Here is a 57,671-nt window from a genome sequence, read left to right as displayed (position 1 = left end):
GCAACTCTACCGGGCCTACAAGAGCGCCGGCCTGACAATGGCCGAATTCGAGGGGCCGCACTATCAGCGGATCGGCCAACTCCAGAAGCTGATCGGCGACAAGGATATCGACATCAACCTGCGCCGCCCCATGGCCGCGCCGCGCCAGAACGCCGATATTGCAGCATCGGTTTAAACAGGAGGCCCGGATGGGCAAGATAGAGCCTGGTGCAAAGCTGACAGGCGATGCATGGAGAGAGGCAGGTATCGGCCAGACTATTCATGATCTGGCTTCCCGCCTCTTTCCGATCTGTCGCAGCATCACCGGCAAAGGCGTGTGTGACACCATCGATATCCTTAAAGACTATATCGATATCGAGCAGCGCGCCGTCCCTAGCGGGACGCGGGTTTTCGACTGGACGGTGCCCCAGGAATGGACCGTCCGGGACGCCTATGTGAAGAACGCGGCGGGTCGCAAGGTGATCGATTTTCAAATGTCGAACCTGCATCTCATGAGCTACAGCATCCCTCAACGTCGCGTGATGCCGCTGGCCGAACTGCAAGCGCATATCTACACCTTGCCGGCACAACCCGATCTCATTCCTTACAAAACAGCCTATTACACGGATGCCTGGGGCTTTTGCATGTCGCATCATGAATTCCTCAAGCTAGAGGAAGGCGACTATGAAGTCGTCATCGACACCGAAAAGGTGTCAGGCAATCTGTATTACGGCGAATATCTGCATATCGGACAAAGCACCAAAGAGGTGCTTCTCTTCGCGCATATCTGTCACCCGTCGCTCGCAAACGACAATTGTTCCGGCCTGGCATTGCTAACGTGTCTTGCTGCAGGCCTGAAAAGCAGGTCCACATATTACAGCTACAGGTTCGTCTTCGCACCCGGAACGATCGGCTCCCTGTCATGGCTTGCGCAGAACGAAGACGGGATATCGAACATTGCGCATGGTCTTGTGGTTTCTTGCATTGGTGACGGGGGCGGGCCGAACTACAAGCGCAGCCGCAGGGGAGATGCACTGATCGACCGGATCGCCGCCTGCACCCGCTGCGGAGAGGATCGCAAACGTCTGGCAATCGCCGACTTCATTCCCTACGGCTATGACGAGCGCCAATTCTGTTCGCCGGGCTTCAACCTGCCGGTTGGACTGCTGCAGAGAAGCGCTTTCGGAACCTTTCCCGAATATCACACCTCGGCCGACAATCTCGACTTCATCGAGCCCAAACATCTCGACTCATCCTTTTGGATGATCATGGACATGATCGATGCTCTCGAAGACAACTGGACGCCGTTGAACCTTCGGCCCAAGGGTGAGCCACAGCTGGGGAAATACGGGCTTTTCCCTGCGATAGGCGGCCATAAGACGAATGACGACCGTACCATGGCCTATCTATGGATACTCAACCTCGGCGATGGAACCAACTCGCTACTGGATATCGCCGAAAGGTCTAAAATGCCGTTTGTCGATATTGCGAGCGCTGCCGGCAGGCTGCTCGAGGCGGGCCTTGTCTCGAACCTCGGTTTCCTGACGCGCTAAACCTTCATTGCAAAGCGGGCCAACCGAGGTCCTTTTCCGATATGACCGAGGGCGGCGCAGGCCATTCTACACCTATCGCGGGCTCGTTATAACGGATCCCCGCGGCACTTGCCTCGGCATAGGGCGCCGAAATCAAATAGGACACAGCAACGTCGTCGCTGAGCGACTGGAAGCCGTGTGCAAAACCCTCGGGAATGTAGAACTGCGCGCCATTGTCGGCCGACAACACCATGCCAACCCATTGCAGATAGGTCGGCGAGCCGCGGCGCAGATCGACGGCGACATCCCATATCGATCCTTTGACGCAGGACACCAGCTTTGTCTCCTGATGCGGCGGCCGCTGGAAATGCAGCCCTCGAACGGTGTGTTTAAGCTTCGATAGAGAAAGGCTGTGCTGACTGAAGTCCGATACCAGCGCGTTGCTCTCAAATTCCCGCTTGCAGAACGTCCTGGCAAAAGAGCCGCGACTGTCCCGCACAGGCACCGTACTGACGACCCAAAGCCCCTCGATTTTCGTCTTCTCAAACAGCATTCGGCGCTCCTGATGCAACCCCGTATTCAAGAAGAATTCTCCGCCATTTCAGCGGCTCCGGAATACACCCATAGGCAGCACCATACCTTGAAGGCGGTCTGGCAAATAAGTCACCCTTTCGGTTGCGGAAACCAGCCGCCGGAAGCGCATTTTAGCGGATTATCATATCAACCTACGGCTTATGGATGACGTTTTCGAGCCGAATGCAGTATCGTCACCCACCCCGATCCATAGTATTTTTTCCAGTTAATAAAAGAATTTTCTGGAATTCACTCAAAGACACTGTGATGAAATCAGGGGGCGTCAGATGAACAATGAGGCAGTTTTTTCTGCAAGATTGAGCTCGACGCATCACGTCGGGCTTTGCCGTCTCTGCAGCTCGCCATTGGTGCATACCTTCGTTGATCTTGGAATGTCTCCGCCCTGCGAAAGCTTCGTCGCAGCTGATGCAGCCAACGACGTCGAGCCATTCTATCCGCTCCATGCATTCGTTTGCGACGAATGCTTCCTCGTCCAGCTTCAGGAATATGTGGCGCCCGAGAATATTTTCACGGAGTACGCGTATTTCTCCTCGTTCTCGGACAGTTGGGTCGCTCACGCGAAACGGTATTGCGACATGGTCATCGAGCGCTTCGCGCTTGGCGAATCCAGTTTCGTTGTCGAACTTGCCAGCAACGACGGTTACCTGCTGCAGCACTTCCTGACCAGCAACATTCCGATGCTTGGAATTGAACCAGCGGTCAACGTCGCAAAGGTGGCGATCGGGAAAGGTATTCCGACACTCACGGAATTTTTCAACGAGGCTCTAGCGACCGATATGGCGGCCAGGGGACAAAAGGCCGATCTCATCATCGGCAACAATGTCCTCGCACAGGTGCCTGATATCAACGATTTCGTTGCCGGCATGAAAGCCTTGCTCAAGCCTGATGGCGTCATCACCCTCGAGTTCCCGCATATAGAAAAGCTAATCGAGGAGAACCAGTTCGATACGATCTATCACGAGCACTTTTCCTACTTCTCATTGCTGACCATAGAAAAAATGGCCCGCCGTCATGGGCTCAAGGTTTTCGATGTCGAAGAGATACCCACACATGGCGGTTCGCTGCGGGTCTTTTTCTCGCACCAAGACGGCAATTTTCCGCGTGAAGCCCGCGTGGATAGCCTTCTGGCACGGGAGTTGAACGCCGGGCTCGACAAGATCGAGACCTATACGGCATTCTCCGAAGCCGTGCGCCAGACCAAGCGAAACCTCCTGTCTTTCCTCATCCGCCTCAAGGAGATGCGCAAATCGATCTGCGCCTATGGCGCACCGGGAAAGGGCAACACTCTGCTGAATTATTGCGGTATCGGCACCGATTTCATCGATTTTGCAGTAGATCGCAATCCTTACAAACATGGTCGCCTCACACCGGGAATGCATATCCCGATCCGGCCCGTCAGCGAAATCCAGCGCATAAAACCGGACTACGTTCTCATTCTCCCCTGGAACCTGAAGACTGAGATCGTTGCACAAATGAACGACATCAGAAACTGGGGCGGGAAATTCATCGTACCAATTCCTGACATATCCATCATTGATCCGAAGGAGTTGGCACAATGAAGGTCGTCTTGTTCTGCGGCGGCAGGGGTACCCGCATCAGGGAATATTCCGAAAGCGTCCCGAAACCGCTGATCCCGCTCGGGTCTCAACCGATCATGCGGCATGTCATGCAATATTACGCCCGTTTCGGACATGAGGACTTCATCCTCTGCCTTGGCTACAAGGCGCATGTCATAAAAGAATTCTTTCTGAACAGCCGGCCGGAAAGCTATGCCGATTGCGTCATATCGAGCCCCGGACGCGTGGAGTTGCTCGAGGAATTGCCGAGAGACTGGCGCGTATCCCTGATCGATACCGGGATATGGCGCAATATAGGCGAGCGCCTCTGGGCCGTACGTCATCATCTCAAGGGCGAGAAGATGTTCCTTGCCAATTATAGCGACGGCCTGACCGACGTCGATCTCGACGACATGATTGCCCAATTCGAAAAGAGCGACAAGCTCGCCTGCTTTCTCGCTGTCAGACCGCCCCTCACCTACCACCTGGCGGAAATCGACGAGAGCGGAAGGGTCCGGGAATTTCGGTCGTCGGAAACATCCGATATGTGGATCAACGGCGGCTACTTCCTGATGCGGCCGGAAATTTTCGACTACATGCGCGAGGGTGAAGAACTCGTGCTGGAACCGTTCTCGAGGTTGATTTCTGAAGACAAATTGATGGCCTACAAACATGAGGGTTTCTGGCGGTCAATGGATACGCTGCGCGACTGGCAGACGTTGGAGGCGATGGTCGAGCGTGGTGACATGCCATGGATTGGAGACGATGGATCAATGGCACGCAAGTCGTCAAACACGAAACTGCTGCCATGAAAAACATGTCCCTCGCCTCCGCCGGTGATCGCCTGTCGATCCTTTGTCTAGGAGCTCACTCCGACGACATTGAGATCGGCGTCGGAGGCACCGTCCTCAGCCTGCTTTCAAAGGGCGTGTTGCTTGATGTCTATTGGTGCGTCCTCAGTGCCGGCAACGAGCGGGCCCTGGAAGCGCGCAGTTCCGCCGAAGCTTTTCTTGCAAAAGCAGCATCCTACTCGATTGAGCTCGCATCGTTTCAGGACAGCTACTTTCCCTCGCAAAGCCGCGAGATCAAGTCATGGCTGCTGACATTGCGCGACAAAGTCAGCCCTGACGTCATATTCACACATAGTCGCGAGGACGCGCATCAGGATCACCGCGAAATCAACAGGCTCACATCCAACATCTTCAGAAATCACCTGATCATGGAATACGAAATCCCGAAATGGGACGGCGATTTCGGCAGGCGAAATGCCTATGTGCCGTTGAGCGAAGACGCGATGAACATGAAGGTCGAGCTTCTCTTGCAGCACTTTGGAACACAGAGATCCAAGGACTGGTTTGACGCAGATACCTTTCGCGGCTTGGCGCGGCTGCGGGGAATGGAATGCCGTGCGCCTACACGTTTTGCGGAAGCCTTTACCGTCAGAAAGCTGACGTTCGCCTGAAACAGGCGAAAGCCTGTTGACGTTACGAAATCGACGTTTTTCGGAAATTAAAAGAAACCAAAAACAATACAGGGGGCATTTTCGTCATGATCCATAACCACATCTCCGAGAACCCACCGGAAGGCGCACCGCATCCGCAGGCCGCATCAAGTGCGGCTGGCTATATCGGCATCATAGATCGTCGCATGCTCGAGCGGGAATGCCTCGCCCATAGTCTCAACTATCAATATGCGGACAGGCGCATCCTGACCTTCTCCAATCTCGGCGAATGGCAACAGGCACGCGCGGAAATCGGCATGCCTGCGGCAGTTCTGGTCAGTGCCTGGCCTGGTCCGTCGGCAGAGACAAACAGCGAGCTTGCGGAGATTGTCGCTGCGGTTTCGCCGGCCGCCGTCGTCGTGCTCTCCGACGATCAGGATATCAATACTATCCTCGATACGATCGCTCTTGGCGTGCGCGGGTATATATCGAGTTCCGTCAGCGTCGATGTCTGCGTCCAAGCGATCAGTCTTGCAATCGCGGGCGGCCGTTTCATACCGGCCAGCAGCGTCATGAACATGAAAAGTCTGTTCGGCCTGACGGCACACGCCGCCATACCGCCGATGAAATTTACAAGCCGTCAATCGGCTATCGCGGAGGCCCTGCGGTGCGGAAAGGCCAACAAGGATATCGCTCTGGAGCTGAACCTTTGCGAAAGCACCATCAAGGTACATATCCGCAACATCATGAAGAAGCTTGGGGCAACCAACCGCACTGAAGTTGCCTGCAAGATCGGCGACATGGCGTACGAGCGCTAAGCACACGCCCCTCACCGACCGCTACCGAATGCTCCGCTCACAGCAGGAACCGTCATGATCCAGTCGTCATCATCTCCGGGTGAGCAGGAAGGTATTTCCCGCTTCATATCCATCCTGCGGGAGCGGCGCAGAGCCGTCTTCATCTGTTTTCTCGCCAGTTTCACAATCGCGGCAATCGGCTATGCGCGAACCCCGATCCGATACAAGGCCGAGGCGACCCTTGCACTTGATGTCCGCAAGCTTCAAGCACTCCCCACCGAATCCGTTGTCTCTCCACTGCCTCAGGAAAGCCCGGTGCTTCGAACCGAACTCGATATCATCGGGTCGAGGTCCATGGCCGAACGGGTTCTTGTCATCCTGCAGAAAGATCGACTGTTCGAAGGGCGGCAAACCAAATCAGACCGGGCGACCACCGACGCGACCGTGCTTGGCAACGACGCAGAGACATCGAAAATGATCGATAACCTCATGACCAACGTTCGTGTGATGAATGATGGCCGGTCGTATACAATTTACATTTCCTATTATGCCGGCGATCCGGCGCTTGCCGCGAAAGTCGCGAATGCGTTCGGGGAAGCGTATATCGACTATCAGATCGATCTCCAGACAACCGCAACCCGGCGTGTCAGCGCATGGCTCGGGGAGCGGCTGGTCAGTCTGCGGACGGAACTAGAGGAGTCCGAACGCCAGGCGTCGCAATTTCGCGAGAAATCCGGATTGATAGACACTGGTGGTCTTCCGCTGCAGTCGCAGCGTCTCTCAAGTCTGAACGTCGAGCTGACGACGCTACAGGCCAAACTGGCGGGGTCAAGGGCGCGCCTGGCCACAGCGCTCGAACTGCAGAAAAGCGGCGATGGGCTCGGGATCACCGAAGTTCTGTCCTCACCAACAATCCAGCTTTTAAGGGCCGAGCAGGCGAGGGTCATCAGAGCCATCGCACAGATCGATGAAAGCGGCGCTGTCATGAGCCCTGAGCGGCCGCAATTATCCTCCCAGCTCAGTTCACTTAACAAACAGATCGATTCAGAGATCGCCCAGATCATCGCTGCCTTGCGCAACGAGATCGAGGTCAACGAAAAACAGCGGCAGGAAGTCGAGGCAAGCCTCAATGATGTGCAACGCGCCATTTCCACGACGGATATGGCAATGGTTCAATCCGGGCAACTTGACCGGGAAGCAGCAGCGAACCGCTCGATCTACGAGACGTATCTGGCACGCTACAAGCAGACCATCGAACAGGACGGTATCGCTACTGCCGAGGCGCGGATCATATCGAGCGCCATGCCGTCCCGTAAGCCCACCAGTCCTGACGAGGGTCTCTGGGGCCTGATTGCGCTTCTTCTGGGCTGCAGCACCGGTTTGGCAACGGCTTTCATCCTGAATTTTACGGACCGGTCCGTTGGCTCCATCACGTCTCTTCAACAGAAAACCGCACTTAATGTCATCGGGCGCATTCCGCGCATTTCCTTCGGAGAGTTCCAGAACAAGCCCGGGAAATTCAGCAGCGGCGCGGCGGACTTCTACAGCGCGTTTGCCGACCTGCAGACCCACATACAGTTAGCCGAGAGCAAGGCCAAAGTGATCGCCTTCACCTCTTCGGCCGATGGAGAAGGCAAGACGTTCGTGATTGCCAACCTTGCCAGATCTCTTGCGATGAGCGGCGTGAAGCTGCTGCTGATCGATGCCAATCTGCGAAACCCGGCTCTCGGAGCGGAATTCGATGTGGGATCGACGTCGCATGTTGCCCAGGCGGTCAGCCGCGAGGTGTCCCTGGACGACGTCATACAACGCGATCAGGTCTCCGGGGTCGACATCATCGTCGCCGAGAAAAGCGACCTGCCGCCAAATCTTGTTCTTGGAAGCAAGCGCTTCGCCGGCCTGATTGCAGAGGCGAGACAGCGATACGAACTAGTATTGATCGAGGCCCCATCCGTTGCCCATGACCTCGACCTTTTGCGGATCGCCAGTCTGTCTGACGCCGTATCCTTTGTAGTCCGACAGGACGTCGCCGATGGCACGGGCATGAAAAACGCCGTCATCAAGCTGCGGGTCGCGGGCCGGCCGATCACGGGCATCATCCTCAACGGAATACGACGCCCGAGAAAGCGTCAACCCCCGGTCTGGCCGAGGATTTTCCGGGACTGGAATACTCATTTCAAGCTGCGGAAACGGGCGACCAGTCTGCGCCCCCCGGCTATCGTCCATAGCGAGAGGTGAAACATGCGCTTCGTGACAAGGTCCAAGGGCTTTTCCCTGATGATGGCCAGCACCACCTTTCTGTCTCTGGCCGTTTGCCAATTACCGGCCGCTGCAGATGGCACCAACTACAAGGTCGCTACCGGCGACGTCTTGACGATCTCCGTCTATGGCGACCCGGGCCTGACCGGCCTCTTCCCAGTCAGTGCAGATGGAACGATCGGTTATCCGCTTCTTGGCAACGTCAACGTGGTCGACCAGACGGTGAACGAAATCGGTGCGCGGATCAGCCGCGATCTGGCAAGCCATGTGGCAAACCGCTCCGTTGCCGTCGCGGTCAAGGAATATGCTCCGATCTTCGTTGTCGGTGACGTCCAGAAGCCGGGAAAATATGAATACCGTCCCGGCATGATCGTGCTTGAACTCTTCGCACTCGGCGGGGGATTGCGCGAGTCGAATGCGCAGAGGGATACCTCGGGCATACAGTTGATCGCTGCCCAGCAGGAATATGAAGATATGTCGATGCAACTCCTGTCGCAGGATATCCGGCGCGTCCGGCTGGAAGCGGAACTGAACGACACCGAATTCGAATATAGGGGCGATGAAATCGGACTTGTCCGGGATCGCACCGCGTTGGAGAAGATCGTCTCATCTGAAACAAGTCTGTTTCGCCTTCGCCTCTCGGCGCAGCAGGACGAAAAGACCAATCTCGAGGTCCAACGACAGAACTTCATTCAGGAAATAGACACGCTTCAGAAAAGCAACGTCATGCGCAGCCAGCAACTGGAGTTGCTCGACATGGACGTGAACGCCTCGAAGGAACTTGTCACACGCGGCGCAGCCTCAGAGTCAGCCCTAAGAGAGCGCAAGCGCGAACTGCTATCCATGAACCAGCAGGTGCTGGAATCAACATCGTTCCTGGCGCGCGCGCAACAAAACAAGAGCGAGGTGGAGCGGCGTATTCTGGAGCTGAAGAGCAAAAGGCATAATGACGCCGCGACCGAATTGCGGGAGACCTCCCTGGACATTATGCGTCTGAAGAAAAAGCTGGCCTTCAGCCTTCAATCCATGGCCGAGATCGGCTCGACGGCGCGGCGGGTTTCCAGCCTCGAGGACATGATCCAAACCAAATTCTTCATCGTGCGTCAGGTTGCAGGCACATATAGCGAAATCGCTGCGGACGAGCATACGCAGGTCCGCGCGGGGGACGTCGTCCGTGTCCGCCTGTCGGTATCCGGCAGAGATCCGGTTTCGGCAGCCGTCGTCACAGGAAGCGTCAACTAGAGAGACGAGCGTCTCTGATGCCCTCGTTTGAGCGGCCCTGTAAAGCAGCTACCGCTTTTGGAGAACTATAGCGCCAAGTCGCAATTTGCTATCCTGAATAGTGCACTCCAACAGTCTTGTAGGAACCGCACCGATCAAAAGGGTTTGCCGACGTTCCGATCGGTAGGCTCCTTACTTCCTCCAGAGAACAGAAATAATCGGCACAAGTGTCGGGGGAGACGGAGATGGAATCTGCGATCGTTCCGGTTGGTTATCACATGGTCAGGCAGCGTGCCGTCATCATCATGAACGGCGAAAGAGGGCTGCAGCCCGTCCATGTGACGCAAGATGCCCTGAACGACATTCAGTCCCCACCGCAGTGCGATGCGCAACGTCTGGCGCAATTCGTCGATGTGTTTGCGACGATAGCGACATCCAAAATCGAGAAGGGAATGTTTGCGTTCGATGGACAGATCTGGATCACGGCGACCGACGTCCGGGCCTGGCTCAATATGGCGACGGAAACCGGACCGGCCAAGTGACGTCTCTCAAACTCTAACGCTTTTATCCTTTTGCCGTTACCCAAAGCGCGAAAATTTGGCAGACATCAGATGGATGGATGTGGATTCTACCGCTTATAGCCAGATTGAACAGAAGCGATAAAAGCGGTTTGTAAGAGTTACCCGTCGCCCCCTGATACTTTGGCGGGTCCCTGGTTACCGGGGTTATCTGGTAACTGGGAGGGCTCGCTCGTTCAACCGGGCGAGCCTATTTGCGTTCTGCACATGCCGTCACCAGCGCCGCGCAAATCTTCTTGTGTCGACGGGTTCAGATTGAAATTTGCAGGAATGTCACCCCAGTCAAACGGAACCACAGACCGCTCGCCACTCATAGAGTAACGAACGATCCGTCGGTCCCCTCGCCTGAAATGAAAACCGCCGAGCCTGAATTTCAATGGCCCGTGGTATCGCATGGCCTTGATTTATTGAGCCATATTCGCCACTTTCCGGCAGCTCGTCAATTCACCGCAGATACGTCATTAGAGGTAGTTTGCCGGGATTTTCGCAGGAATGGACTCTGGTTCAATCAGGTGTTGGCCTTGCAGCATTGGAGGACGATTTAACGGTGCCGGCCTTAGGGCCCCCGTTTCCCATTGCAAAGCCGCTCCATGTAGAGCCGACATTTACCCAGCTGTTCTGCGGATGCATCGTCACGAAACCCGCACTTTGAACGGGCCCTGGCGTTCCTCGGGTAAAATGATTGTCGTAGAGCACCGTGTTGATCCGCGTTGAGCGTTCGTCCGGTCCGGCCTTGAAGCTGCCGTCGTGCGTCCACATGAGTTTGTAGGCATCTACGAAGCCGTAACGGACGTTGGCGAAGGTATTTCCATCAAAGACCGTCCCATTATAGTCGGAGCCGGGATGGTTCCAGGTTTCATATTCGACGCCGATATAGGCGATATCTGTGAACCTGTTCCTGCGATAAATATTCCCCAGACCGCCCCAGATGCCGGCAACCCCGGAATCCGCGAATGTCGTGCCGACATAGAGGCCGCTGTTGCTGCGTGTCACACTGTTGTTGGAATATTGCAGGAAGTACGGGCTAAGTCCCCGCGTCGAGTCCAGCGCAACCGTCATCATGCCGTGTCGCATCTGAGAGATGCGGTTGCTGTCGACCACCACGTCGTAGACGTTGCCGTAGAGAAGAACGCCGGTGGAATCGGAATCATGCTCCGCATAGCTTGACCTGCCATCGAACACATTATCGTATATCACGGCTCTCGATGCGGTCGCTGCCAGAGCAAAACGGCTCGTTCGATCCGGCACGACATTCCAGGGTTGCTCGAGCAGAACGACAGAACCGCCCGTCGACGCGATGTGACGGTGCTGCCCGGCACCTCGCCCGCCAACGATGACGAGATCGAAACCGCCCGGCGCGGCATCCCCCAGATCCGACAGGGACTTGAAGGTAACCGAGTTCGAGGAAGCGCGGACGAAATCGTTCTTAAGCTTGCTCCCGACGATCTCGAAGCAGATCTGTTCGCCCTTGTTGCAATCGACCTTGGCGCAGTCGTGGGGCGCGGCGTTTCGCGAGATGTTTTTCTCAAAATAGAGGTTTCGCATGCTCCCGAAATGCGCCTGGGCAACAAAAAAACGTCCGATGCCATGACCGTCGTCGCGGCTTTCATCCGCATTTGTCAGCTCGTTGCCCGTCATGGCGAAATCGCGCCCACCCCATAGCGCGACGACGGATTCGCCGTAACCCGTCATCCGGAATCGGTTGTTGGAGAAAAATACCTGCCGGCTCGCGCCGTAAAAGGATCCGTTCTCGATCAACTCGGACGCATGGACAAAAAGACCTACGGTGTCCTGGGCATCGAACGCCGGCACGCCCCAGGCGTCGATACGTACGGAATCCAGCCGTGTGTTTTTGGCGTTGCGCAAAGCAAGAAGAGGTTTACCCGCAATGTTGCGGTTGGCATTGAGGGTCAGGTTTCCGAACCGGGTGTCGTCGCCATTAACGACAACCATGCTCTGATCAATCCCGTGGTTCAGCCTGATCTCCGTTTTGTTCACCCCTTCCCCGAACCACGCCACATTGGCGGGCGCAATCAAAGGCTTTGTCACGAGATAAATCCCGGCGGGGAAATACAAAACCGATGGCGCCGTTGCGGCCGCGGCGTCGAGCGCGCGCAAAATGGCTGCGGTGTCGTCGGTCATGCCATCGCCCGTTGCACCGAACTCCCTGGCATCGATGCGCTTTTTATCCTGCGCCGCCCATGGCGATTGCGACAGGACCTCAAGCGTCAGCGGACCGCTCCAGCCGAAGCGGCCGCCATGCGTATTGTGAACCCAAACTTCATAGTTACCCGGTGGCAGAGCCGGCACCTCGAAATCGACCTTGAAGGGGTTGACGGAGATTGCCGGAACATACGAGCCGGCAACAGCGACCGGCTTGATATAGAGATAGGATTGGCTGGTCCCGTTGGACCGCGAAAGGTTGCGTCCATAGACCGAGACGATCGCTCCTGGCGCTGCGGCATCGGGCCCGATCCACCAGCTTTCCGTGCGATTGATTGCGAAGCTGCGCCCTTGAACAGTACCCCGCTGGGGCCTGATCAGGTAGGTGGACCATGAAGGAAGCGTGGCTGGCAGCAGCAGCGTCGCCGCCGTCGCGTCAGCCGTCAGCGACACCAACGGCGTCACGACGCCCTCCGCGACACCGGGGTTTTGCGAAAAGACTTCGAAACCCGTTCGTCCATCGAGATCGACACCGGTCATCGAGACAACCTCGCCAGGGCCCGCCGTTCTCGAAATTTCCGCGATTGCCGGACCCTTGCCGCCTACCTCTGTCCATGGCGGATTGAAGGCATCCGCATCATCCGGCAATCGTGGTTCTGGAACAGGTATCGCAAAACCGAACTTCCGTGGATCAGGTTGGCTGCCTTGCTCTTGCCCTCCCAGCATCGCAGGCTGCCCGGCAGACGGGAGACCCGAAAATGCGAGCACAAGGGCGGCAAGCAAAATCGATGATATCAGGGCATTTGGCGATCTCATCTTGCCGCTTGTCTTAACATATCCGATTGCAGCGACTTCGGGTGTCGCCACCACTCATACAAATCCTGAATTCCGTATCTGAGTTCGACCGTCGAGTTCCAGCCAAGCGCGTTGAGCCGCGAGCAATCGAGCAGCTTTCTGGGGGCTCCATCCGGTTTGCTGGTGTCAAAAACGATCTGCCCATCGTAGCCGACGATACCGGCAATCAGATGGGCGAGATTGCGGATGGATATCTCCCGCCCCGAGCCGATGTTGATCAGCGGAAAATGCGCCGATGATTTCATAAGGAAGCAACAGGCATCCGCCAGATCGTCCACATGGAGAAACTCACGCAGAGGACTGCCCGTACCCCACAGAACAATCTTGTTCTGACCGCTGATTTTTGCTTCATGCATTCTCCTGATCATCGCAGGAATGACGTGTGAACTTTGCGGATCGAAATTGTCGTTCAGCCCGTAAATATTGGTCGGCATGACGGAGACGCAATTCAGGCCGTACTGACTGGAGTAGAATTGGGAAAGCTTGAGCGCCGCGATCTTCGCAATCGCGTAGGCCTCATTGGTCGGCTCCAAAGGGCCTGTCAAAAGGGAATTTTCCGTGATCGGCTGCGCTGCGAATTTCGGATAGATGCAGCTAGATCCCATCCAGAGAAGCTTTTCAACACCGATATCGGCAGCCGATTTCATGATATTCATCGAAATTAGCGTATTGGTGTAAAGAAAGTCCGCCGGATAGGCCGCATTTGCTGCGATGCCTCCAACCTTGGCGGCAGCGACAAAAATGACCTCAGGTCTTGCCGCCGCCATCCATTGCTCCGTCTCGTACTGTCGGGTCAGATCAAGCTCGCTGCGAGAGACTTTGAGAATTTCGCAATTTTCGCGCTGGAGACGTCGCACGAGTGCCGAGCCGACCATTCCGGTATGGCCGGCAACCCAGACGCGCTTGCCATTCAAGCTGAACGGGATTTCCTGCGATTTATGCGACGAATTCATTTCTTCCCTCTTCCAACATCACGAGGCGAAGATCCGCTTCGACCATTTCCTGAACGAGGTCGCAAAAGGAAGTCGAGTGGCTCCAGTTGAGTTTCCTGCGCGCCTTGCTGGGGTCGCCGAGAAGAAAATCCACTTCCGCCGGACGAAAATATCTGGGATCGATTTCGATGATCGTATTGCCGGTTTTGGCGTCGTATCCCACTTCGTCACTGCCATCGCCGTTCCACTCGATGGTCTTGCCGACCACGCCGAAAGCAAGCTCAACGAATTCCCGCACCGTATGTGCCTCGCCGGTTGCGAGCACATAGTCCTCGGGTATTTCCTGCTGCACGATACGCCACATGCCTTCAACATAATCGCGCGCATGCCCCCAGTCCCTCTTTGCGTCGAGATTACCAAGACGCAGCTTGCTCATGAGACCGCGTTCGATGGCGGCAACGCCGCGCGTGATTTTCCGCGTGACGAATGTCTCCCCGCGAATGGGGCTCTCATGGTTGAAGAGAATGCCGTTGGATGCGTGAAAGCCGTAACTTTCCCGGTAATTGACCGTCATCCAGTATGCGTAGAGTTTTGCCGCAGCATAGGGGCTTCTCGGATAGAACGGCGTACCCTCGTGCTGAGCAACAGTGCCCATCCCCCCGAACAGCTCCGATGTGGACGCCTGATAAAATCGGCAACGGTCGCCGAGGTTCAGAATGCGCATGGCTTCCAGCAGCCTCAGCGTGCCAAGCGCATCCGCATTTGCCGTATATTCCGGCGTCTCGAAGCTTACCTGGACATGGCTCTGGGCGCCGAGGTTGTAGATCTCGTCGGGCTGGACCTCCTGAATGACCCGGCACAGGTTCGTGGCGTCCGTCAGGTCACCGAAGTGCAGACGAAAGCGGAGGTTTTCCTCGAAGGGATCTTGATAAAGATGATCGATCCGGCCGGTGTTGAATGAGGAAGACCGCCTTTTCAGGCCGTGCACGATATATCCCTTGGCAAGCAGCAATTCACTGAGATAAGCGCCGTCCTGCCCGGTTACGCCGATAATCAAGGCTCTCTTGTCTACCATCCACCACATCTCCCAGCGGTTCCGGCCCCGGATGGCGCCTCCTTGAAAGGTATAACGAGGCCCTGCGCATCGGCAGCATACCAAAAGGGAGAGGACGGCCGGTCAGAACTGGCTGATTCACTTTCCACCACGTCGACATCTGCCTTTAAGAGGAGGCAGGGTGGGTATCCCCGCTTCCGACTTAAGCCTTTTGGTCGAGTTGCAGGTCACGCAGGCCGTGCCAGACTTCAAAAATACAACGCCGGGTCGCGCACGATCTTTACGATAACAGGGAGCGCGAGACGACATCATCTACGGTTCACGGAGGCGGATTGGATGGGTACGTTCGCGACGACTTACGAAAAAATGCAGAACTTCAACTGGCTGACGCGCTTTCTGCATGCAGGCCGCTATCGAAAGCTGCTCGAGGTCCTCGAAACAGTGCAGAAGGACGTCGGCAATCGGAAGGTCAGAATACTGGATATCGGCTGCGGCCCCGGAACCGCGGTCGGACATATTCTGGAAAAATTCGACGTTGATTACGTCGGTATCGACTACGATCCAATCTTCATCGAGGCCGCGCGCAATCGCTACAGCAACTACGAAAACTGCCGTTTCATCGTCGGCGACGCCACCGACGAGAGCCTTTACAAAACGATCGAGGCCGACATCGTCATCGCGCTGGAAACGCTTGAACATATCCACCTCAACCGCACCGTCCGTGTCATCGAGCACGTCTGCGCAATCGTTCGTCCCCGCATTTTCCTGGTTACGGTACCCGTCGAAGTCGGGCCAGCCGTATGGATCAAGAACTGGGGTTCGGCCCTCATGGGCTACAACCGGCAATCCGGCAATCTGAAAGAGACTTTTTGGGCAGGCTTATACCGGCTGGACCGGGTGCCCGCGCACCATACGTCACACCAGGGCTTCGACTGGCGGTGTCTGGCGCAGCTTATCCGCGTCAACGCGCCCCTGCGCGAAATCCGCAGCCTGCCGTTTTCTTTTGTTCCACGCTTGCTCAGTCCGAACGTCGCGCTGATCGCCGAGCCGGTAAAATCGAGCATCGATCTCGCAAACGATGACCCCGAAGCATGGAAGATCAACCATGGCCAGACGGCCTGGAACCAACAGCATATTGTCGAAGGTGCCGTTGCAACCGATGCTGCGCGCCACGCCAAGTCCTCGTCAACATGGTCGATGCGCCTCAAGGGATTGCTGGGAATGGGCCTCGCCACCATGCCATTTGCCTGGCATCGCTGGTCTTACATTTCCATTTCCCCAGGCGAACTGCATTCATCGCATTTCATGCTGACGATCGATAAACACTTGCTGCGGCCTCATCAACCGATGGACGGCGACATTATCGTCCTTGCGGGGCAAGCCATTGTTCAACGCATTTCTGAAGCCAGCTATCTGCTGATCTAGGATAAGGACTTGTCAGCCGCAGCGAGCGCAGAGAAGACGAAAGTCGGACATGGATCGTTCCGGGTTGCGGACATCCACATGGGGCCGACAACTCCCGTCAAACCCGATATCGCAGGGCCTCCAAAACCCTGACGAACGCCGGTGATGCCTGGCGACGGCTGGGGTAATAGAGGTAATATCCGTCCCAGGGCGGGGAATATTTCTGCAGCACGCGAACCAGCCGGCCGTCTGCGACATAAGGAAGGATCATTTCCTCCGGGATGTAGGCAAGCCCGAAGCCGTCAAGCGCGGCTTCCAGCGAATTGAAACTGTTGTTGAAGGCGAGCTGGCCATCGACCTTGATCTTGATCTCGCGGCCCTTGTCCTCGAACTCCCATACATAAAGGCCGCCGGCACTCGGCAGCCGGAAGTTGATGCAGTCATGGCCGACCAGGTCCTTGGGATGCCTCGGGTGTGGTCGGTTCTTGAAGTAGGCGGGCGATCCGACGACAGCGAGACAAAAGTCGGGACCGATCCTTGCGGAGATCATGTCTTTCGCGAGATGTTCGCCCATACGCACCCCCGCATCATAACGCTCCGTCACGATGTCGGTCAGTCCGTTGTCGAGGATCAGCTCGACCTTGATGTCGGGATATTGAGGCAAAAATTTCCTGAGTTTGGGCCAGAGGACATAGGTGATCGCGTACTCGGCGGCGACGATACGGATCGTTCCCGCCGGCTTTTCCCTCAGTTCGTTCAACGCGTCGACATGCGCTTCGATCTCGTCGAAATGTGGACCGATCCCGTTTAGCAGCCGTTCGCCCGCCTCCGTCGGCGAAACCGCTCTGGTCGTCCGCATCAGGAGACGCACGCCCAACCTGGCTTCAAGCTGGCGAAGTGTGTGGCTCAATGCTGACTGCGATACGCCCAGCTTCGCCGCAGCCCGGGTAAAGCTCTGTTCTCGGGCAACAGCAATGAAAGCTGCAAGATCGTTGACGGTATCGCGTGCCATTCATGAGCCTCCTGCATCCAGACCTGTTGATTATGGCATAATGCTCATGTCGCACTAACAGAAAAAGAGCCCGCTTCGGGCGGGCTCCTGAGCTGTTACGTCACTGCAGGACGTATCAAGCCGACAGGTGCTGCTCAAAGAAGCTGGCGAGCTTGGTGAAGGGGATCACATCCATCTTGTCATAGAGGTCCGTGTGGCTGGCGCCGGGAATGACATGGAGTTCCTTCGGTTCGGCCGCCGCTGCATACGCGGTCTCCGCGAAATAGAGAGAATGGGCCTTCTCGCCATGAATGAATAGAACCGGGCGCGGCGAAATTTCCGCGATGTAGCTCAGGATCGGCATGTTCATGAACGAAATTGGCGTTGTTTGCGACCAGGCGTTACGGGAGTTGACCGCCCGCTTATGATAACCGCGTGGTGTCGAGTAGTAGTCGTGATAATCGACCATGAACTGCGGCGCGTCGGGTCCGACTTCCGCGTTGTAGGCCGCCTGATAGGCAGGTGTACCCTTTTCCGCATCGACCCACCGCTGGCGGCTCAACTGTTCCAGGGTCGCCGTGCGCTGCTCCAGCGTGACGCTGTCGTTGTAGCCCTTGGACATGACGCGGGTCATATCGTACATGGTGCTGGCAACCACGGCCTTCACACGCTTGTCCGAGGCCACGGCATTGAGCGCCATGCCACCCCAGCCGCAGACACCGATGACGCCGATCCGTTCGCGATCGACTTCGGGACGCAGGCCGATGTAGTCCACAGCCGCGCTGAAATCCTCGGTGTTGATGTCGGGAGACGCGATATTGCGCGGTTCGCCGCCGCTCTCACCTGTATAGGAAGGATCAAATGCCAGAGTGACGAAACCGCGTTCGGCCATCGTCTGTGCGTAAAGGCCGGACGATTGTTCCTTGACCGCGCCAAACGGTCCGCTCACCACGATCGCGGGGTTTCCGACGCTGTTACGGGTTTTGGGCATGTAGAGGTCGGCCGCCAGGGTGATGCCATAGCGGTTTTTGAACGAGACCTTCTGGTGATCGACCTTCTCACTCCTCGGAAAAACCTTGTCCCAGTCCTGCGGCATCTTCAATGTTTGCGCCTCTGCCTTCGAAACCGCCATCACTGACGCCGCGCCAATCGCGGCGATGCCGACACCCGTAATCTTGAGAAGGCCACGGCGGCCCATGTCCAGGCCCTCTCCCGTAAAAGCGTTTTCGTTCTGATTGCTCACTTCACTCTCCATTGTCGTTGCCGTGACGAGCGGCCGGGAAGCTGCTTTGAGGGGTGATGCAGCAGCGTCGTTCAAAAGATAGATCGGAGATTGTCGCGAGATTAGACCGCGGCGAAGGCATGCCGTCATGAGCGATATTCATGAATGAACCGAGCCCTTGCATCGACGTGGATAATACGCAAGCAGGCCGGGCGCGGCTAAACAAGACCCTTTGATGAGCATCGTTCATGACTGCATCCCGTGACAGGCGGCTTATTGCAAGATGCTTCATGACTTATGTTCACCTCGCTGCCTCCCATCAGCAGCGGAAGACCGTTGAAGAAATAGCCAAGAAAAGCTGCCGTACCATGTCCATAGAAACTACAGTTTCCACAGGGGAAGCCAGATCCCGATCCGCAAATTGGGGCGGTGTGTTGGCGATGACGCTCTGCGTTTTCGCCCTGATCGCGTCTGAATTCATGCCTCTCAGCCTGCTGACGCCGATCGCGGATGAACTGCGCATCAGCGAAGGATCGGCCGGACATTCGATCGCGATCTCCGGCGCTTTCGCCGTCGTCACGAGCCTCTTTGTCTCGTATCTCGCGGGAGAGTGGGACCGTAAGCTGCTGCTGCTTGCCCTGACGGCATTGATGGCCCTTTCTGGCGTGACCGTGGCGATCGCACCGAACTATGAAATATTCATGGTCGGGCGCGCGCTCATCGGGATAGTGATCGGTGGGTTCTGGTCCATATCGGTGGCGACCGCCATGCGTCTTGTACCGGAGCATCTCGTTCCCCGAGCGCTTGCAATCTTTAACAGCGGTAACGCGCTGGCAACTGTCGTTGCTCCTCCGCTCGGCGCGTTTCTCGGATCGGTCATCGGTTGGCGAGGTGCCTTCTTCAGTGTCGTCCCCGTCGCGGCGATCGCATTCCTGTGGCAGCTGGCAAGCCTCCCTTCCATGAAGCCCCTCGCCGGGAAAACGTCAAAGAATGCATTCAGGCTACTGAACCGTCCCTTGATCGCTATCGGCATGGCATCGGTCTCGGTTTTCTTCATGGGCCAGTTCACGCTGTTCACCTATGTCCGCCCGTTTCTCGAAACTGTGACACGAGTAGATATCTCGATACTCACCTTCATTCTTCTGGGCATCGGCGTTGCCGGCATCGTTGGCACCAGCCTTATCGGTTACTTTCTCGCCAACCGCCTGTATCGCGTTCTGATCGTCATCCCGGCTCTGATGGCGGTGACGGCCGTGATACTTGTTGCCTTCGGCAACAGTCTCCCTGTCGCGGCGATAGCGCTTGCGGTCTGGGGAATGATTGCCACTGCAGCGCCAGTGGGTTGGTGGGCGTGGCTCGCCCGCTCACTGCCGCAGGATACGAAAGCAGGAGGTGGTCTCATGGTTGCGGTCATCCAGCTTGCGATATCAGCCGGTGCGATAGTGGGCGGATTTCTCTACGACGCATCCGGCTACCGCATGACTTTCCTGGCAAGCGCAGGTCTGCTCCTGGCCGCGTCAGCGCTGGCATTCAAATCATCGAGAATATCCTCGTAAAGCAGTTCGGCATGAGAGCATTCCAATGATCGACAGGCGTCTATTTCTTGGGCTGGCTACCGCGGCCACAGCTTTCCCGTCCGCATTGTTCGGTCAGACAACAAAAACGGAGGTATCCTTGATGAGTTTCCGAATGGCCTTTGGTGGTCACAGCATGACCGCGACTTTGTTTGACAACCCGTCGGCACGCGAGCTCATGAAAATGCTGCCGCTCGATCTCACGATCGAAGACTATTCGACCAACGAGAAAATCGCATATCTGCCTCGAAAGTTGACGCAGGTGACGGACACGCCGTTCGATAACGCACGTCCCGGCGACATCGCTTATTACGCGCCATGGGGTAATCTGGTCTTCTACTACGACAGCTACCGATACTCGAAGGGGCTGATCCGCCTCGGGCGTTTCGATGACGGCTTCGAGCCACTTTTCACCCGAGGCGATTTCTCTTTGCGCATAGAGCGCGCCTGACACGCGCCTGCCAAAGGTAAATGCCACTAACGTCGGGAAAGCAAGCGGGCCATGGCATGATGGGGTGCCGGCTTATCGGTATCCGGTCCGCTTTCCCTTTCGAGACGTGCGCGAATCTTTTCGATTTCCTCTTCCGTGAGGTGCTCGATCCCAATGAAGTCACCGCGCGCCTGCTCCACCGCCCGCAGCAGCTCGTCCAGTTTTGCTTCCATCGCTGCGGAATCCCTGTTCTGTGAATTCTGCACGAGGAAAATCATCAGGAAGGTGACAATGGTCGTACCCGTATTGATGACCAGTTGCCAGACCTCCGAAAACCCAAACAGCGGTCCGCTTATCCCCCAGACGAGCACGGTTCCGAGAGCCACCATGAAAGCCGTTGGAGAGCCGGAAAATGAAGCTATAGCGCTTGCGAAGCGAGTGAAGAATTTATTCATAACACGCTGCCCCTTGTTGCCGTTTTAGGGATGCCAACCAACCAACAAAATGCACGATTGTTCCGGGGTGCCGTGACAGCAGAAGTTCCGATTTGCACTTCGATCCGCGGCAAGCCCTCATTCTGTTCGTTCTCGCCAAAGTGGTCGGTGAATTCTCCCCAACGACAATGAGGCGGCCACCAACTCTCCTACCCCGGCATTCAAGCAGGTCAGCACAAGCGTCGGTGCCATCACCTCCGCTTGACTATTCTCCGCAGCATGGAGCCTCTCGCCTTGCGAGGAATGAGATCGATATCGCTGACAAGCTTTGCGCCCCCCTCCCGCCGTTCCAATGTGATCTTCCGGCTATGAAACGCTTCCAGTTCGGCACGATGCGCTACGCTTACGATCGTCGCATCGGGTAGCTCATCAATTACCGTCTGCATCATCTTGTCCTGACTTTTCTCATCCAGAGCCGCCGTCGCCTCGTCCATAACGATGATGTCGGGGGCGTTCAGCAACAGGCGTGCGAAGGTCAGCCGTTGTTTTTCGCCACCTGATAACGTCTGGTCCCACGGTGCCTCGTCTTCAATCTTGTCCTTGAGTTGACCCAGACCGACCTTGTCGAGAGCGGCCCCGATCTCTTCCGGCGTCCAGCTCTCGGCCGGTTGCGGATAGCAGACCGCCCGACGTAGCGTGCCGGCCGGAATATATGGCCGCTGCGGCAGCATGAACAATCGGCTGCCGGCGCGAAAATTGACACTGCCTCCACCCCATGGCCAGAGACCGGAAATGGCCCGAACCAGTGTGCTTTTGCCCGAGCCCGATTCCCCCGCGACAAGCACTCTCTCACCCGCGCCGATCTCGACATCCGTCTCCTTGACGACGGCCGTTCCGTCACCGAGAGAAACGGACACATCCTTGAGGCTGAGTATTGTCTCGCCTTCCGTTTCGCCTCGCACGATCCGACCGAGAGTGTCGCTCTTTTCGGCGCGCTCAAGGCCATCGAGCGACATCATCAGGGAAGCAACACGTCGCGCACAGGCGTTCCAGTCGGCCAGACGGGGATAGTTGTCGACCAGCCAGCCAAATGCGGATTGAACAATGGTGAAAGCGGAAGCAGCCTGCATTACCTCGCCGAGAGACATGCTTCCATCGAGAAACTTCGGCGCGCACAACAGAACCGGCACGACGGGGGCAATCAACATCGATCCATTCGATACGACCGTGGTGCGCATGTATTGCTGCGCCATGAGACGCCACTGCCGCCGGACATTGCCGAAGCGCTTGTCCAGATCGCTGCGCTCCTCGTCTTCGCCGCCAAGCAGGGCGATGCTCTCACCATTCTCCCTGACGCGCGTAAGCGTGTAGCGAAACTCCGCTTCAACCTGGTTCTTAACTTCGGAAACCTTGACGAAGTTGCGGGCAATGAAGGCGATGGAACTGGATGTGATGATTGCGTAGATAACAGCCGCAATCACGAGAAAGCCGGGGATCGTGATCCAGACACCCGCGATGGAGACCGTGAGAGCGCCACCAATCGTCCACAAGACAACGATAAAAGTAGAGGCAGACACGAATGCAGCGATGACACCTGAAACAAAATCCACGGGCGCCTCGGTGGCAATACGCATATCCTCCGAGAGCCTTGCCTCGGGGTTTTGATGGTCACCATCGATCAAATTGAGCTGATAATAGCGGCCATTCGCAATCCATCTCCCAACGAGCGACTTTGTCAGCCAGGAACGCCAGCGCCGCTGAATGCGCATCCTGACATACACCTGCGAGGTCACGATAAAGACACTTCCCAGGACGAGCAGCGGAAAGACGGATCCGAGAAAATAGACCGTCGACGCGTCGCGTTTCTCAATCGCGTCAAAAATCCCGCGATTCCATACGTTGATGCCATACTGGAAGCCGACATTTATGCCGATCATAGCCAGAAGCCCGAGCGAAAACAGCCAGGCCAGCCGATCGCCGCGACGGCTCCAGAAACCGCGCGCGCTGATCCAGAAACGCTTCAGCAGATATTTCCTGCGAGCCTCCTCGGCCTCCTCCGGCGTCAAGCCCAAAGCAGGTTCCATCTCCTCTGGCGGGAGCGGATCATCGTTTTCATGGGCATCATTTTCGGATGCGGTTTGGGTGCCATTCTCGTCGGCACCAACGACCGGCTTCGGTCCTGCGTCATTATCGATCATGGGCGCTAAACGAACGATGCGTCGAAAGGTTTCACGGCTTTGTGATGCGTCGTGAAATATAATTCCGTTGCTGCGCAGCGCCTTTCAAAAGGCTCTAAATACACGGCTTTCTGACCCGCTGCCGACATACCGGAATCGCGCTGGCGGATATTGTGACCGTTGGTGGAGACGGTCCAGGGCATCGCCATGGGGTGCCTGACTTGGCCCGCGGTGCGACAGATCATATTGACGGTTAACCGCGTGTTGACTTCCCGTTTGACGAGATGGCCTAACATAAGCAGAATCTGAAATTGGACCCCGCCGCACCCGGTTTTCATGCCGTGCGGCAAGCATACGGCGCCATCATGCGACTTAGTACCATCACAAACCTGGCTTATACTGTCACCCTCGTGCTCACGACAGTATCGGCGACCACATTCATTCTATCGGCCAGAAGCGCTTCTCAAGAGCGGGTGGCAATCCAGAATCATCTCGAACTGACCGATCTCGCCGAAGAACTGGCGATCATTGCGGACGAGCGCACCGAGGAGGCGCGTCTTTACGTCATGCGAGGCGACGAACAGCATCTCGCAAAATTCTACGTCGACGAAGATCAGGAAAAGCACCTTGAAAACACCCTGGACAAACTCGCAGCTCTTGGTGTTTCGCCGCAAGAGGCAGGCTCATTTCAGGACATACGAAAGAGCGCCGACGTACTGGACAAGATGGAGCGCGATGCAATCGGTTTCTATCGAGCCGGCCGCCAGAACGATGCACAGCAGGTCCTGTTCGGCGATGAGCACTATCGACTGCATACGGACCTGCTGACAACCGTCGCGACGCTGAGAGAAGCCATTACGGCCCGCTCGCAGGCGATGGTTGACCAGGCTAAAGACCGAAGCGATTTCTACGGATCAATCGCGAAGGCAATGCTTGCGCTCACCGCCCTGATGTTTGTGGCCGTACTCTATTTTGTCCTCAGCAGACGCGTTGCCTTGCCGCTTATCAAAATGAGCAACATCGTTACGCGCCTTGCCCGGCAGGATTACAGTATCGACCTGCCCGACGAAGGCCGGCGTGACGAAATCGGTGAAATGAACCAGGCTATCAGGATCTTCCGCAGCAACGGGCTGGAACGGGAACGGCTTGACGCGGAGCACCGCAGGAATCAACGCATCAAGGACCTGATCCTGCAGATGATGCATCGGATTCAGGCCTGCCAGAATCAGGAAGAATTGTCCGACGTCGTTTCGAAATTCATGCCACAGATTTTCCCGGCCATTGCCGGCCGCCTGCTTGTTCTCAAGGAAAACAGTTCGGTTCTCCAATCGACCGGACAATGGTCCGATCCTTCGTTTTCCGCCCCCGAATTTTCGATAGACGATTGCTGGGCTCTCCGTCGCGGACGTCCCCACGCCAGCAACCCGGGCGGAGACGATGTTGTCTGCCATCACCTACATGGCAGTTTCGGAACCGGCCTGTGCATACCACTCACCGCATTGGGCGACACCGTCGGCTTATTATATCTTGAGATTCCGCAGAGTAGCGAGACGCTGGAGTTAGAGCGGCTATATCTCGAACTCCTCGCCGAAAATATAGGCCTTGCCGTTGCAAACCTCCAGCTTCGGCAGCGGCTGGTTGGCATGGCACGGCAAGACGCCCTGACCGGTCTTTTGAACCGTCGATCGCTTGATGAGACGCTGAACAGGCATATTGAAAAGCCAACCAATTCGCTTGCATGTCTGATGCTCGACATCGACCATTTCAAGCGCTTCAATGACCGGTTTGGCCATGATGCCGGAGATGCGGTGATGCAATATGTCGCCCAGGTGCTGTCGGAAGCTGTCGGCGATCTGGGTGAACTATTCCGTTTCGGCGGTGAGGAATTCACTGTGCTCATGCCGGCTGGGGGCATTGAAGATGCCATCAAGGTTGCTGAGAAACTCCGGCACGCGGTCGAGCGCGCACCTTTCACCTACCGGGGCCGTCTGCTTGACTCGATCACCATATCCATCGGTATCGCAACGTCACCGGGTGCCGGAACCGTGAGCAGCGTCCTGGAACGAGCGGACGCTGCTCTTTTGAGCGCCAAGCAGACAGGCCGGAACAAGTGGGTGTCGGCCGAGAAGCCTCCAACCGATTAGGTAGAGGCTACGCCGCACCGATTGCGTGGTTATCGAAGCAGCAGTCGACCTGGCATATTTGACCGGCTAGACGATGAGGTTCGGGTTCTTCCACAGCTGGAATCCGCCTTCGAAAGCAAGCGCATTGTCTCCGCGGCGGCATCCGGGCGGCAGGGTATCGAGTTTTTCGACATTACCGCCGCCGATGACCACCTCATCCGGTTCAAGGGCTGCAGTCAGACGCTCTACGACATCAGTGACGCGCTTTTGCCATTTGGCATTGCCCTTCTCTTCGCGATACGCCTCTCGGAGATAGTGCTCGTACGTTTTGCCCTTCCGATAGGGAAGATGAGCGATCTCCATGGGCTGGGCCACGTTTTCGACAATCATCGCAGCTCCCAGGCCTGTTCCGAGACCGAGAAACAACATGCGCCCGCCCTGATAGGAGCCGATTGCCTGCATCAGCGCATCGTTAACGATACGAACCGGGCAGCGGAAAGCGCCGGCGTAATCATAACCGACCCAGCCTGTACCCAGATTGACCGGTTCGCGAAGCGGTTTGTTGTGGACGACCGGACCGGGATATCCCATGGCGATGACGTCATAGGTCATGTCTTTCGCCATGGCGGTTACGGCGATGACCATTTCTGGCCCGGTCATCGCCTTGCCGCTTTCGACCTTGCGCTCGTCGCCACCGGCACTTGAGCGGATCTTGACGTGGCTGCCGCCGATATCGATCGCTAGAACGATCCGATCCTGTGTCATTGAACTACCGTCCGTGGTATTTGCCGGCATGGGCGTCACTCCGGATCAACCCAACCGCCTGGCGGCGCGAAACTCTCCATCTCGACCGGACCCCAGCTTCCTACGGCATAGCGTGGCGGCACGGCCGGGTCGTCGAGAATGGGCTCAACGATTTTCCATGCGAGTTCTGCCGCATCCTGACGGGTGAAAAGCTGGCGTTCGCCTGCCATCGCATCGCCGATCAGCCGTTCATAAGGCGCCATGTCGCCGATGCCGTCATCGACAGCGCCCAGTTCCACCGCCTCGCCGAGCATACCGTCCCCGGCAGCCTTGCGGCGCGCGCCAATGCCGATGGCGATATCTGGCCCGAGCCGGAAGCGCACATAATTTGCGGCCGCCGTCTCAACATCGCCGAAAAGCGCTATCGGCGGCCGCTTGAAACGCACCACAACTTCGGTTGCATGGGCAGGCAGGTTCTTTCCGGCGCGGATGAAGAAAGGCACGCCGTTCCAGCGCCATGTGGCCACACGAAACCGCACGGCGGCAAAGGTCTCGCGGCTGGAGCCGGGCGCAACGCCGGGTTCATCGAGATAACCGTCGAACTGGCCACGCACCACATCCTCGCGGCTGAGTGGTGGCATGGCTTTGAGGATCTGCACTTTCTCATCGACAAGATCATCCGAAGCGCTTGTTGCCGGTGGCTCCATGGCCAGTAGCAACAGCACGTTGATGAGATGGTTCTGGATCACATCCCGGATGCATCCAACCTCGTCATAAAACTTTCCGCGTCCCTTGATGCCGAAATCCTCGGCCATGGTGATCTGCACGCTTTCAACATGATCGCGGTTCCAGACCGGTTCAAGAAAGGCATTGGCGAACCGGAAATAAAGAAGGTTCTGAATCGCCTCCTTGCCGAGAAAATGGTCGATGCGAAAAATGGCGTCCTCTTCGAAAACCGCGTGCAGCGACTGGTTCAGCGCCTCCGCCGTGGCGAGATCGCGGCCAAACGGTTTTTCCACCATCAATCGTGCCGAGGCGGCTATCCCGGCCTTATCAAGCCCGGTCACGACGGTTTCAAACAGTGACGGCGGAATGGCGAGGTAATAAAGCGGATGACCGTGGTCACCGAGTGCGGCGCGCAGCTTTTCGAATGTCGCCTCGTTACGGTAGTCGCCGGACACGTAATGCAGTTGAGAAGCGAATTTTCCGAAGACGGCTTCATCGATCTTGTCGACGTGGCTGGTAACCGCGTCGCGCGCCCTCGCGATCAGCTGATCGCGCGACCAGTCATCGAAGGCGACACCGATGACTGGCGTTTGAAGCGCGCCGCGTTTCACCATGGCGTAAAGGGAAGGAAAGATCATTTTGTAGGCAAGGTCGCCGGTGGCACCGAACACCACGAGTACGTCCGATCGCTGCTTGTCCATGGCCGGCGCCCTCATTTTGCTTTTTCCAGATGGCCACCAAAGGCATTGCGCATGGCCGAGAGTACCTTGCCGGCAAACTCCGCCTCACCGCGTGAGGAGAAGCGCTCGAATAGGGCAGAAGCCAAAACAGGCGCAGGAACACCCGTTTCGACGGCCGCCTGAAGGGTCCAGCGCCCTTCGCCTGAATCTGACACCCGCCCGCCATACTGGTCGAGATGAGGGTCCTGCTTCAGCGCCTCCGCTGTCAGATCGAGCAACCACGAGCCGATGACAGACCCATGTCGCCAGACCTCCGTCACGGCAGGAAGATCGATGTCGAACTGGTAGTATTGCGGGTGGGCGAGCGGCGCTGTTTCCGCATCGGCCTCCCGGTGCTGCGTGCCGGCATTCGCGGCTTTCAAGATGTTCAGGCCTTCCGCATAGGCGGCCATGACACCGTATTCGATGCCATTGTGAACCATCTTGACGAAATGCCCTGCGCCTGACGGTCCGCAATGCAAATATCCCATTGGCGCCGTGCCGGTGACGGGATCGGCCGCGATGCCCTGGCCCGCACCGGGAGCGAGCGAAGCAAAAATCGGATCGAGCCGCTGCACGGCACCCAACGGGCCCCCGATCATCAGAGAATAGCCGCGCTCCAGACCCCAGACGCCACCGGATGTACCGGTGTCGATGAAGTCGATGCTGCGGGGCGCAAATTCCGCCGCCAAATCGATGGCATCCCGGTAGAAGGAGTTGCCGCCATCGATAATGGCATCGCCCGCCTGCAGTCTGGCGGCAAAGTCACGAGCAATTTTCGGCGTTATTGCCGCCGGCAGCATTAGCCAGACGGCGCGTGGCGGTGACAGCTTCGCGACCAGGTCGTCCGGCGAGGTCGCGCCAACTGCGCCTTCCTTCACCAATGCTGCGACATTGTCGAGATTGACGTCGAAGACCACGCAATCATGACCCTGTTTCAGAAGACGGCGCACCATGTTTGCGCCCATTCGTCCAAGCCCAACCATTCCGATCTGCATGCTGACACTCCATTTGTCCAATGCGCGATATGTACTTCATTCGCCGAGGCGAACGGTGAAATCCTGGTTTTCCCAATTCCCTGTGTTTGGCCAAAAGAAAGTAAAAACGATTGCGTCGCCCGCCGCCATATCCTGAACGGGCAAGTCGACGAAATATGTGCCAAGGCCGGAAGCAATCGTTCTGGTGTCGCTGGTCGTCCCCCAGCCATCTGCACTCCAGTGCACGACAGCATCATCCGTCAGTTCGAGCCGCAACATCTTGCCGGCCGGCATCCCGGCAATCTTGTTATTGAAACACCAGATCCGAAGGTGGGAAGGCGTCTTGTTGAGGATGTAGCGCTCCACACCCTGCGGCGGCATGTCGAAAACGGAACCATCGGCAAGCGACCGCAGAAGTTTGATATGTTCAGCATGCGCCCAGACCAGCGGCATCGCACTTCCTGAGGGCTGGCCGTAGAAAAGCTCGTATTCGGGGATGTCGGGCTGGTCCCAGAGCTGCTCGGGGAAAAGGCCGTTCCCACCCGCCGATTTCTCCAGCGTTACCAGCAGCGCTTCGGCCACCTCCCGCCTTCCCGCAGCAAGCTCGTAATGGGCGCGTTCGCCGGTCAAAAGCGGCCATGGCCGCCCCTGCCCGGTGCCGTCGAATGCTGCTCCATCGGCGTGCTCACCATATCCATCTCCCGTATATCTATACCATACAGGTCCTTGCGGCAGATCGGCACGCAGGCAATGGTCGATTGCTTTGATCGTCGCGAGAATATGCGGATCGTCAGGCGCGCGTAGGCCGAAGCGAACAAGGGCAAGCGCATCGGGGCTGATGACGTCGCTGGTCGGCAGCGTGGAACGGTCCGGCGTCTGGTTGCGGATGGGCGTATCGCCGACTGGTCGAGCTACATCGGTCGCGTCAGGCGAAGCGATGCGAACATAGTGGCCGGAAATGCCAAGCGCGGCGCAGAATGTCTCGTCACCGGCAAAGGTCCATTGTTCGATCTGCTCGTTCCAGCAATCAGCCGTTTCCCGTAGATGTACGGCTACGGCAGCATCACCGTCCATATCGATAAGGTCGGCAGCGGCAAGCAGCGCAGCGATCTCGACGGCAAGGGTGAAGGGACTGTAGCCGGCATCCTCTTCCCACCTGTCCTCCCCGGTCGTCGGGCCGTTTGCCAGAATATAGGCTGCGGCGCGGTGGATCATCGGCATAAAATCCGCCCGCGTGGCATGATCCAGGTGACCATATCGATGCAGCATATCCGCCAGCAGGATCGGAAAGGCGCATTCATCCATCTGTACGCCCGGCCAATAGGGTTTGCCATCCAGCCAGAGATTTTGCGGCCAGCGACCCGATGGCTGCTGCACCTGACGAAGATAATTGAGGATCGCCAGCGCCTCATGGTGATCGCCGGCCGCCAGAAATCCGCCGGCCGCTTCCACCAGATCGCGCGGCCAGACCAGGTGATAGCCACCGAGATCGTCATCGCTCTTCGATGCGCCCCAAGGGATCGAAAGGCTTGCAACAACAGCGCCCGGCCGGTCGGCGGCACGATGTGCGGCGAGCACTGCTGTCGACACCCGATAGGAATTGATGCCGTGATGCGTATCGCGGTCGAGCGTTTCCAGCCGGTCTTGCCAGTTGCGCCAGTTGGCAACGTAGGCCTCGTGCGCCCGTTCAAAGCCATGCTTCAGACTGTAAACGGCCGCCGCAGCCGCTGCATATTCCGTCTCGCCAAAGCCGAGCGCCAATGTTGCCGCGCCATTGACATCACTGAAGTCGATCTCACCTGCCAGCGAGACATTTCCGTCATCGGCTCGCTGGTACTCTTCAACGATGCGTCCGTGCCGATGCAACTGCTGCCAACCATCGGAAACACCCACGAAACCGGCGCTGACTGCCCGCCAAGGCAGATCGCAGACAAGCGCAAGATATCGTGAACGGCCGGTCGCGAAGAGGACCTGATGTCCCTCATAGTCGCCAATCCAAGCCGAGTTAAGATTGCCTGCATTGACGAGATGAGGTGCCAGCAGCGCAGTCACGCGATAATCCGAAATTTGTCCCTTCAGGGGAATGAACGAAAGCTGCTGAAGAACACTGGCCCGCGCGGGATCGCTGATCACCTGTTTCTCAATTCTGAACGAGCCATCCGTCGCCGTATTGGTAATGTGAAATGCCGGAATTCCACTTTCAAAAGGGCGGGTGACGGATACGCAGTCGCGTTTTTCTTCCGAAAAGTAACCCTCAGGCCCAGTGACAACAAAACCGAGATCGCGGGTGCAGGCACTGTCTATCCTCGGATAATAGACCTCGTTCAGAATGCCGTGGCTGAGCGTGAACCAAATAGGCGATGCTTCCGACAGCGCAGTGCCGACCCCGTTTTTGGCGCTCGAAGTCCAGCGCGCTTCTATGCCAGGCGCGCCCGGTGCAAAATCCAGTCCGGTGCGCATCATGAAATGTCTCGGTTACGCTGATGAGGCAGACGAAAGTGGCGCGAATTGCAGTCCTGAGCAGTCATGACGGGTATCTCGACCTTGAACCAAGGCTTTGTTCCTGGATAACAACAGGAAACGGGCTTACCGGTTCCTTGCTCATATCCACAACGGATGCAGCCTCGCCATAAAGCTAGGTATTGGCGAACTGGTACACAACTAAAGATTTGGTAATTTAAGCCGCGCCGCGCGTGGAGGTTTTGGGTTGCAGGACCAACACGCTCAGCCACCAAGCCGCCGCTAGAGCGGGCGGCCGTTGTGGATCACACCGATATTGCCGATGAACCGGCTATTCCAAGTGGACATCAACCGCCCGACCAGCCCCTCGCATTGCCTATGGCGCGTGCAAAGCGAGCGTGATCCGCTTCTTCGACCGATCCGTCGGGTTTGAATATCTCGGCATCTTTTCGCATGGCGGTTACATCGATATCGCACAGTTCCGCGAGACCAAGCGTCGTCAACTCGCGCATGGCCGGAACGCAGATGGTCCGACCACTGGCAGCGGCCAGGAAACGGGCAAAATAGCGACTGTTCGACAGGCCGCCATCTATCGAAATCGTATCGCCGATGGGAACGAAAGTCTGCGCGGCTTCGATCAACCGAACCGTCAGCAGGGCAATGCCCTCAAGCAGGGCGCGCACCATGTCACTCCGCGCCGTTGCGTGGTCCATGCCGATGAAAAGCGGTACGGCCTGTCTATCCCAATATGGCGCGGCAAGGCCCGAAAATGCGGGCACGAACACCAGTCCACGACGAACGGCCGATGAACCCTCAAAACCGTCAAGTTCGGTATTGTCAACATAAAGGCCGATCTTTCGCGCCCATTCCAGCGCGGCACCGGCGTCATAAACCCCGCCTTCTATGGCGAAAATGGCCGCGCCGCCTTGCTTTTGCCAGCCAATGGTGGGCAGAAGCTCCCCCGACAACGGGCGTTCGTGACCAGCGATGGCCAACAGAAAGGCGCCCGTGCCGAAGGTTATCTTACAATCGCCCGGTTTGCGGCAACCGTGCCCATAGAGCGCCGCCTGCTGATCGACGATGGAAACGCGAATGGGCGTTCCCTCGATGGAACCGAAGCCGCCATTAACAGGACCGATTGCGGGCAGGCAATCCAGCGGCACCCCATGAAGAGCGCAGAGTTCCGGGCTCCAGGCACCGGTTGCCAGATCAAGCAGTCCCGTCCGCGAGGCCGTTGCAAGGTCGGTGCGAAAACAGCCTGCAAGCCGATCCAAAAAGAATGCGTCGGTTGTGCCCAGGCGCAACCGCCCTTCGGCTCTCGCCCGTGCCACCGCCGGATTGTGCCTTAGCAACCACGACAGTTTGCTCGCCGAAAAATAGGGATCGAGCGGCAATCCGCAAATCTCTTTCGATCGTTCCGCAGCCGATTGGGGCAGAGCGGCCAGGGCTTCGGCGGTGCGGGCATCCTGCCAGACGATGACGGGCGACAGCGCTTCCCCACTCTCGGCATCCCACGCCAGGCAACTCTCGCCCTGGTTGGCGATCGCGATCGCATCTACCGGCCCGGCATCGGCCAGTACCGCGCGGATGTTGCGCAACAGCTCTTCCGGATCATGCTCCACATGGCCGGGGTTTGGATAGAACTGTGCATGACGCAGGCTTGAGACGAGTTGCGCCGTGCCACCGTCGCTTATCACAAGGCATCGGGTCGACGTCGTTCCCTGATCGATCGCCGCTATGCGCATCAATTCGTCTCCTGAAAGTGAAAGGCAATCTGGGTCGCCTCAACGGCGGCGCGGGGAATGGGCACAAGCACACGGCGTTCCGGCAGCCACCGGCCGGACTTGCTCCACACTTCCGTTCCATCAAGATGAAGCGAAAGCCTGCCTTGAACACGTCTGATGAAGCGCAGCTGAAAATCGAGAAAAGCCGGCCGGTCAAGTCCCCCCGATCGCACCATGGTGGGTACCGCGAGTTTGAGCGGGTCGGCGAAAGCGATACGCACTGCCTTTGCGTTGCAGAGTTCGCGGGTGAGATCGTCGGCAACGGCAGCACCCACGCGGCGGCCTTCGCGAAACGACCAGCCACCCGTTTCCACGGCCCGCAATACGTTCCCCGTGGCGAAGAACATCGGGTTGGCCATCCGGCCGTCCTGATCGATCGTAGGGCCATCGCTGCCCGCCGCCACATCAACAGGGGATGCGTTCAGAAGCGTTGCCTCCGGCGTGAACCGCCCGGTGAGGAGAACACCATCGCACTTGACGGTGAGGATACGGCCATCTGCCAGCCGGATGTCGGCCTCCTCGACACGACCGCTCCCACGAATGTCCACAAGTGTTGCGCGGCAATAAAAGGGCACTCCGACCAATCGCGGAAACCACCGGAAAAGCGACCGCGCCAGCGGTTCCGGCTCAGGCTCGATCATCGCCACCGGCCGCGCGCCATGCGTCAGGCATGTGAGAAGCGCGGAAAAGGAAACCAGTTCCGAACCAAGGATAAGCGGCCGGCGAAAGGGCATGATGCCATGAAAGGCGACATAGGATTGCAGCGTGCCAGTGGTGATCACTCCCACCGGCCGGTCGCCCGGCAGGAGCCGCGCTGAGCGTGGTTTTTCCCGCGCGCCCGTCGCCAGCACAATGCGCCGGGCCTTCAACGTTTCCGCACCGCGCGCAGACGTAACCAGCAGCGTACCGTCCTGTCCGAGTTCCACCACGGAATGACGGGTGCGGACATCGACGCCCGCATCCTGCGCCTGCCGCTGCAGACGTCGCGCATAGGCCGGGCCGAAATAAACGCGTCCGAATTCGCGCATGCCGAAAGGCGAATGTGTGCAATGACGGGGTGCGCCGCCAAGGGCTGGCTCACGCTCGAGGACCATCACACGCGCAACGCCGCGTGCTTTCAGCTCCAGCGCTGCCGCCACGCCCGCCGGGCCGCCGCCGACCACGATTACATCTGCATCCGGAATGTTTTCTTGCGTCTGCTGAAAAGGCTTCCGGGAGCTCATCGATCGTCTCCCGGACGGACCGCAAGCGGTACAGCCAGACGGTCGCCCGTCATCGCGGCCAGCCGGGCGTTGCAGTAAAATCCCTGACAGCGCCCCATGCCGGCGCGGGTGCGCCGCCGCAGACCTCCGAAATCACCCGGCGGCACCGGGCTGGAAAATGTCGCCTCGATCTCACGGCGGGTGACAAGCTCGCAATGGCAGACGATTTCGCCATGATCAGCGCGCTGCCAGTCCCGCTCGCAGGTTTCGCTTAGGTTCGGCATCGTCACATGAGGCACTGCGGGCGGGGGCATGAAGCGCATGCCGAAACTTTCGTGAAGCGCCAGAGCGTGCTGCGCCAGACCAAGTGCCGCACTGAGACCGGTGGATCGCACGCCGCCAAGCGTGATCGCGCGCAGGTCCGGCCGTGCGGAAATCCGGTAATGTTTCTTCTCGGAGGCCGGGCGCAAGCCGGCATAGATAGCGGTCACGGGAATGGAGGCGAGTGCCGGAACGATCTCCCTGCCGCGCGTCAGCAGCGCTTCCAGCGCTGCCGTTTCTACCGTCGCACGCTCGCGGTCATCCTGTTCTTCCGCCGTCGGGCCGATGAGAACGTTGCCGAAGGCGGTTGGACACACAACGATGCCCTTGGTGATTTCGGTGGGAACGGGCAGGACGATGCGCGGCACGTGCCGACGGGCGGCCTTGTCGAGAACGACGAATTGTCCCTTGCGAGGCTTGATGTTGAAGTCTGGGACAAGCCCCAATCGCGCATCGACGATATCGCCGAACAATCCGGCCGCATTGACAACGCTCGCCGCAAGGATCAGACCCGCCGTCGTCTCTATCTGCCACGCGCCATCAAACGCACCGGACAGGACTTCGGCGTTGCGCACCAGCTGCGCGCCAAGCGCCACCGCTTGCGTAAGATAGCCCAGCGGCGCGGACCAGGGATCGATGACATGTTCACCCGGAACTTCGAGTGCTGCGACAAGACGGTCGGACAAGCCGGGCATGGAATCCCGGGCCTGCCGGGCCGTGAGCAGACCGAGCTCGGCAATGCCGTTGCGTCGCCCCTGCTCGGCGATCGCCTCCAGGCTTTGCGCCTCGTCGGGATTCCACGCACAGACCAACGCGCCGGTTTCAACGAGGCTAAGGCCCATCTGCCTGTGGATGGACAGATATTCTGCCCGGCCTGCCTTCACCAATTCCAGTTCCAGACTGCCTTCAGGCGCATCGAAGCCGGTGTGGAGGATAGCGCTGTTGGCCTTCGATGCACCGGAAAGAATATCGGACCCCTTCTCGATGATCACGACCTTCGCACCAGCCAGTGCGAAACGACGGGCAACCGCGCAACCGACCACCCCGGCACCGATAACGGCGACGTCGAATGCTGTGGAGAGGCTCTGGACCATGGGCTTGCCTTTATTTTCGTGGTTCGAAAGCGAAATCAACAGGCGCAACGGATCGAGCCGATGCACCTTGCCGGATCGTGGCTATGAATGAGATCTGCTTTGTTTCTAGTCGGACAAAGCCGTCAGCGGCTTTTCGAATTCAACCAGCGTCACGCCACTTGTCTCCTGCTGGCACATGGCGCTGATCAGGGTCATGATCTTCCCCGCCGCTTCGACGGGCGGCACGCCACCATCACGAATATTGGAAATGCAGTTGCGTCGGGAGTCCGGCAGCCCGGTCTCCGGCCTGAAGGTGACATAGGCGCCAAGACTGTCGGCTGCCGAAAGGCCCGGCCGCTCGCCAATCAGGATCACCGCCACCTTTGCGCCGAGCACGGCTCCCACATCATCCGCCAGCGCAACCCGTGCCTGCGTGGCAAGTGTGATCGGCGCAACCGTCAATCCGTTGCTTGCAAGTAAATTAAGCAATGCCGCTGCCACCGGCACTGCATTCATCTCCACAGCCGTTGCGGAAAGCCCGTCGGCGATTACCAATGCGACATCGGCTCCCTTGGCCTGCCCGTCGAGCGCCAGACGGCCTTCGTCTGAAAGAGCACGGCCGAGATCGGGTCGGCGCAGGTAATCCGCACGGTCCTGCGCGCGGCTTGCGACATGCACGACATCCGCACCCGAAGCGCGCAAGTCACGCTCCATTTTTTCAATGTCCAGCGGACGCCACACTGCCTGGCGCGCCTGCGCATGATCCAACAGAAATGTCTGTACCGCGCGCGTGGGCGGGCTTGCACCCGTGCGGCCGAGCGCCACGCGTGCATCGGTTGCCACACGCAGGGCCTTGAGACGTTCCGGCGGGCTGGAGATAAGGGAGGGCCGGCGGTCACGCATCAGGCGGCGTCCCTTCCAAGAAAATCAAGTTCGCGAAGCCCGCGGTTCATCAGCGCAGGGTTCTCGATCATATGACCGGCGGCATCCGTCACGCCCATATTCACCAGCCACTCCTCAAACTCCGGCGCAGGCCGACGCTTCAGCGTTTCGCGGGCATAGATCGAATCGTGATGGGAAAGCGTCTGGTAGTTCAGCATGACGTCGTCCGAGCCTGGCACGGTAATGACGAAGTTCACATCCGCGGCGCACAGCATGGTCAGCAGCACATCCATGTCTTCCTGGTCGGCATCGGCGTGGTTGGTGTAGCAGACGTCGACACCCATCGGCAGGCCAAGCAGCTTTCCGCAGAAATGATCTTCAAGCCCGGCGCGAATGATCTGCTTGCCATTATAGAGATATTCCGGACCGATGAAGCCGACGACGGTATTCACCAGAAGCGGCGAGAATTCGCGCGCCACGGCATAGGCACGCGCCTCCATCGTTTGCTGATCGACACCAAAATGCGCATCGGCCGACAGGGCAGCCCCCTGCCCCGTCTCGAAATACATGAGGTCGCTGCCGATAGTTCCGCGCTTCAGCGACTGACCAGCCTCATGAGCCTCTCGCAGAACGGCAAGATCAATGCCGAAGCCCGCATTGGCCTTCTGGGAACCGGCAATCGACTGGAAAACCAGATCGACGGGTGCAGCGCGCTCCATCGCCTTGATAGCCGTCGTCACATGGCCAAGGCAGCAGGTCTGGGTTGGAATGTCCAGCCATTGCCGCAGATCGTCGAGCAACTGCACGACGCGGATATAGTCCGTCACAGCGCTGGTGGCCGGGTTAACACCGATCACCGCATCGCCGCTCCCCAGCAGCAACCCGTCAATGGCCGAGATGGCGATGCCACGGGAACTGTCAGTCGGATGATTTGGCTGGTTGCGGGTGGACAGGCGGCCGGAAAGACCAATCGTGTTGCGAAAACGGGTCACGACTTCCCGTTTGGCCGATACCGTCACGAGATCCTGCAGACGCATGATCTTGGAGACTGCCGCCACCATTTCCGGTGTCAGACCCCAGCTTACCGCTTCAAGTTCCGCGTGCCCGACCTTGGAATTGAGCAGCCACTCGCGAAATTCACCAACCGTCAGAGAAGACACCGGCGCGAAGGCCAGTGCGTCGTGCTGGCGCGCTATCAGGGCCGAAATCTCGTCATCGTCCGAGGCGATCAATTCCTGTGCAACAAAGGTGGAAAGCGGCAGATCGGCCAGCGCCATCTGCGCCGCCAGTCTCTCCACCGGCCCTTCCGCCGCGATCCCGGCCAATTGGTCACCGGACCTTTCCGGCGTCGCCTTTGCCATCAGGGTCTTCAGATCGTCGAAACGATAGGTCGTGCCGGCTGCGATCTGTCGATAAGCCATTTTTCCGGCCCCTTACTTCACGAAAGTCTTCGTCAGGCCCACCGTGCGGTCCACGATCAGGACGACGGCAAGCGTGAGCACGATCAGAAGAACGGAGATGGCGGCAACAAGCGGATCAGCCTGGGTTTCGACATGCTGATACATGGCAACGGGAAGCGTCGTGATGCGCGGACCGGTGAGGAACAGCGAAATCACGGCTTCATCGAACGAGACGAGAAAGGAAAGCGCTGCCGTTGCAACGATGCCAGGCGCGATCATCGGCATGGTGACGCGGCGAAAGACGGTAAGAGGTGACGCCCCGAGCGTGAAGGCGGCCTCCTCGTAGATCAGCGGCAGGCCCGCAAGCGACGTGGTGAGTACACGCAGCGCATAGGGCAACACGATGATCAGATGCGCGATCACCAGACCCGTGAATGTACCGAGCAGGCCCGCACCGGCAAAGACGATCAGGATCGCAAGGCCAAGAACGATAGTCGGCAGAAGAAGCGGCGCTGTGAAGAAGGCGAGCAATGTATCCGCGCCAATCACCCGCATCCGCACGATGGCATAGGAGGCGGGCAGCGCAATCAGCATGGACAGCACGGTAACGATGACCGCAAGGAGCGTGCTGGTGCCGAGGGCGCCGATCATCTTGGAATTGTGCATGAGATCCACATACCAGCGCAGGCTCCAGCCGGAGGGTGGGAAGGTCATGTAGCTGTCGGCCGAAAACGAGATCGGCACGACGAGCACCACGGGCGCAAGGAGGAAAAGGAACATGATGAAGGCGACAATTTTCAGCGCCAGCGGAGCGGGACGTTCTTCCATCTTCGATCTCCTTTACAGAATGGCCCGCAGAAGCCGGGAATAGAGCACCAGGGCGGCACCGAAAATCACGAGGATGATCATCGAAAGCGTAGCGGCGAGTGGCCAGTTGAGCGTCACAATGGCCTGATCATAGATTTCCGTTGCCAGAAGGAAGACGCGGCCACCGCCGAGCAGCTTGGGAGTGATGAACGAACTGACGGCCAGCACGAAGGAGAGCAGGCAACCCAGGGCCACGCCGGGCATGGTGAGCGGCACGATGATCCGCCAGAACACTTTCCAGGGCGATGCGCCGAGCGTTTCCGCAGCTTCCTCGACGCGAGGATCAAGCCTGCCGAAGCCAGCGAGGAGCGCCAGGATCATATAGGGCATCAGGATTTCGGTAAGCCCGATGACGACGCCGATCTTGTTGAACAGCAGACGCACCCCGTCTTGCGCACCCAGTGCGAAGAGGATGTTGTTGATGAGGCCGTCATCCGCCAGGATTGCGATCCAGCCATAAGTGCGCACTACCGCCGAGGTGAGCAGCGGCGAAATGACCAGCACCAGCAAAAGCGTTTTCCATCGACCCTGCGCCCGGTGAAGGTAGAGGGCGATGGGATAGGAGGCGAGCAGCGTGAGAACGGTGATCATAAGGCTGGTCAGAATGCTCTGACCAATCAGCTCGATATAAAAACCGTCGGTCAGTGTCGACGACCAGTTGTCGAGCGTATGGGCTTCCCCGAGACCGCCGCCGCCGAGGCTTTCGCGGAAGGAAAGCAGCAGCAGGTTGAAGACGGGCAACACGAAGGCCAGACCGTTGACCGCAATGATGGGTCCAAGAAGAAGGGTTGCGAGAAACACGATGGAAGAGGTACGGCCACCGGGAGCCGTGATCATGACCGCCGCCGTCATCGGTTTGCTCCGAAGACCAGAGTATCCTCCACGCGCCAGACGAGACTGACCGCGCTGCCTGCTGCGACCGGCGTTTCACCGCCGGACGTCGCGCGCTCCACGGACAGGGTCTGCCCGCCAGCGGCGATTTCGTAGTGGAGGATGTCGCCGGCATAATAGACATCGCGGACTTCGCCGGCGATGCGATTGACGGGCGCTCCGTCGAAATCGGGGACGGCGTCGCCAGCGACGGTCATGGCCATGCGATGCGGCCGTACCATCAGGTCGATCTCACCGCTGTGCGCGCCGGGCGCTCGCAGCACCGCATCGCCGACCGTGATGCGGTCACCGGCGGCGTTGCCGACCAGCCTGTTGGTGCGACCGACGAAAGAGGCGACGAATGCAGTGGCCGGGCGCTCATAGAGATCGTGCGGCGTGCCAAGCTGTTCCAGGTGCCCGCCATTGAGCACAGCGACCTTGTCGCACATGCTGAGCGCCTCAACCTGATCATGCGTGACGAAGATGGAAGTGATGCCAAGCTGTTTCTGGATACGGCGAATCTCGGCGCGCATCTCGTCGCGCAGCTTTGCGTCGAGATTGGAAAGAGGTTCGTCAAACAAGAGAATGGACGGCTGGATGACGAGGGCGCGCGCCAGTGCGACGCGCTGCTGCTGGCCTCCGGAAAGCTGGGCAGGGCGACGGTCCTCGCGCCCTTCCAGACGCACCATGGCAATGGCCTCACGGGCACGGCGTTCCGCCTCGGCAGCAGGCACTTTGCGCATTTCAAGACCGAACATGACATTCTTGAGGACCGTCATGTGGGGGAAGAGCGCGTAGCTCTGGAAAACGAGGCCAATGTCACGCTTATAAGGCGCAAGTTTCGTCACGTCCTTGCCGTCGATCAGGATAGACCCCGAGGAGACAGGAGAGAGGCCTGCAATCATGCGCAGCGACGTCGACTTGCCGCAGCCGGAAGGACCGAGGAAGGCAACCAGTTCGCCCTTGGGAATCTCGAGATTGAGATTATCCACGGCGACGATTGTCTCGTAGCGCTTGGTCAGTGAACGAATCGAGAGGAATCCTGGCTGCATGGTATCTGAAGTTCCCATTCTGGCTTCTTGCCTTTCTCCAGGACATCTCCGACCCACAGGGAATCGGAAATGCCTTGGCCCTTGATCTACGCAAGCGCGGCGAAAATTCGCTGCGCCGTTTCGCGGTGCCTCCCCTGGTGCAGGCCTTGTGGGCCGCTCGGAATGCATGTCCGCGTCGGCTCCAACCTCTTCCGCCCTAGCGCCGACAGAGGAGATGAACCGAGGGTTTTGGTATGCTGCTTCCGCGACTGCCATGGGAGCCGCGGAAGTCCTTTCTTTTTTTGCGCTCTGCGCAGAAGTCTCAACGGCTGAGGGGAATGACCTTGCGGCGCCAGTCCTGCGTAATCTGGTCACGGACCTTCGAGAGGCCAATCCAATCCACCGGGATGACCTTGTCCATCGCCTTGACGACCGTGCGCTCACTCACATCGGCAGAGACAGAGGACTTGGAATTGGTCGGCGCATAATACATGGCGGCTGTAAAGGCAGCCTGGGCTTCCGGGCTCAGCGCATAATCAACGAACTTGCGCGCAGCCTCGGACGACGGACCACCCTTGACGAGGTTGAGCGTGTTGATCTGGAGGATCGTGCCTTCCTTCGGAAGAACCACCTTCATCTTGCCTTTGGAGCCGTCAGCATTCACCTGGCTACGGGCGTTCCAGCCCACGCCCAGCGAAACCTGGCCGTTGACAACGTTCGGATAGACTTCCGGCTTCGGCTCCCAGGTCTGCACATTCGGAGCAACTTCAGCCATCGCATTGATGCCGGCATCGATGTTCTTGATGAAATCAGTGCCGCCATTCATATGGTCCATGATGATGGTGGTACCGATACCGACGATATCGGGGGCGCTCAGCATGGCGACTTTGCCCTTGAGGGCGCTATCCTTCAGAGCGTTCCAGCTGTCGGGAGCCGTCTTGATGGCATCGGTATTGTAGATGAGCACGAGATTGTCGAACGTTACGCCAACCCCGGCCACGCCTTCGAAGCGGGCATTAGGATAGAGGTCGGCGACATTCTTGGTTACGCTTTCGTCGATCTTGTCAAACAGAGCTTCGTCCGTACCTGTTTTGGCGACGGAGACATCCATCAGAGCGATATCGGACTGCGGCGCAGCCTTCTGGGCGCGCAGCGAGCCGAGCATTGCAGCAGAGCCCTGCTGCGGGAAATATTCGATCTTGATATCAGGGTTAGCCGCCATGAAAGGTTCGATGACGGCCTTGGTGTAACGCTCCTGGAAAAGGCCGCTATAGCCGAGGAACGTCACGGTCTGCTGGGCGTGCGCCGGAAGAGCGGCCGCGCCGAGCATGAGAATCCCACTCAGAAGTATTGTTTTCTTCATTGTCCTGTTCTCCTCTATTGTTATTTGGAGTGGCGGACTGATCCGCCACCCATAAGACGATGTCAGGCGCTCAGCTTGGCCTGAACGAGCTTGTTGGCGCCAGAAATGTCCGGCAATTTCTCACCGTTGCGCAGGCGCTGCAGAAGCACGAGTTCGGCTTCCTGCATGCCGATGGCGCGTTCAGCCATGGCTCGAGCCTGGCTTGGATGAAGAGCGACAACACCGCTTTCATCGCACAGGATCGCATCGCCCGGATTGATCACCTGGCCGCCGACGCTGATCGGAACGTTGATCGCGCCTTCGAGGCCGAGGATCTTGGTGGTGATGGGCGAAGGACCACGGCACCACATCGGCATGTCGACCTTGGCGAACTCCGAGAAGTCGGTCGCCGGGCCATCAACGACACCGGCCTTAACGCCGGCCATCTTCATGGTGTTGGTGATAACACCGCCCCAGCAGGCGTGACGGGTATCGCCGCAACGGTCGATGAGGACAATATCCCCGGGACGCACGAACTGCGACAAATAGTGGAGCATGGTGGAATCCGCATTGGGGATGCGCAGCGTGACGGCAGTGCCTGCCACACGTTTGCCCGGAAGGACGGCGCGGATTTCAGGATCGACGAAGCCGGAGTGAAGCACGTGACCGATCGTTGCGACTTCGACCTTCTCAAGAAGCTCGATGATGTCGGCACCGATCTGTTCGGGCATGGGGTTGGCGATAAACATTGAGTCTTTCTCCGATCAGAGAACGTGGTGGTTCGCCACCGGTACGTTGGCGCGCACCTTGGCCGAATAGTCGAAGTCAAGGACGGCACCGGCCGTTCCAACGCTGTCGGAGCATTGGGCGACGATGTGGCCCCACGGATCGATGACCATGGAATGCCCCCAGCATGCCTTCTTGCCACCCGCATGGGTGCCGATCTGGCCGACGGCCAGAAAGTAGGTCTGGGTTTCGACGGCACGGGCGCGCGCCAGAACTTCCCAATGGTCCTTGCCTGTCATCAGGGTGAAGGCCGCTGGGAGAACGATGACGTCTGCACCTTTGTCCCGCAGGGCGCGAAACAGTTCAGGGAAGCGAATATCGTAGCAGATGCCACAACCGACCGTCTTGTCGCCAACCTTGTAGGTCACCACTTCTTCGCCACGGGCAACGGAGTCGGATTCGCGGTAGCTGATGCCGTTCGGCGTATCGACGTCGAACAGGTGCATCTTGCGGTAACGCGCGATCTGTTTGCCATCCGGCCCGAAAACGAGCGTCGAATTGTAAAAGCGATTGCCTTCCTTCTCGACGATGGAGCCGGCATGCAGCGTGATCGCGTGCTTCTTGGCCAGCCCCGAGAGCAGCGTGTAAATCTCGCCGTCAGGGAATTCCTCCCCGCTCTCATGCATCTCCTGGGGATTATCTCCAAGAAATGCAAAGTATTCCGGAAGAACAACAAGGTCAGGATTATCCGCCTTGACTGCCTTCTCAATAAGATCGGCAGCAACCTTAAGGTTTTCTGCCTTGTCATTCTGGGTATTCATTTGAACAAGTGAGACTTTCACGTTGCTCTCCTCTCATGTTGCGAGGAGAATTAAGAACGGGAACTGTTTTCATTACAAACGGAAAAACTCTATCGAAACCCATAAGGTAAGCTTATAGATTAATCATTTTGCGCTGCAGCGCAAAATTTAGGCGGCAGCCGTCATCCATTGCGTGGTGGTTTCACTGACGATTTCCGTCGCCATATCGGCAATGGCCCGGGCAATCGCGTTGTCGCCACGCTCCTGATAAACGGTGTGAAATGTGAGGGGCGGTACTGACGGACTAATGTCGAGAATACGCGCCTCACCGGATTTGATGATGCCGTCCACCAGCACACGCGGCAAAGCGCCCACCCCAACGGCCGCGGCCACAAGGCGGGTCATGATCGACAGCGAATTGGAATTATAGATGCGGCTGTCGGACAACCCGTGAGAATCGAGCAACGCGCGCAACGCCTGATGTGGCTGCGAGCCTGTCGAGAAGGTAAGTAACGGAAAATGCGCGATATCTTCGAGTGTGACGCCCGTTTCCGGCAGCGGCAATTCAACCGCGCCAACCCAACAGGACTCGAACGTACAGAGCGGTGAATTGTAGATATTTGCAGCCATGATCGGCCCCATGATGAAACCGACATCCACCTCACCGTTTTGAATGCGCTGGGATAGTTTCAGGCTGGTGTCGATGGTCAGATCCAGGCTGACGCCGGGGTAACGTTCGTTCATGCGGCGAATGAGCAGCGGCAACCAGGCATAGACGATCGTGTCGGCAGCACCGATGCGCACGGTGCCTCTCAGCGCCTCCCGGCTACTCACGATCTGTCGGAACTCACCGGTCAGATTGACGATCTTTTCGGCATGCTGCAGCGCCAGACGACCAGCAGGTGTCAAGTTGACGCAGCGCACATCGCGCGTGAAAAGCACAACGCCAAGCTCCCTTTCGAGGGCGGCAATTCGGTTGGACACCGACGCCTGGGTGGTATTCAACCGTTCCGCGGCCGCCGAAAAGCTGTTCAGTCGTGCAGCCCAGAGGAAAGTTTCGAGAAATCGCGTATTCATGAGGTAAAATCTTCCCGCATGGCTCCGCGAGCCGGCACTAACGTCGCTGGCTCGTCTTGCCCTTGGCCCTTTGTGGTTCGAGTGCAAGTATGTCCGATGCACGCCCCCATAAGCAAGGGATCAACGCCCTGGCCCTGGCACCGCTTTTTCGCACCGGCTGGCGCTGGGAAAAGGGATGACGGTCACAAGGATGTTTCAAATGAGTGGCCTGTTTTGCACCAGCTGCTTCCCAAACCATTGAACGCAAACAGGGCTCTGCGTCTCCTCGGAGCCCTGTTTCTTTAAATCTTTGATTGTCGGACCATCAGCGTCGCACCGGATCGCTGTGACGAACGACAGATCGGCGAGACCTAAATCTTCGTGCCCCGCATACAGGACACAGCCTGCCTTAAGTCTGCAGACACCCCTCCCCCAAACCTCACGGCTTCGGGATGACAGTTGCGAGCTTGCGGAACGGCGACAGGATTTCGAGGCGGCTTGGCACGCCCTTGGCGATGCTAATAATCGATCCGGGACCGATCTTCACCGGGTCGGCTTCGGCCTGCGAATACATTGCCTCACCCTCAACGACGACAAAAGTTTCCTCGAGGTCACGACCCGGATAGTTGTAGATGCCGGGCTCGGCCTTCCAGACTGCGACGATCGTGCCATTTTCGATCTGGTCCTGCCATATCTGGCGACGATACGAACCGCCTTCACGGCCTTCGGCGGGCATGGCCGGAACAAGATCCACGTCATCGGAAATGTTGAAAATCGGCATGGTCACGGGAATTCTCCTTGCTTTGTCAATGTTGGCACGGACCTTGGGGCCGCGCCCGTTCAGGCATGGGGTGGCAGTTCCGCCCCAGCTAGTTTCGTGGATATGTTGTCGCGCAGCCGGTAGTAACGCAGCGCCATTGCGGGTGCGAAACCCATAAAGAAGGGAGCTGCCTTCAGTGGTTCCAGCTTCAGGGCAAGCTCGTTCTCCGGCTTGCCAAGCGCCCATTCCGAAAGAATGGAACCGAGCATCGAGCCGGTCGGCACACCACGGCCCGAAAGACCGGTCAAAGCCACAACGCCCGGCGCGAGACCATAAAACCGCGGTACGGTGCGATATTGCATATCGAGTTCGCCGAACCAGAAATACTCCCAGCGGATCTCTTCCCGGAGCTTTGGATGCAGCCATTTGAGCCGTTCGCTCATGACCTGTCTCGTATAGGCCATGTCGCGGCCGCGGCGTCCCATGGGAAACATCGATGCGACGATCCGGCCTTCGGCATTGTATTTGTAGACGTAGATATCGCCGCGACCATCATGAATGGTCGTGTTCTGCGGCAGGACTGTCTGGCGGGTCTCTTCGGACAAAATTTGCGTGGCGGCAACGAACACGCGTTGAATCTTGAACGTCCGATCCAGCTTGGGCCAGCCGCCAACCGTATAGGCGCCAGTGGTAAAGATCACTTTCGACGCGACCACTTCTCCGCGATCGGTCTTGACCTTCCAGCCTCCGGTTATGTCGCGTTCGCAACCCATCACCGCCGAGCCGGTAAATATCTTTCCGCGCTCCTGGATGACAGCACGGCCGAGACCGCGGGCGTAACCGAGCGGATTGAGGTGACCTGCCTCTTCGTGCAGCCAGCCGCCGTCGAAACGCGGACTGCCGGTGACCGCTTCCACCTCGTCACGGTCGAGCAGCCGGGTTTTCGCGCCCACCGCATTATAGGTCTCGACCTTGCGCCTGATCTCATCCATGGCGCCCTTATGCGGTGCGCCCATCACATAGCCGTTCTGTACCCATTCGCAGTCGATCTGATAGTCGCGGATCATGCTCGAGACGCGGTCATTCGCCCGCGTCTGCCGTTCGATCAGCCGTTCCGCCCAGGGCTCACCCAGCATCCTGCGCAGCTCTGGCAGGCTATAATGGGTAAAGGTCGGGGTGCAATGTCCGGCATTGCGGCCCGAACCGCCGAAGCCGATTTCCTGCCGCTCCAGAAGCACGACATTGATGCCGGTTTTCGCCAGCTCCAATGCGGTCGTCAGACCGGTATAACCCGCGCCGACGATGCAGACATCGGCCTGCACGCGACCCGAAAGAGGCTCCGTATGCGGTGCTGAAGCCGCGGTCGCATACCACAGCGTCACGTCAAAGGGTGAGAACGAAACCATCTACCGAAACCTTCAGTTCAGGTCGCTGCGCGCATCGAGCGCATCACGAAGCCCATCACCGATGAAATTGAAGCTGGTGACGGCAAGCGTGATGGCGACGCCCGGCACGATGGCGAGCCAAGGCGCCTTGTCGAGATATTGCTGGGCTCCGTTCAACATATTGCCCCAGCTCGGCAGCGGCGGCTGAATGCCATAACCGAGAAAGCTGATATAGGCTTCCAGAAGGATGGCACGCGCGACCGTCAGGGTCGCGGCAACGATGATGGGGCCGACAGCATTCGGCAGCAGTTCCCGGAACATGATCCAACCATTGGGCAGGCCCAGCATACGGGCTGCCATGACGAAGTCGCGTTCGCGCAGAGACCGTACTTCCGCTTCAACCAGACGGGCAATTTCCATCCAGCTCGTGACGGCAATGATAACCGTGATCATGAACGGGCTCGGTTTGACGAAAGCAGCCAGAGCGAGAAGCAGGAAAATACTCGGGAAAGACAGAAAGGCATCGACGAAACGCATCAGTATAGCGCCGATGCGCCCGCCATAATAACCGGCAACGACACCGATGATGGTGCCGATCAGTGTCGACAGCACCATGGCGAAAAACCCGACCAGCAGTGAAATGCGGCCGGCATTGAAAAGGCGCGCGGCTATGTCGCGTCCGAGCGGATCGGTGCCGAAAATATGGTAACCGGTCATCGGCGGGGCAAAACGGGCGCGTAGATCGATGAACAATTCATCGTAAGGCAAGAGATAGGGCCCGACCACGCAGGCGAAAATCATGACGGTGATCATGATGAGGCCGAGCACAGCAAGCTTGTGGCGGGCGAAACGGCGCAGCGTGCGGTTCTGCCACCAGTGAAACCGCGGTGCGGCCTGCGAGGGATGGAGGGTTGCAGCGGACATGGTCTTTCCTTCGATTGAGTGCGGCGTTTCGTCGATCCGGCTCTATCCGAGCCGGATGCGGGGATCGACGAGAGCAACCATGAGGTCAGCGAGCAGACTTCCGATGAGCACGAGAATTGCGGAAAACATCAGGAGCCCCATCACGACAGGGTAGTCGTGATAACCAAGGCTATCGAGGAACAGGCGGCCCATGCCGGGCCAGGTAAAGACCGTCTCCGTTACGAGGGCGCCGCCGAGAATCGTCGGGAGCTGCAGACCGGCAAGGGTAATCATTGGCAGAAGTGCATTGCCGACGACGTGTTTCATCAGAACCCGGCGCGGGGTCAGCCCCTTGGCGCGGGCGGTGCGGACAAAATCCTGATTGATGACGTCAAGCGTCGCAGTCCGCATGTAGCGGCTCCAGACGGCGATGTTGACGAGGGCAAGTACCAGGCTCGGCATGATCAGGTGAATTGCATAGTCATAAAAAGACTGATCGCCGATCGTATACATGTTGCCCGCCGGCAGCCATTTTAGCCTGAGCGCGAAAACATAGATGGCCACCAGCCCGAACCAGAAGGTGGGAATTGAAAGCGCGACCATGGCCCCGACCGTGGCGGTGTAATCGAACAGCGTGTAACGTTTGGTCGCCCCCTTGATACCGATCCAGGTGCCGACAAGGATGGATACGACGGTTGATGAGACCATCAACAGCAGGGTCGCAAACAAATGGCCGGAGATGATATCGAGAACCGGACGTTGGTCGCGATAGGATTTCCCCCAATCGCCTTGCAGCAGGCGCCAGGCCCATTCGAGATATTGTACCGGCAAGGGTCGATCGAGACCCATCTGGTGGGCGATGCGATCAAGCGCCTCCCGCGTCATGCCGGGCGTCAGGGCAAATTGCGACAATGGCCCGCCAGGCGCGAGGTTGAGGATGGCAAAACCGATGATCGAGACAAGCAGCAGAAGTACGAGGCTCTGCCATATCCGATGGAGAAGAAAGGTCAGCATGATGAGACTCCAGGTCGCATCGTGGAACTGGCTAGCACCATCCACGAATAGCCGTCAGAGTGCCGGCTGCTTCAAAGCCGGCACTTCACATGGATCGGGGCATAAAGCCCTGTCTGCGGCAGGCTTTACGCCAGACGCCAGGTCGCAACGTTCCAGGTATCGATACGGTTATTGACGTTTGGCTTCACGTTTTCGACGCCCTGCTTGTGACCACGCACTGTTGCGTACTGGAACAGTGGCAACAGCGGCAGTTCCTTGCGCATGATCTCCTGAATCTTCAGGTAGACGGCCTTGCGTTCCTCCGGCACGAAGAGACTGCCGCCCTTGGCCAGAAGATCATCGACGTCCTTGTTGACGAACTGCCAGGTATTCTGGCCCGAGCCGCCTTTTGCAGCACTCGACGTCGAGCGGAAGAAGTCGGAGGTATCGGGATCCGGGCCGGTCAGGAAGTCGAGCCCGACTATAACCGAATCGAACTTCGACAGCATCCAGTAGTCACCCCACATGACAGCTGGCGGCAGGTTCGAAATGGTCATCTCCACGCCGATATCCTTGAAGGATTGCTGCATGTATTGCTGAACCTGTTCGCGGATGTGATTGCCCGCTGTCGTGGAGCAGGTAAAGGCGAGCTTCACGCCATCCTTGGCGCGAATGCCATCCGCCCCGGGCGCCCAGCCCGCATCGTCGAGCAGCTTTTTAGCTTTCTCGATGGAATATTCATGCTTGGGAAGATCTGGATTGTAATAGAAAGACTGCTGCGGAACGTAGCTTTCGGTGGGTGTGGGCAAACCGTAATAAAGTGCCTCGATGATCGATTGTTTGTCGATCGCCGCATAAAGCGCCTCTCTTACCGCCGGCTCCTTGAACTGTGGACGTTCCATGTTGAACGAGAGGGATTCAATCGTCGAGCCCGGCACGACGTTGACCACCTTGCCGGCGAGATCCTTGGCCTCGTCATAATGGTCGGGTGTGATCCATTGCAGGCCCACCACGTCTATGTCGCCGGTCTTGAACTGGGTGTACATCACATTCAGGTCGGGTACGTATTTGTAGACCAGACGCTCTATATGCGGGCCATCACCAAAATACTCGGTATTGGCGTCGAGCAGAATGTAGTCACCCGCAACCCGCTCCTTCCATTTGAATGCGCCCGTTCCGACCGGCGCGTTGTTATAGGCGGCGGTATTGCGGTCAGCTTCCGCACCTAGGAGGTGCTTCGGCGTAATAAATGTGGAAGCAAGGATCGAGGGATAGGGCGCGAATGGCTTTTCCATCTTCCAGGTAATTTCCGTCGGCGAAACCACGGTCAAATCCCTTACGAATTCGTGCCCGGTCTTGCGCCATGAACGGAAGTTGGGATCGACCAGGAGTTCAAGCGTGAACTTCACGTCTTCAGCGGTGAACGGCTTGCCGTCGTGCCATTTGACGTCGTCACGCAGCTTGACCTTCCAGTTGAGACCATCGGCGGAAATGCCGCCGTTTTCGACCGTCGGCACTTCGTCGGCGAGAGCTGCCACGAAGGCACCTTTCTCGTCGACATAAAACAGCGGGTCGAAGATGCTGAAATGGATGCCTTCGTCTACTTCAATATGCGGCATATGTGGATTGAACACGGTAGGCTCCTGCGAGAAGCCGACCGTGAGCTGGCCTTTGGCGGCCTTGTCCTGCGCCATGGCGCGGGAAAAACCCGGAAGACCGGAAAGGACGACGCCGGATGCGCCGAGCGCCAAAAGGCAGAGTGCCTGGCGGCGGGTGGTATTGATAAGCGGCTTGTTCTGGTCGGACATTTTTTAGTTCCCCTTGATCCGATGGTTGAACACGACGATTATTTTTGCTTCCGCCTCTTTGGGCGGTACTACTCCCATCAGCAGTTGCCTGCCTCATGCGTCAAAAGGATCGGCGGCACCTGACCGCCGGGCTTCTCATTTCAAAAGCCGCTGACCAGTTCGATCTTCGAACCGTCGCTGAAGCGGCTGAAACGGAAATCGCGACGATCGACAATCGGATTGCGGCCTGTGACGATATCAGCCATGAGTTTTCCAGCCGCCGGGCCGATGCCGAAGCCATGGCCGGAAAAGCCGGTTGCAACATGAAAGCCCGGAATGGCGTCGATATTGTCGATGACCGGAATAGCGTCGGGCGTCACATCGATCATGCCCGCCCAGCGCTGCGAAATTTCGGCCTTTTCGAAAACGGGGAAGGCCTTCTTCAGCTTGGCAAAGGCGCCGTCCGTCATGTCCATGGCCGGAACGGGATCGAGCACGCGGTTATATTCGAAGGGTGAAGCCTCATCAAGCGCCCAGCGGCGCGGAATGCGCCATTCATCGTAAAAGCGGCCAGTCAGGCGCAGGTCGAGCGAGCGCCACTCATGCCGCAGAGCCGGCAGGAATTTCAGTGCATAACGGAAAGATGCGGGCACGATGTCGACGATGTTCTGGAAGCCGTTAGCGATCGTATATCCGCCGTCGAGACGCTTGCGGATCGCAAAACCGTTCGACCAGATTGCCTCTTCCGGGCCGCCTTCCAGCGGCTTTGTGCGCAGCACGGAATTCATGACCTTGAGCTGCGGCAGATCGAGACCGTTGTTGCCGAGAAACAGGCTGGACCACGCGCCACCCGCCATGACCGCCGCCTTGCAGGCAATTTCACCGCGCTCTGTCACGACACCCGACACCTTGCCGCCGGAAAGCTGCAGACCACGCACGGCGCATTCGGTCAGGATGAAGGCGCCGCGGTCGCGGGCAGCTTCGGCGATGGCCGGGGCGGCGCGCTGCGGCTCGGCCCGGCAATCCCCGGCAGTATAGAGCGCACCGGCGACATCCATGTTGGAATGAGGATATTTCGCCTTGAATTCCGCTCTACTCAGCATGCGGCTTTCGATCTGGTAGCCTTCCAGATTGCGGTTCCAGCGTTCGTGCTCGGAAAATTCCTTTTCGTTTGCGCATGTAAAGACGATGCCGGAACGCTTGAAACCAGTCTCCCGCCCTGTACGACGATTGAGATCCGCCCAGATGCGCAGCGATTCTGCCATCAAGGGCACCTCGCGTGGATCGCGGCGGGAAATGCGCACCCAACCCCAGTTGCGGCTCGACTGCTCGTGGCCGATACCGCCCTTTTCGCAAAGCGCAACACGCAGCCCCTGATCGACGAGTTCAAGCGCGGTGGAGGTGCCGATAATGCCGCCGCCAATGACGACGACATCGACTTCTTTCGGCAATTCCGCATCGCCATGGACGGGAACGACATAAGGACCGGGCATGTCAGAAAAACTCCTCAAGCTGGCAATTGATGGCGAATTCGGCGACGGAAGCCTCATTCGGTAAGGACAGCAGCATGGCAATGATGCGGGCAAGATCGGCGGGCTGGGTCATTTGATCCGCCGGCCGTTCGGATAAGGCGGTCGCCATATCGGTCGCAACGAAACCGGGGCATACGGCTGTCGCGCGCACGCCGCTTTCGAAGCCCGCCTGTCGGATGGCATGCGCAAGCGCGACCGCCGCGAATTTGGAGAGAGAATAGCTACCGGCAGATGCGGACTTCACCCGCTTGCCGGAGAGGGAAGCGAGGATGATGACCCGGCCACGACCGCTCTCGCTCAACGCCTCCCAGGCGGCTTTAACCAGCCTTCTCGGTGCCTTGACGTTGACCGCAAGCATGGCGTCGATGTCTTCGTCATCTGCTTCGATCACTGTCTTCGGTATCATGATGCCGGCATTGGCCACGACAGCGTCGATACGACCGAAATGCTGATACGCTTCATCGGCCCAGCGCTTCTCCGCACTCGCATCATTTGCGTCATAATGGGCAAGATGGACCTGTCCCTCGTGACCCACAGCCCATTGCGGCAGCGACGGGCTGCGCATACCAAGCGATACCGACCAGCCTTCGCCAAGAAGAGTAGCAGCGATATGGTAGCCTATACCCCGACTTGCACCGGATATGAGAGCAACGCGTTTTGTCGTTCGTTCCATCATGCAAGCCCCACAATATGGCGGTAGGCGCGACGCAAAATGTCGATAACCTGCTTCTGCTCGTCTTCCGGGATGAAGCTGAAGAAATCGCGCGATTGCTGCGGAACGATCTCCCGGATTTTCGTTGCAAGCGCCGCTCCGGCTTCGGTGATGTAAAGCTCCTGGGCGCGGCTGTCCTCCTGCGACACTTCCCGGCGTATCAGATCGTGCGACACCATCTGGTCGATGATCCTGCCCATTGCAGACCGGTCCCGCATCGTCAGATGAGCTATCACTGAAGGACGGATACCCGGGTAGTCATCGACGAGCAGCAGGGTCGTGATCTTTCCAGTTCCCTTCGCCACATCCAGCCCGTCCAGCCGGGCATCGAGATCGCGCGATACGGCAAGGTTGATCGTGCGGATGTAAAAGCTCAGCGTGTCTTCAAGCACGTCGAGATTGATATCAGTTGGCGATGTCGGCGGGTTTTCAGTTGGTTTGGACATGGAGTTTCCGTTCGAATGGTCAAAGATCGACATTGGCGCACACGCTTTCCCGGCGTGCCGCAGTGCAGGTTTTCGGCCATGTCGTATGTCAGTTTCGTGACTGAATGAAAGGATAATTAGTAGACAAACGCAACTACTTTTTATTCCTGAAATCATATTTTTATTATTTAAATCATATATTTAAAAGGAAAACCTCTCGCGCCGCCGGATCCACGATAATCCGGCGGTGCAATCGGTCTTTGATGTCGCGCGATGCAAAGTCTGACGAGATGTCCGGCTCGTCAGACTTCGATGTTATGTGCCGACGGCAGTTGCCGCAGGTTCCCAATCCGCACCGGGGATCGCAGCAACGAGTTTGCGGGTGTAGGGATTGGCCGGCGACCGGAAGATTTTTGTCGGCGGCCCCTGTTCGACAACCGTTCCCTTGTGCATGACAAGCACATCGTCGCAAATCTGGCTCGCGACTCTCAAGTCATGGGTGATGAAGATCATCGCCACCTTCATTTCAGCCTGCACCCGCGCCAGAAGCTCCAGAACCTGCGCCTGTATGGAAACGTCGAGAGCAGACACGGCTTCGTCGGCCACAAGGACGACCGGATCAAACATCAGTGCACGGGCAATGCCGATGCGCTGGCGTTGGCCGCCGGAGAATTCGTGCGGGTAACGGTCATAGGCCTGTTCATCCAGCCCCACGAGCTTCAGAATTCCGAGAGCCTTTATTCTCGCCTCATGCACAGCCATTCCGTGGGCAACGGGGCCGACCGTCAAGATCCTGCCGATCGTATGGCGGGGATTAAGCGACGCGAAAGGATCCTGAAAAATCATCTGGATATAGGGTCGCAACGATCGAAACGTCGTTTCGTCCATCGCTGCTATGTCACGGCCATCGAAGCATATTGAACCGCCATCCGCCTCCAGCAATTTCAGCAGGACACGCCCGAGCGAGGACTTGCCCGACCCGCTTTCGCCAACGATACCAAGGGTCTGGCCCTTGTGAAGCTTGAAGCTGACACCATTGACCGCCTTGACGATACGGGCCTTGCGGAAAAACGAGCCGGAGCTGCGATATTCCTTCTCAAGATTTTCGACCTTGAGAACGACGGGGGCTTCTTCGCTGACTGAACGCTCAGTGCTCCGCATCCGCGGAACCGCAGCGACAAGTCGCTGGGTATAGGGGTGAACGGGATTGACCAGAACCTGGTCCGCCCTTCCCTGCTCCACAAGATATCCCTTCTCCATCACCACGACGCGATCGGCAATTTCGGCAACGACGCCGAAATCGTGGGTGATGAACATGACGCTCATGTTCTTGCGCTTCTGTATCTTGCGGATGAGCTCAAGGATCTGCGCCTGGGTGGTAACGTCGAGAGCGGTTGTTGGCTCATCGGCAATCAGGACATCCGGATCGAGTGCCAGTGCCATGGCGATCATGACCCGCTGGCGTTGTCCGCCAGACAGACGGAATGGATATTGCAGCCGCATCAGAGGCGGGTCGGGAAGGCCGACTTCTTCAAGTAGATCCAGAACCTTGGTCTTGCGGGTTTCAGGCGTTCCATAGCCATGCGCTTCAAGCACTTCGGCGATCTGATCCCCGATTGTCATCAACGGATTGAGCGCGGAGAGCGGATCCTGGAAAATGATTGAGACCGCCTGACCACGCAGCGGCCGGATTTTATCTTCCCTGGCCGCAAGTATGTCCATTCCCTTGAAATGGATTTCGCCGGAGCTGACTTTTATCACGGGCGACAACAGCCCCATGATCGTGCTGGCAGTGACGGATTTGCCGGACCCGGATTCACCGATAATGCACAGGATTTCACCTGCGTGGAGGTCGAAAGAGATATTCTTGACCGCGTGGGTGCGCTCCATTCCCGGCGGAAGATCCACCGTGAGATTGCGAACGGACAGCACCACGTCGGCTGACGTGGTTGGATGCGACATAAGTTCCCCTTGTTTTTTTGTAACTTTGTTCGCTTTGGCCGACGCTTCATACGTCGGAAACAATATGGTGGACTATGTCTACTATATTGTCCAGTGAGTGGCGGTAGCCGAGACGGTCGATACCGGCACCACCTTGGCGCTGCCCAGCATTCTTGACCTTTATGATCTGCAAAATGCCAGGCGGTCCCGCTTGACGTTTGGTCAGGAGCGGACCCGGCGTTTTGCGTTTTGGGACAAGTTCTCCAACTGTCCCGCTAGCGCCCACTTGCGGAGCAACTTTCGCGTGCTTAAAAGGCGTGCAGTTTCAAATCGCGTCGGAGAGGACCAATTTCGTGGAACAGGTAAATACCCAAACCGGTAAGGGCCGGACCAAAGCTTTATGGGCGGCGGTTGCGATTATTGCTGTTGCTGCTGCAGGCGTCATCGGGGGTAAGGCCTTCTACGAAGCAAAGGTCAGCGAACTCGTTGCTCGCACTGGCGCAACTGCCCGTTCCGTTGAGGTTGATTTCCTCGGGCAGATTCATATTCGCGAACTGGCCTTGCCGCTTGCCGATGGCAAGAACATCCGGATTGCCGCTATCGATGGACGTCCAAAATTTCCTTTCCTGGATGGCGCACTGGAGCTGAACGACATCAATGTTGATGTGCCAACCGGCAAGATCTCGATGGCGCATGCGCGTGTCGAGAATGCCGCGTTCACGAAACCGGATGCGGCTGAAGTATCCGGAGACGGAAATGCCAACTCTCTGCCTAAGCGCATAGAGCGCTTTGCAGCAGAGCGTATTTCCACGCCTGAGATGACATTCACGCAGTCCATCGCCACCACCGAGCAGAAGACTGTTTATAAGAACGTAGCCTTCTCGGACATCGCCAAAGGCCGGGTCGCCCGATATTCCATCGACAACGCCAGCTACGACATCCAGATGGATCTACCGGACAGCACTGGCGCGATGAAAAAGAAGCACTTGGTCGTATCGACCGGCGCCGTAGCCGGACAGGACTTCGATGCCGCTTACCTCGCAAGGCTCTATACGGAAAAAGCGGGTCCCGAAGATAAGGACGCAAAGCTTCTCTATGGCCCGCTCTCCGTCAGCAAAATCTCGTTCTCGGACGGAGACGGTCATTTCACCTACGATGAAATACGCAGCGACGGCTTCAGCGCCCGCATGCCGGCCGAGCCGCTTCTGGAAACGATGAACGCGCTTTCGGCGACCAAAAATACCGACGAGCTTTCACCTCAGGAACGCCAGGCAATTTTCGCCAAGGCCCTGTCCATTCTCGATATGATTGGCAAGAGCAACATGCAGTTGCTCGGGTTCAAGGCCGACGCGCCTGATGAAAGCGAAGGGGCTGCCGGCAAAAGGGTCAAGGTCGGCATTGATCGTATCGATATGCAGATGGACAGCCGTAAGCTCGACTTCGGCCTGAATGGCATGTCGATCGGAAATGGCGTCGACACGATCGAAGTCGCCGAGGCAAGCCTCAAGGGCTTTGACTGGAGTTCCACAATCGAGAGTCTCTCTAAAATCGTCGGGCTTGACGACAAGCAGATCGAGACTTTCCCGTTTAATCACCTGATACCGGAACTGGGCACCGTCCGCGTCGGAGGCATCAATGTTGATGTCGCCGCCCCGGAACAGACAGACGACGAGACTGGTGAAAAGACGGAGGGCGTGCCTGAGCGCATCAAGTTCACGCTCAGGAATTTCGAGATGGGTCTGACAAAGCCATTCAACGGCATACCCACAGATATCGTGATCAGGCAGGATGACCTTTCTCTTCCGATCCCGGAAGATTCGACCGAGGAAGTTTTTGTTGAAGCCCGCAAACTGGGTTTCGAGGCACTCGCCCTGTCTTATGCCCTTGCCGCCGGCTGGGATGAACCGAACAAGAACCTGGTGATCCGGGAAATCTCCATGCGCGGCAAGGATATTGGCAGCGTCAATTTTTCCGGTCTGGCGAGCGGGTTCACGGAGGAGTTCTTCTCCTTCGACACCCATCGTACTCAGGCCGCCCTCCTGGGGCTCGCGGGTCGCGAGGTAAAGCTGACGATCAAGGACGAAGGTATGATGGCCAAGGCTATCAAGCTGTATGCTCTGCAAAACGACATGACCGAGGATCAAGTGCGCGGTGTTCTGACACTCGTGGCAAGCGCGGGGTTGCAGCAGATCGCAGCTGAACAGCCCAAACTCAAGAGTGCGGTGGACGCGTTACTTCGCTTCATCAACAACCCAGGTACTCTTACGGTTACCGCCCGCTCCACTGGACCAAATGGCCTTGGTCTTTTTGATCTGGTTGCAGCGTCTGAAAACCCGATGCTTCTTCTCGACAAGGTCGATATCCAGGCGACGGCCGAGTAAGTCGTCCGATCGCACCTCCAAACGGTTCAAGCTCCGGTTCTCGGAGCTTGAACACACCGGGCGCGGAGCTTCTAGCAAAGCTTAGATGCGCCGCGCCTTGATCGTGTTCATTACAAAGCTGGTCTCGATGGTGTCGACGCATTTCAGCTTCGCGATCTTCTCCTTGATGAAGCGCTCGTAGTCCTCGAGCCCACCGCACATGACCTTGAGCATGTAGTCCCTCGAACCCGTGACGAGGTGACATTCCAGAACCTCATCCCAGTCCAGAACGGCCGCCTCGAACATCTGGATTTCGTCATCGTGCTGGCGACTGAGGCGGATGGATGCAAGCGCGGTCATCGTCCATCCCTCGATTGCCGGATCAACGATCGCGGAATAACCTTTGATCACCCCCGTCTCTTCCAGCCGTCGCAGCCTCCGCAGACATGCAGATGCCGACAGGCCGACTCGCTCGGCAAGTTCGTTGTTGGTGATCCTTGCGTCGGCAGACAGCTCCTTGACTATCCGCCGGTCGATCGGATCTGCAATTTTTTGCGACATAAAGCACAATTCTCCG

Annotated in this window: 48 protein-coding genes (1 of these 48 only partly in view); 14 read left to right on the top strand and 34 right to left on the bottom strand. The window is 57.9% G+C overall.

Going from position 1 to position 57,671, the window contains the following annotated elements; translation table 11 throughout:
* Together ASD46_RS22720 and ASD46_RS22715 are read left to right on the top strand one after the other, a co-directional pair.
* Positions 1-175, top strand: the end of a protein-coding gene (locus ASD46_RS22720; RefSeq protein WP_003517624.1) for an NAD-dependent epimerase/dehydratase family protein. The gene continues 896 nt to the left of window position 1, outside the view; the window shows 175 of its 1,071 coding nt (coding positions 897-1,071); its start codon lies beyond the left edge, outside the window; it ends in the stop codon at positions 173-175.
* 13 nt (positions 176-188) lie between these two features.
* Positions 189-1,532: a DUF4910 domain-containing protein gene (locus ASD46_RS22715; protein ID WP_060642734.1), complete on the top strand. Its 1,344-nt coding sequence runs from the start codon at positions 189-191 to the stop codon at positions 1,530-1,532.
* A gap of 4 nt (positions 1,533-1,536) precedes the next feature.
* Here the strand turns inward: ASD46_RS22715 and rfbC are convergent, their stop codons facing one another.
* Complete coding sequence (gene rfbC, locus ASD46_RS22710) at positions 1,537-2,064, bottom strand: dTDP-4-dehydrorhamnose 3,5-epimerase (protein WP_060642733.1); 528 nt, start codon at positions 2,062-2,064, stop codon at positions 1,537-1,539.
* A 307-nt stretch (positions 2,065-2,371) separates the two neighbouring features.
* On the opposite strand from rfbC, the gene ASD46_RS22705 reads away from it, so the two are divergent.
* The 7 genes from ASD46_RS22705 (at position 2,372) to ASD46_RS22675 (ending at position 9,921) form a co-directional block, all read left to right on the top strand.
* Positions 2,372-3,664, top strand: coding sequence for a class I SAM-dependent methyltransferase (locus tag ASD46_RS22705; RefSeq protein WP_060642732.1), 1,293 nt, complete (start codon positions 2,372-2,374; stop codon positions 3,662-3,664).
* Positions 3,661-4,473 carry a glucose-1-phosphate cytidylyltransferase gene (locus ASD46_RS22700; RefSeq protein WP_060642731.1) on the top strand — a complete coding sequence of 271 codons (813 nt, stop codon included), beginning with the start codon at positions 3,661-3,663 and terminating at the stop codon, positions 4,471-4,473. The genes ASD46_RS22705 and ASD46_RS22700 overlap by 4 nt, the downstream gene beginning before the upstream one ends.
* Entirely contained in the window at positions 4,470-5,123 is a 654-nt protein-coding gene (locus tag ASD46_RS22695) for a PIG-L deacetylase family protein (protein WP_026330955.1), read from the top strand. Before ASD46_RS22700 ends, ASD46_RS22695 begins: the two co-directional genes overlap by 4 nt.
* Positions 5,124-5,209: 86 nt before the next feature.
* Positions 5,210-5,920 carry a helix-turn-helix transcriptional regulator gene (locus tag ASD46_RS22690; RefSeq protein WP_060642730.1) on the top strand — a complete coding sequence of 237 codons (711 nt, stop codon included), beginning with the start codon at positions 5,210-5,212 and terminating at the stop codon, positions 5,918-5,920.
* 54 nt (positions 5,921-5,974) lie between these two features.
* The gene (locus ASD46_RS22685; RefSeq protein ID WP_060642729.1) at positions 5,975-8,137 is read left to right on the top strand and encodes a GumC family protein; all 2,163 of its coding nucleotides are present in this window, start codon (positions 5,975-5,977) and stop codon (positions 8,135-8,137) included.
* A gap of 3 nt (positions 8,138-8,140) precedes the next feature.
* On the top strand, positions 8,141-9,400 hold the full coding sequence (locus ASD46_RS22680) for a polysaccharide biosynthesis/export family protein (RefSeq protein WP_060642728.1): 1,260 nt from the start codon (positions 8,141-8,143) through the stop codon (positions 9,398-9,400).
* 224 nt (positions 9,401-9,624) lie between these two features.
* Positions 9,625-9,921 carry a hypothetical protein gene (locus ASD46_RS22675; RefSeq protein WP_060642727.1) on the top strand — a complete coding sequence of 99 codons (297 nt, stop codon included), beginning with the start codon at positions 9,625-9,627 and terminating at the stop codon, positions 9,919-9,921.
* Between the two features lie 540 nt (positions 9,922-10,461).
* Here the strand turns inward: ASD46_RS22675 and ASD46_RS22670 are convergent.
* The 3 genes from ASD46_RS22670 to gmd all read right to left on the bottom strand — a co-directional run bounded on the left by ASD46_RS22670 (position 10,462) and on the right by gmd (position 14,982).
* Positions 10,462-12,768 (bottom strand): glycoside hydrolase family 28 protein, encoded by a 2,307-nt coding sequence (locus tag ASD46_RS22670; protein WP_060642726.1) that lies wholly within the window; start codon positions 12,766-12,768, stop codon positions 10,462-10,464.
* A 164-nt stretch (positions 12,769-12,932) separates the two neighbouring features.
* Complete coding sequence (locus tag ASD46_RS22665; protein ID WP_060642725.1) at positions 12,933-13,928, bottom strand: GDP-L-fucose synthase family protein; 996 nt, start codon at positions 13,926-13,928, stop codon at positions 12,933-12,935.
* Positions 13,912-14,982: a GDP-mannose 4,6-dehydratase gene (gene gmd, locus ASD46_RS22660; protein WP_019566379.1), complete on the bottom strand. Its 1,071-nt coding sequence runs from the start codon at positions 14,980-14,982 to the stop codon at positions 13,912-13,914. The genes ASD46_RS22665 and gmd overlap by 17 nt, the downstream gene beginning before the upstream one ends.
* A 42-nt stretch (positions 14,983-15,024) precedes the next feature.
* Between gmd and ASD46_RS22655 the strand changes: the two genes are divergently transcribed.
* The gene (locus tag ASD46_RS22655) at positions 15,025-16,386 is read left to right on the top strand and encodes a class I SAM-dependent methyltransferase (RefSeq protein ID WP_323455144.1); all 1,362 of its coding nucleotides are present in this window, start codon (positions 15,025-15,027) and stop codon (positions 16,384-16,386) included.
* A 97-nt stretch (positions 16,387-16,483) separates the two neighbouring features.
* Here ASD46_RS22655 and ASD46_RS22650 read toward each other — a convergent pair whose 3' ends face one another.
* On the bottom strand, positions 16,484-17,377 hold the full coding sequence (locus tag ASD46_RS22650; protein ID WP_013761305.1) for a LysR family transcriptional regulator: 894 nt from the start codon (positions 17,375-17,377) through the stop codon (positions 16,484-16,486).
* A 115-nt stretch (positions 17,378-17,492) separates the two neighbouring features.
* A complete protein-coding gene (locus tag ASD46_RS22645) occupies positions 17,493-18,554 on the bottom strand; it encodes an alpha/beta hydrolase (protein ID WP_112153414.1) in 1,062 nt (353 codons plus the stop codon).
* 464 nt (positions 18,555-19,018) lie between these two features.
* On the opposite strand from ASD46_RS22645, the gene ASD46_RS22640 reads away from it, so the two are divergent.
* Positions 19,019-20,134, top strand: a complete 1,116-nt coding sequence (locus tag ASD46_RS22640) for an MFS transporter (RefSeq protein WP_060642723.1) — start codon at positions 19,019-19,021, stop codon at positions 20,132-20,134.
* A gap of 25 nt (positions 20,135-20,159) precedes the next feature.
* A complete protein-coding gene (locus ASD46_RS22635; RefSeq protein WP_236772220.1) occupies positions 20,160-20,603 on the top strand; it encodes a cyclophilin-like fold protein in 444 nt (147 codons plus the stop codon).
* Positions 20,604-20,629: 26 nt separating this feature from the next.
* On the opposite strand, the gene ASD46_RS22630 is transcribed toward ASD46_RS22635, so the two are convergent.
* Positions 20,630-21,037, bottom strand: a complete 408-nt coding sequence (locus tag ASD46_RS22630) for a low affinity iron permease family protein (RefSeq protein WP_060642722.1) — start codon at positions 21,035-21,037, stop codon at positions 20,630-20,632.
* A 230-nt stretch (positions 21,038-21,267) separates the two neighbouring features.
* Positions 21,268-23,214 (bottom strand): ABC transporter ATP-binding protein/permease, encoded by a 1,947-nt coding sequence (locus tag ASD46_RS22625; protein WP_060642721.1) that lies wholly within the window; start codon positions 23,212-23,214, stop codon positions 21,268-21,270.
* Positions 23,215-23,558: 344 nt separating this feature from the next.
* Here ASD46_RS22625 and ASD46_RS22615 point away from each other — a divergent pair, with 344 nt between their 5' ends.
* Positions 23,559-25,337 carry a diguanylate cyclase gene (locus ASD46_RS22615; RefSeq protein ID WP_060642801.1) on the top strand — a complete coding sequence of 593 codons (1,779 nt, stop codon included), beginning with the start codon at positions 23,559-23,561 and terminating at the stop codon, positions 25,335-25,337.
* Positions 25,338-25,403: 66 nt separating this feature from the next.
* Here ASD46_RS22615 and ASD46_RS22610 read toward each other — a convergent pair whose 3' ends face one another.
* The 25 genes from ASD46_RS22610 to ASD46_RS22490 form a co-directional block, all read right to left on the bottom strand.
* A complete protein-coding gene (locus ASD46_RS22610) occupies positions 25,404-26,081 on the bottom strand; it encodes an ROK family protein (RefSeq protein ID WP_003517660.1) in 678 nt (225 codons plus the stop codon).
* Between the two features lie 35 nt (positions 26,082-26,116).
* Positions 26,117-27,502 carry a glucose-6-phosphate dehydrogenase gene (gene zwf, locus ASD46_RS22605; protein WP_082546231.1) on the bottom strand — a complete coding sequence of 462 codons (1,386 nt, stop codon included), beginning with the start codon at positions 27,500-27,502 and terminating at the stop codon, positions 26,117-26,119.
* Complete coding sequence (gnd, locus tag ASD46_RS22600) at positions 27,499-28,503, bottom strand: phosphogluconate dehydrogenase (NAD(+)-dependent, decarboxylating) (protein WP_013761314.1); 1,005 nt, start codon at positions 28,501-28,503, stop codon at positions 27,499-27,501. Before gnd ends, zwf begins: the two co-directional genes overlap by 4 nt.
* A 36-nt stretch (positions 28,504-28,539) precedes the next feature.
* Entirely contained in the window at positions 28,540-30,945 is a 2,406-nt protein-coding gene (locus ASD46_RS22595) for a glucan 1,4-alpha-glucosidase (RefSeq protein WP_060642719.1), read from the bottom strand.
* A 344-nt stretch (positions 30,946-31,289) separates the two neighbouring features.
* On the bottom strand, positions 31,290-32,687 hold the full coding sequence (locus ASD46_RS22590; RefSeq protein ID WP_060642718.1) for an FGGY family carbohydrate kinase: 1,398 nt from the start codon (positions 32,685-32,687) through the stop codon (positions 31,290-31,292).
* Positions 32,687-33,949, bottom strand: a complete 1,263-nt coding sequence (locus ASD46_RS22585; protein ID WP_060642717.1) for an NAD(P)/FAD-dependent oxidoreductase — start codon at positions 33,947-33,949, stop codon at positions 32,687-32,689. Before ASD46_RS22585 ends, ASD46_RS22590 begins: the two co-directional genes overlap by 1 nt.
* On the bottom strand, positions 33,946-35,343 hold the full coding sequence (locus tag ASD46_RS22580; protein ID WP_060642799.1) for an NAD(P)/FAD-dependent oxidoreductase: 1,398 nt from the start codon (positions 35,341-35,343) through the stop codon (positions 33,946-33,948). The genes ASD46_RS22585 and ASD46_RS22580 overlap by 4 nt, the downstream gene beginning before the upstream one ends.
* Positions 35,344-35,448: 105 nt before the next feature.
* Positions 35,449-36,225: an ethanolamine ammonia-lyase subunit EutC gene (gene eutC, locus ASD46_RS22575; RefSeq protein ID WP_060642716.1), complete on the bottom strand. Its 777-nt coding sequence runs from the start codon at positions 36,223-36,225 to the stop codon at positions 35,449-35,451.
* Positions 36,225-37,625 (bottom strand): ethanolamine ammonia-lyase subunit EutB, encoded by a 1,401-nt coding sequence (locus ASD46_RS22570; RefSeq protein ID WP_060642715.1) that lies wholly within the window; start codon positions 37,623-37,625, stop codon positions 36,225-36,227. The genes eutC and ASD46_RS22570 overlap by 1 nt, the downstream gene beginning before the upstream one ends.
* Positions 37,626-37,637: 12 nt before the next feature.
* Entirely contained in the window at positions 37,638-38,432 is a 795-nt protein-coding gene (locus tag ASD46_RS22565; protein ID WP_060642714.1) for an ABC transporter permease, read from the bottom strand.
* Positions 38,433-38,444: 12 nt separating this feature from the next.
* Complete coding sequence (locus ASD46_RS22560) at positions 38,445-39,323, bottom strand: ABC transporter permease (protein ID WP_019566396.1); 879 nt, start codon at positions 39,321-39,323, stop codon at positions 38,445-38,447.
* The gene (locus ASD46_RS22555) at positions 39,320-40,393 is read right to left on the bottom strand and encodes an ABC transporter ATP-binding protein (RefSeq protein WP_013761322.1); all 1,074 of its coding nucleotides are present in this window, start codon (positions 40,391-40,393) and stop codon (positions 39,320-39,322) included. The genes ASD46_RS22560 and ASD46_RS22555 overlap by 4 nt, the downstream gene beginning before the upstream one ends.
* Positions 40,394-40,694: 301 nt before the next feature.
* Positions 40,695-41,735 (bottom strand): ABC transporter substrate-binding protein, encoded by a 1,041-nt coding sequence (locus tag ASD46_RS22550; RefSeq protein WP_060642713.1) that lies wholly within the window; start codon positions 41,733-41,735, stop codon positions 40,695-40,697.
* Positions 41,736-41,797: 62 nt separating this feature from the next.
* The gene (locus tag ASD46_RS22545) at positions 41,798-42,463 is read right to left on the bottom strand and encodes an RraA family protein (RefSeq protein WP_003517685.1); all 666 of its coding nucleotides are present in this window, start codon (positions 42,461-42,463) and stop codon (positions 41,798-41,800) included.
* A gap of 15 nt (positions 42,464-42,478) precedes the next feature.
* Complete coding sequence (locus ASD46_RS22540) at positions 42,479-43,261, bottom strand: carbon-nitrogen hydrolase family protein (RefSeq protein ID WP_003517686.1); 783 nt, start codon at positions 43,259-43,261, stop codon at positions 42,479-42,481.
* A 147-nt stretch (positions 43,262-43,408) separates the two neighbouring features.
* Entirely contained in the window at positions 43,409-44,317 is a 909-nt protein-coding gene (locus ASD46_RS22535) for a LysR family transcriptional regulator (RefSeq protein ID WP_003517687.1), read from the bottom strand.
* A gap of 418 nt (positions 44,318-44,735) precedes the next feature.
* The gene (locus ASD46_RS22530; protein ID WP_212509374.1) at positions 44,736-45,077 is read right to left on the bottom strand and encodes a cupin domain-containing protein; all 342 of its coding nucleotides are present in this window, start codon (positions 45,075-45,077) and stop codon (positions 44,736-44,738) included.
* Between the two features lie 59 nt (positions 45,078-45,136).
* Positions 45,137-46,462, bottom strand: coding sequence for an NAD(P)/FAD-dependent oxidoreductase (locus ASD46_RS22525; RefSeq protein WP_060642712.1), 1,326 nt, complete (start codon positions 46,460-46,462; stop codon positions 45,137-45,139).
* Between the two features lie 12 nt (positions 46,463-46,474).
* The gene (locus ASD46_RS22520) at positions 46,475-47,365 is read right to left on the bottom strand and encodes an ABC transporter permease (RefSeq protein WP_003517690.1); all 891 of its coding nucleotides are present in this window, start codon (positions 47,363-47,365) and stop codon (positions 46,475-46,477) included.
* A 42-nt stretch (positions 47,366-47,407) separates the two neighbouring features.
* A complete protein-coding gene (locus tag ASD46_RS22515) occupies positions 47,408-48,358 on the bottom strand; it encodes an ABC transporter permease (RefSeq protein WP_013761327.1) in 951 nt (316 codons plus the stop codon).
* A gap of 125 nt (positions 48,359-48,483) precedes the next feature.
* Positions 48,484-50,145 (bottom strand): peptide ABC transporter substrate-binding protein, encoded by a 1,662-nt coding sequence (locus tag ASD46_RS22510; protein ID WP_060642711.1) that lies wholly within the window; start codon positions 50,143-50,145, stop codon positions 48,484-48,486.
* Between the two features lie 140 nt (positions 50,146-50,285).
* On the bottom strand, positions 50,286-51,617 hold the full coding sequence (locus ASD46_RS22505; protein ID WP_060642710.1) for an NAD(P)/FAD-dependent oxidoreductase: 1,332 nt from the start codon (positions 51,615-51,617) through the stop codon (positions 50,286-50,288).
* 1 nt (position 51,618) lies between these two features.
* A complete protein-coding gene (locus ASD46_RS22500) occupies positions 51,619-52,329 on the bottom strand; it encodes an SDR family NAD(P)-dependent oxidoreductase (protein ID WP_060642798.1) in 711 nt (236 codons plus the stop codon).
* Complete coding sequence (locus ASD46_RS22495) at positions 52,329-52,814, bottom strand: MarR family winged helix-turn-helix transcriptional regulator (protein WP_026330963.1); 486 nt, start codon at positions 52,812-52,814, stop codon at positions 52,329-52,331. The genes ASD46_RS22500 and ASD46_RS22495 overlap by 1 nt, the downstream gene beginning before the upstream one ends.
* A gap of 294 nt (positions 52,815-53,108) precedes the next feature.
* Entirely contained in the window at positions 53,109-54,755 is a 1,647-nt protein-coding gene (locus ASD46_RS22490; protein WP_060642709.1) for an ABC transporter ATP-binding protein, read from the bottom strand.
* A gap of 332 nt (positions 54,756-55,087) precedes the next feature.
* Here ASD46_RS22490 and ASD46_RS22485 point away from each other — a divergent pair, with 332 nt between their 5' ends.
* Positions 55,088-57,115, top strand: coding sequence for a hypothetical protein (locus ASD46_RS22485; protein ID WP_060642708.1), 2,028 nt, complete (start codon positions 55,088-55,090; stop codon positions 57,113-57,115).
* 81 nt (positions 57,116-57,196) lie between these two features.
* Here the strand turns inward: ASD46_RS22485 and ASD46_RS22480 are convergent, their stop codons facing one another.
* Positions 57,197-57,655: an Lrp/AsnC family transcriptional regulator gene (locus ASD46_RS22480; RefSeq protein ID WP_013761333.1), complete on the bottom strand. Its 459-nt coding sequence runs from the start codon at positions 57,653-57,655 to the stop codon at positions 57,197-57,199.
* Between the last annotated feature and the right edge of the window lie 16 nt (positions 57,656-57,671).

Origin of the sequence: Rhizobium sp. Root491 (assembly GCF_001427205.1) — a bacterium.
GTDB lineage: Bacteria > Pseudomonadota > Alphaproteobacteria > Rhizobiales > Rhizobiaceae > Agrobacterium > Agrobacterium tumefaciens.
Note: the sequence above shows the minus strand (reverse complement) of the source record. Positions and strands in the feature narration are given on the sequence as shown.

What these genes read in the sequence shown, in the direction of transcription:
- ASD46_RS22715 (WP_060642734.1), top strand. Translation starts at nt 189, where the DNA reads ATGGGCAAGATAGAGCCTGGTGCAAAGCTGACAGGCGATGCATGGAGA.
- rfbC (WP_060642733.1), bottom strand. Translation starts at nt 2,064, where the DNA reads ATGCTGTTTGAGAAGACGAAAATCGAGGGGCTTTGGGTCGTCAGTACG.
- ASD46_RS22705 (WP_060642732.1), top strand. Translation starts at nt 2,372, where the DNA reads ATGAACAATGAGGCAGTTTTTTCTGCAAGATTGAGCTCGACGCATCAC.
- ASD46_RS22700 (WP_060642731.1), top strand. Translation starts at nt 3,661, where the DNA reads ATGAAGGTCGTCTTGTTCTGCGGCGGCAGGGGTACCCGCATCAGGGAA.
- ASD46_RS22695 (WP_026330955.1), top strand. Translation starts at nt 4,470, where the DNA reads ATGAAAAACATGTCCCTCGCCTCCGCCGGTGATCGCCTGTCGATCCTT.
- ASD46_RS22690 (WP_060642730.1), top strand. Translation starts at nt 5,210, where the DNA reads ATGATCCATAACCACATCTCCGAGAACCCACCGGAAGGCGCACCGCAT.
- ASD46_RS22685 (WP_060642729.1), top strand. Translation starts at nt 5,975, where the DNA reads ATGATCCAGTCGTCATCATCTCCGGGTGAGCAGGAAGGTATTTCCCGC.
- ASD46_RS22680 (WP_060642728.1), top strand. Translation starts at nt 8,141, where the DNA reads ATGCGCTTCGTGACAAGGTCCAAGGGCTTTTCCCTGATGATGGCCAGC.
- ASD46_RS22675 (WP_060642727.1), top strand. Translation starts at nt 9,625, where the DNA reads ATGGAATCTGCGATCGTTCCGGTTGGTTATCACATGGTCAGGCAGCGT.
- ASD46_RS22665 (WP_060642725.1), bottom strand. Translation starts at nt 13,928, where the DNA reads ATGAATTCGTCGCATAAATCGCAGGAAATCCCGTTCAGCTTGAATGGC.
- gmd (WP_019566379.1), bottom strand. Translation starts at nt 14,982, where the DNA reads ATGGTAGACAAGAGAGCCTTGATTATCGGCGTAACCGGGCAGGACGGC.
- ASD46_RS22650 (WP_013761305.1), bottom strand. Translation starts at nt 17,377, where the DNA reads ATGGCACGCGATACCGTCAACGATCTTGCAGCTTTCATTGCTGTTGCC.
- ASD46_RS22645 (WP_112153414.1), bottom strand. Translation starts at nt 18,554, where the DNA reads ATGGGCCGCCGTGGCCTTCTCAAGATTACGGGTGTCGGCATCGCCGCG.
- ASD46_RS22640 (WP_060642723.1), top strand. Translation starts at nt 19,019, where the DNA reads ATGACGCTCTGCGTTTTCGCCCTGATCGCGTCTGAATTCATGCCTCTC.
- ASD46_RS22635 (WP_236772220.1), top strand. Translation starts at nt 20,160, where the DNA reads ATGATCGACAGGCGTCTATTTCTTGGGCTGGCTACCGCGGCCACAGCT.
- ASD46_RS22630 (WP_060642722.1), bottom strand. Translation starts at nt 21,037, where the DNA reads ATGAATAAATTCTTCACTCGCTTCGCAAGCGCTATAGCTTCATTTTCC.
- ASD46_RS22625 (WP_060642721.1), bottom strand. Translation starts at nt 23,214, where the DNA reads ATGATCGATAATGACGCAGGACCGAAGCCGGTCGTTGGTGCCGACGAG.
- ASD46_RS22615 (WP_060642801.1), top strand. Translation starts at nt 23,559, where the DNA reads ATGCGACTTAGTACCATCACAAACCTGGCTTATACTGTCACCCTCGTG.
- ASD46_RS22610 (WP_003517660.1), bottom strand. Translation starts at nt 26,081, where the DNA reads ATGACACAGGATCGGATCGTTCTAGCGATCGATATCGGCGGCAGCCAC.
- zwf (WP_082546231.1), bottom strand. Translation starts at nt 27,502, where the DNA reads ATGAGGGCGCCGGCCATGGACAAGCAGCGATCGGACGTACTCGTGGTG.
- gnd (WP_013761314.1), bottom strand. Translation starts at nt 28,503, where the DNA reads ATGCAGATCGGAATGGTTGGGCTTGGACGAATGGGCGCAAACATGGTG.
- ASD46_RS22595 (WP_060642719.1), bottom strand. Translation starts at nt 30,945, where the DNA reads ATGATGCGCACCGGACTGGATTTTGCACCGGGCGCGCCTGGCATAGAA.
- ASD46_RS22590 (WP_060642718.1), bottom strand. Translation starts at nt 32,687, where the DNA reads ATGCGCATAGCGGCGATCGATCAGGGAACGACGTCGACCCGATGCCTT.
- ASD46_RS22585 (WP_060642717.1), bottom strand. Translation starts at nt 33,949, where the DNA reads ATGAGCTCCCGGAAGCCTTTTCAGCAGACGCAAGAAAACATTCCGGAT.
- ASD46_RS22580 (WP_060642799.1), bottom strand. Translation starts at nt 35,343, where the DNA reads ATGGTCCAGAGCCTCTCCACAGCATTCGACGTCGCCGTTATCGGTGCC.
- eutC (WP_060642716.1), bottom strand. Translation starts at nt 36,225, where the DNA reads ATGCGTGACCGCCGGCCCTCCCTTATCTCCAGCCCGCCGGAACGTCTC.
- ASD46_RS22570 (WP_060642715.1), bottom strand. Translation starts at nt 37,625, where the DNA reads ATGGCTTATCGACAGATCGCAGCCGGCACGACCTATCGTTTCGACGAT.
- ASD46_RS22565 (WP_060642714.1), bottom strand. Translation starts at nt 38,432, where the DNA reads ATGGAAGAACGTCCCGCTCCGCTGGCGCTGAAAATTGTCGCCTTCATC.
- ASD46_RS22560 (WP_019566396.1), bottom strand. Translation starts at nt 39,323, where the DNA reads ATGACGGCGGCGGTCATGATCACGGCTCCCGGTGGCCGTACCTCTTCC.
- ASD46_RS22555 (WP_013761322.1), bottom strand. Translation starts at nt 40,393, where the DNA reads ATGCAGCCAGGATTCCTCTCGATTCGTTCACTGACCAAGCGCTACGAG.
- ASD46_RS22550 (WP_060642713.1), bottom strand. Translation starts at nt 41,735, where the DNA reads ATGAAGAAAACAATACTTCTGAGTGGGATTCTCATGCTCGGCGCGGCC.
- ASD46_RS22545 (WP_003517685.1), bottom strand. Translation starts at nt 42,463, where the DNA reads ATGTTTATCGCCAACCCCATGCCCGAACAGATCGGTGCCGACATCATC.
- ASD46_RS22540 (WP_003517686.1), bottom strand. Translation starts at nt 43,261, where the DNA reads ATGAATACCCAGAATGACAAGGCAGAAAACCTTAAGGTTGCTGCCGAT.
- ASD46_RS22535 (WP_003517687.1), bottom strand. Translation starts at nt 44,317, where the DNA reads ATGAATACGCGATTTCTCGAAACTTTCCTCTGGGCTGCACGACTGAAC.
- ASD46_RS22530 (WP_212509374.1), bottom strand. Translation starts at nt 45,077, where the DNA reads ATGCCGATTTTCAACATTTCCGATGACGTGGATCTTGTTCCGGCCATG.
- ASD46_RS22525 (WP_060642712.1), bottom strand. Translation starts at nt 46,462, where the DNA reads ATGGTTTCGTTCTCACCCTTTGACGTGACGCTGTGGTATGCGACCGCG.
- ASD46_RS22520 (WP_003517690.1), bottom strand. Translation starts at nt 47,365, where the DNA reads ATGTCCGCTGCAACCCTCCATCCCTCGCAGGCCGCACCGCGGTTTCAC.
- ASD46_RS22515 (WP_013761327.1), bottom strand. Translation starts at nt 48,358, where the DNA reads ATGCTGACCTTTCTTCTCCATCGGATATGGCAGAGCCTCGTACTTCTG.
- ASD46_RS22510 (WP_060642711.1), bottom strand. Translation starts at nt 50,145, where the DNA reads ATGTCCGACCAGAACAAGCCGCTTATCAATACCACCCGCCGCCAGGCA.
- ASD46_RS22505 (WP_060642710.1), bottom strand. Translation starts at nt 51,617, where the DNA reads ATGCCCGGTCCTTATGTCGTTCCCGTCCATGGCGATGCGGAATTGCCG.
- ASD46_RS22500 (WP_060642798.1), bottom strand. Translation starts at nt 52,329, where the DNA reads ATGGAACGAACGACAAAACGCGTTGCTCTCATATCCGGTGCAAGTCGG.
- ASD46_RS22495 (WP_026330963.1), bottom strand. Translation starts at nt 52,814, where the DNA reads ATGTCCAAACCAACTGAAAACCCGCCGACATCGCCAACTGATATCAAT.
- ASD46_RS22490 (WP_060642709.1), bottom strand. Translation starts at nt 54,755, where the DNA reads ATGTCGCATCCAACCACGTCAGCCGACGTGGTGCTGTCCGTTCGCAAT.
- ASD46_RS22480 (WP_013761333.1), bottom strand. Translation starts at nt 57,655, where the DNA reads ATGTCGCAAAAAATTGCAGATCCGATCGACCGGCGGATAGTCAAGGAG.